Source organism: Atopomonas sediminilitoris, assembly GCF_022601735.1.
Lineage (GTDB): Bacteria > Pseudomonadota > Gammaproteobacteria > Pseudomonadales > Pseudomonadaceae > Atopomonas > Atopomonas sediminilitoris.
Genome location: NZ_JAKUMM010000011.1, coordinates 111456 through 155293, shown reverse-complemented (window position 1 = coordinate 155293; position 43838 = coordinate 111456). Strand labels below are relative to the sequence as shown.

The following is a 43838-nucleotide window of genomic DNA, read 5'->3' as shown; positions in this document are numbered from 1 at the left end:
TATCTGCTTCATCGGAAAACTCGGCGGGTGGCGTTCGGGTATTTTGCCAAAATCAGGAAGTCTTTTTCAGAGTTTCCCTAAGTGTGCTGTGGAGGCGCTGATGGCCTAGCAAGGCAGCTCGCGCACTAAGCCAACACCGCCTGCAAGCTAATGAAAACCAAGCTTTTTCTTGGCCCTAGGGAACCTTTGCCGTAAACTCGCTGTCGTACTAGTGACCAAAGTGTTTTGGGGCCGATTAGGATTCGACGCCGGTAACAAAACTTGAGGTGCATGCCGAGTGGGTAACAGAACTCGTAAATCCACTGTTGCAAAACTTATAATTGCCAATGATGACAATTACGGTGCTCAACTAGCTGCGTAAGCAGCCTAGTCGCACTTCTGGTAGCTTCGGCTCCAGCAATCATTAGGGGATGTCTGTAAACCCGAAATGATTGTCAGATAGAACAGAATCGTCGCAGCGTATGTTGTGGGCAAAGCGACTAAAACTTACACAACTCGCCCAAAGCACCCTGCCCGTCGGGCGGCCAAGGGTTAACTCAATAGACACGGCTAAGCATGTAGAGCTGATAGCGGCGAACTGGCGGACGGGGGTTCAAATCCCCCCGGCTCCACCAAATACACATCTAAGGGCGTCCACGGACGTCCTTTTTTGTGCCTGAAATCCAGCAAATAAAGGCTTTCAGCACCACCAGCGTTCACGAGTATTCGGTAGCAGCCACACCTTTTGGCATTCCAAATGGCATTCTAAGCCGGCAGCTGTAGATTTTTGGAATAGCAAAGCCCTCCTTGAAATACTCGTCGATCAAATGAAAAAAGGTGAACTGATTCCAGTTCACCTTTTTTATGCCTGCATCCAGTGCTAAAGCCCTTGTCGGGCAGCGTGGTGCAGTCGGGTTACGGCAGCGTGAATAAGACTTTAACGCTGTCGTTGATAGCGGCGGCGTCGACATAGCCGATGGCATCGGCGTTGCCGCCGACTTCACTGACCACGGCGGCGTCAGAGTCTACCGATTTGGGGGGGGTGCCTTTACCGGTGAAGACAAGGCCTGACCAGTACGACTTCAGTTGGGCTTCGTTTTTACCGGTTACACCACTGTAAAAGGACTCCTTGGCGGGGCCCCAGTTTTTTTGGTCGACAGGTTTTAGGCTTTTATCTTTGCCGAGAAAGATATTACTGACCGCGCCTTTGTCGGGTGCGGCGCTGCTGCCTGCATTAACGATAACGGCGACTTCCGCGTGAGCGAAGACGCCGGTGAGGCTTAAGCCCGCGAGCAGGGCTAGCTTATGCAGAGTGCTCATCGCTTCCCCCTTCATTAGTAGACGAACTCAAGGCCGATACTGACGATGTCGCCGTCATAGTTCTGGGTAGGTACGCCGAAGAAGTTTTGTACGGCACGGGTGGTTGCTTCTGAGCGGTTTTCGACAAACTGCCCTGCATAGCCGCCGCTGGTGTCTACGCGCTTGTATTCGGATTTAACAATGATGGTCGGGGTCACTTGGTAGTTTAACCCGGCGATCCATGAGGATTGGCGACCAGAGCCTTCTTCATCAAGCTGTGAGTAGGTGAGGTGCGGTAAGAAATCGCCAATGTGATAACCGGCCATCACGTAGAAAGCATCTAGGGTAGGGAAGTTGGAGCCCTCAATGACCCTTTTGGTGGCTTCGGCGTTGGCTACCAAGGTGCCTTGGTCGTATTGGTAGCCGATTGATGAGAACTTACCTTTGGTGTGATCAAACGGGCGTAGATCAAAGCCCCCCTTAAGGTCGGCTTCGGCGTAGCCAATGCGAACACGGCCGTATTCAGTGCTCAGCGCGATGTTGGCGGCGAAAAAATCGTTGTAGTCGATGTCATATTGGTCATCGAACTGAAAGACTTCGCGCTCTTTGGCTTGGCCTACGGCGGTTTGGAAGCTCAGGCTACCTAGCGCGGTTTCGCGGTTGTAGACCAGATCAAAACCTTCGTAGTTGGTGAGCTGTACTTGGCCGTAGACTTCGTCCGGCAGGCGTAGCCATGGGTAGGTGTAGCCCACGTCTAGGGTTTCTGAGTACATGTAAACGGGGGTACGCAGGCGGCCGGCGCGCAGCATCAGCTCGTCGGTGGCTTGATAGCTGAGGTACAGCCACTCTAGGTTGCCTTTCCACGTGTCTTGGTCGGCCTTGGCGGTGACTTGCACGGTGACGCCGAGCGTATCGGTGAGGCCGTATTGCAGTTGTGCGCCGAATTTAGACAACTGATCGCCGCGCCAGCTGTCTGTGGTTTGGCCTTCGATGCCGAAACTGCGGCCATCGTCTTCGCCGCCCAAATAGCTGATGCCGACGGTGCCGAAAGCGTTAAAACGGTGTTCGCCTTGCTCAACGGCGATTGCCGAGGCGCTGGCCAAGGCGACGGCCAATGCCAATGCTGTCTTCTTCATGTGCTGGGTGCTCCTGTTGCTCTGCTCATCAGACTCGGAACTTGCCGGTAGCCTGTTTTAAGTTATCGCCCATGCTGACGAGGGTTTCGCCCAGCCGAGCGGTGTCTCCTGCGCCTTGACGTGACACGTTGGCGTCTTCGCTCAGCCCGTTGGCGTTTTCTTGCATGGTATGGCTGAGGTGGAGTTGATTTTGTGTGAGATCAGCAATGCCGCTGTTGCTCTGGCTGATCTGCTGAATGCCGCCGACGATCGCGGCCAGTGCCGAGGTGGCTTCACTGGTTTTATCAAGACTGCTTTGCGCTTTGGTGCTGTTGCTGTTCATGGTTTGCACCACACCATGGGTGCTGCGCTGCAGGCGTTGAATGATTTCTTGGATTTCTTCGGTCGATTTCTGGGTTTTGAAGGCCAGATTACGCACCTCATCGGCAACCACGGCAAAGCCTCGGCCTTGCTCGCCGGCACGGGCTGCTTCGATCGCAGCATTGAGGGCCAAGAGGTTGGTTTGCTCGGCGATCACTTTGATCACATCCAGCACTTTGCCGACTTCTTGGGTTTCGCCTTGCAGCTGATGGATAGACCCCACCGTTTGTTGCACTTCGCTGGCTAGGTCTTGAATGCTGCTGGTCAGTGCGCCGAGGCTGGTCTGGGCATGATTGGCTTTTTTCGAGACGTCGTTGGCGGCGTCTGCGGCATGGCTGGTGCGGCTGTTGATGTCTTGTACGCTGCTGACCATGTCTTGAATGTTATGCACGATCGATTGGGTATGGGCGTGTTGTGAGCTGGCATTGCGCTCGGCGGATTGAGTGAGCTGATACAGCTGACTAGACACTTGGTTAAGCGGCTCGGCGCTTTTGATCACCGAGCCAATGGTGTGCTGCAGCGTATCGAGCAGGCCGTTAAAGTGGCCGATCATGCTGCCAATTTCGTCGCGGCTGTCGCTGGGGATGCGGCGAGTGAGGTCGCCATCGCCCTTGGCAATGTCTTGCAGCGAGGCAATCACATCGTGAACGTTTTGCATGATCTGGCGAATCACCAAGATCGAGCACAGCAACACCACACAGGATAGGACGACGACTAAGATCATCCCGACGCTGATGGTGGTGGTGTTGTTGCTGAGCGCTTGATCTAAGCTGCCGCGAAACTTGTCGTACACCTGATCGCGGAACTTGTCGCCTAAGTCTTTGGCGCTTTGTAAGTCTTGACTCATGCGTTCAAGATTAGGGCGCAGGTCATCGAACGAGGCGCTGCCGTTGATGATTTGCTCCGAAGCGCTGCGGGCGTTGGCGTAGTACGCATCAATGGCGTTGGCCCATGCTTTAGCCGCATCGGCCTGACTGCCTTGGTCTTGGCTCAGTTGCTTGACGGCGGAGAGCTTCTCATTGATCGCGCTGACGGTGCTATCGGCTTCTTTGATGATCTCCAGCTCGCCAGCGGCAACGGCGTTGTTGAGCAGGTTAGGCAGGCGCGAGAAGTTAAAAATGATGCTGTCGGTGTGCTCAAGCGTGGGGTAGTAGCGGGTGTCTATGTTGCTGAGCCGTTCGTTATTGCTTGATAACAGGCTGTAGTTATACGCCAAGTAAACAAGAAGACCGAAAAGGGCGATGCCGGGAAGCAGGGAAATCTTCAGGGCAAGGGGTAAGTTTTTGAGCATGGCGCAATCTCCGCAATGTGCTGGCAGGCCGTTTTGTCGGCCGCAGCGCTCGGTTCTTGAGTCCATTCAGGAACAATCAACACGTGATTGAGTTAAGCACAGCTATGAGAAGGCTGCGTCAAGGCGCAGCTTTTTAATACAAAAACCGCCTGAAGGCGGCGTGCATGTGGAAAGGTCTTTATTAAGTAGCGATGATCGATTGCTCAGCGCCTGAGATGGCGCTGAGCAATCGAGTGGCGGATCAGCCGGCGACCAAAATACGTACTGACTCCAAGCGCAAAGCGGCTTGGGCGAGGTGGGCGAGGCCTTGATCGCGTTGCAGACGCAGGTGCTCAATTTCGCTTTCGCGCACGCTGGGGTTCACCGCGCGCAGGGCGGTGAGGCGGGATATTTCTTCATCCAGTTCAGCTTTTAAGCGCTTAACCGCCTCAGCAACGCGGGCTTGGTGTGCAGGCTGTACTTTGTCTTGAGCGGCATTAAGCCGCTTGTTCAGCGGTTCGCGCTGGGCTTGTACGAACTTGTTGGCGCTGCCGCGCGGTACGCTTTCCAGCTGGTCGTTAAGGGTTTCGAAGCTAACCCGGGCGGCCAGATCGTTACCTTTTTCATCCAACAAGCAGCGCAAGATTTGCGGTGGTAGGAAGCGGCCTAGCTGCAAGTGGCGCGGGGCGATGGCCTCGCTGACATACAGCAGTTCGATCAGTACCGTGCCTTGCTTAAGCGCTTTGTTTTTGATCAGCGCGACGGCGGTGTTGCCCATCGAGCTGGACGACACCAAGTCCATTGCACCCAGCGTCATGGGGTGTTCCCAAGTGATGAGCTGCATGTCTTCACGAGCTAGCGCGAGGTCGCGATCATAGGTGATGGTCACCCCTTCATCGCTGCCAAGCGGGAAGCCTGAGTCGAGCATTTTTTCGCCCGGGCGCAGGATAAACGCGTTGTCGGAGTGGTCTTCGCTGTCGATGCCAAACACGTTAAAGATTTCTTCCATGTACATGGGCAAGGCGAAATCTTGATCTTGCGTTTTGATCGCTTGCGCGAGGCGTTCACCTTCGCCAGCACCGCGCGAGTTAAGCTCCAGCAGGCGATCGCGGCCGCTGTGCAGCTCTTCTTCGAGTGCTTGGCGGCTCTGGATGGCTTCATTCAGCAGGGCTTGCCATTGCTGCTCATGGCCACCCTCAAGCAGCTCGAGCAAACGGCTACCAAATGCATGCTGCAAGGCGTTGCCGGTCGGGCAGGTGGCGAGGAAGGCGTTCAGGCCTTGGTGGTACCACTGGAATAAGCGCTCTTGCTCGGTGCCTTGTAGGTGTGGGATGTGCAGCTGAATCGTGTGTTTTTGTCCGATGCGATCCAGACGGCCAATGCGCTGCTCAAGCAGATCAGGGTGGCTGGGCAGATCAAACATGATGAGGTGATGGGCAAACTGGAAGTTGCGGCCTTCGCTGCCGATCTCCGAGCAAATCAGGACTTGGGCGCCAAACTCTTCATCGGCAAAGTAGGCCGCCGCGCGGTCGCGCTCAAGAATGCTCATGCCTTCGTGGAAGGTGGTGGCGGCAATGCCGGTTTTACTGCGGAGCGCGTCGTCAAGATCGAGGGCCGTTTCGGCGTGCGCGCAAATAACCAGTACCTTGCTGCGCTTGAGCATTTTTAAGGTGTCGATCAACCACTCAACGCGGGGATCAAACTGCCACCAACGGCTGTCATCACCGGCGCTTTGCTGGGCTTGGAAGGCGACTTCTGGGTAAAGCTCTGGATGCTCGCCGGCTTCTAGCTCAGTGTATTGCGGCGGTGACGGCAGTGGGTAGCTGTGCAGTTCACGGCTGGGGAAACCAGCAATTGCGGCGCGTGTGTTACGAAACAACAGGCGGCCGGTGCCGTGGCGGTCAACCAGCTCGCGGACTAAACGTGCGCGGGCGGCTTCATCACCGTTGTCGACTTGGCTCAGCAGGCCGCTGCCGTCGCTGCCTAAGAAGCCGGCAATCGCTTGGCGTGCGCCGTCGGACAACTGACCATGATCGAGCAGTTCTTGCACGGCTTCGGCGACAGGGCGGTATTGCGCGCTTTCGTCGCGGAAGGCTTGTAAGTCGTGAAAACGGTCGGCATCGAGTAAGCGCAGGCGGGCAAAGTGGCTTTCTTGGCCGAGTTGCTCGGGCGTGGCGGTGAGCAGCAAGACACCGGCGCTGCGCTGCGCGAGCTGTTCGACTAGGCGATATTCTTCGCTGGCGTGCTCGGGGTGCCACGTTAGGTGGTGGGCTTCGTCAACCACCAGCAAGTCCCAGTCTGCCTCTAACGCGGCTGCTTGCCAGCGTGGGCTATGGCTCAGGAAGTCGATGGCGGTGAGCACCAGTTGTTCTTCTTCAAACGGGTTGTCGCTGTCTTCATGGGCGGCGCAGCGCTCGGCGTCGAACAGCGCGACCTTGAGATTGAAGCGGCGGCGCATTTCCACCAACCATTGATGCTGAAGGTTCTCCGGCACCAAGATCAGTACGCGGCGGGCGCGGCCAGACAACAGCTGGCGCTGGATGACCAAGCCGGCTTCGATGGTTTTACCCAAGCCCACTTCATCGGCCAGCAGGACGCGGGGCGCCATGCGGTCGGCCACTTCGCGGGCAATGTGTAATTGATGCGCGATAGGTTCGGCGCGTGCGCCACTTAAGCCAAATAACTCGGACTGCTGCAGCATGCCTTGGCGTTCTAAGGTGCGGTAGCGCAGGCTAAACCAGTGCAGGGGGTCAATTTGGCCAGCAAACAGGCGGTCACTGGCCAGACGGAACTGAATAAAGTTAGACAGATCTGGCTCGGCAATGACGCGCTCTTGGTTCTGCTCATCGAGGCCGATGTAGACCAGCAGGCCTTCGACTTCGGTGACATCACGCACGGTCATGCGCCAGTTTTCGTAGTGGGTGATTTCATCCCCAGCGGCAAAGCGTACGCGAGTCAGCGGGGCGTTGCGGGCGGCATAACGGCGCGTCTCGCCGCTGGCGGGAAAGAGCACGGTTAGCATGCGATCTTCTTGAGCGAGAATGGTGCCCAAGCCCAGCTCGGATTCGCTGTCACTGATCCAGCGTTGACCCGGTGTGTACTGCATGCGACTTCGCCTCCTGAAAAAAGGCGGGTATGGTAATGGATGAAGCCCTTCGGGGCTATGTTTGCCGGTTCGGCACGAGCAAGTTTAGATCTTGACTTCAGTGAGCGTACCCGCAGCCGACAAACTGTTTAAGCACAGCGCGAGGGCTGCACCATGCTGCCACCGATTCCGCAAAGCATTTTGCCGCACGGCGTCCATCTGGATCCGGCTAAACCCAAGCCGGATATTCCGCCAGTGGCGCCGGCGCAAGAAAGCAGCAAAAGTGAAGGCGTTAAACTCAAAGATCGGCCTGATCCGGACGATGCTCAGGGCTATCGCCGCCAAGGCAAAGCCGCGGATGAGGCAGATGACGAGACGGATGCCGAGGCCGATCAAGAAGCGCAATTGCTTGCAGACCCGCTGGAGAGGCATGACATGTCGCGCAAGGGGTTATGGGTTGATGTTGAGGTCTGATGCGCAGTGAATCGTTAAACCCGGGGCGGCTGACTTGGTATGACCACTGGTGTACGCCAGCGCAAGCCGATGTTTGGTTTGAACAGCTCAAGCAACAGTGTGCATGGCAGCAGCCGACGCTGCGTTTGTTTGGCCGCGAGCACCTCACGCCGCGACAGGTGGCGTGGTACGGCGATCGGGGTGTGCGTTATCGCTACAGTGGCTACACCCATCACGCCCAACCGTGGATGCCTGTTTTAGCCGCGCTGCGAGCGCAGGTGGAGCAGACCACAGGCCGCGCTTTTAACGCCGTGCTGCTGAACTACTATCGCGATGGCATGGACTGCATGGGCTGGCACAGTGACGATGAACCAGAGCTCGGCCCCGACCCGTGGGTGGCGTCGCTGAGTTTAGGTGCGGCGCGGCGCTTTGATCTGCGTCGCAAAGGCAGCACACGGATAGGCTTGTCTTACACGCTAAGCCATGGCCAACTGTTGCTGATGGATGGCCATTGCCAGCATCACTGGCAACATCAATTGCCGCGCACGCGTAAAGTGCAGGCCGGGCGGATCAATCTGACCTTCCGCCACGTGATCAATAGCGAGTTATAGCGGTATGTCGGAAGCAAAGCCCACAACAGACAGCGTCATCGACTTTGCCGATGCCAAAGCACAGCGTGTGCATGATTTAAATGAAAAGCGCTTGCAGCATGTGCGCGCCGCTTTCAGCGCGGCCTTGCCATTGCCTAAGACCAGCGCCGCTAAGAAACGCAAAAAGAATAAGAAAACCAAGCGCTAAAACGCTGCAGATAAGCCGCAGTTTGATGCGTGGGTATAGGGGAATGAGAGTGCAGTATTTGTTTGTTCGTTGGCGGGCTCGTCTATTGCTATCGCTGACTTTATTCACGATTAGCCTGAGTGCCTCCGCGCGGGTTGAGGTGCAAGCCGCTACCGATCGCAGCATGGGCAGCGTGCTGATTGCTAAGGTTTCCGAAGATATAGTCCCGGGCGACTACGAAGCGTTGCTCAAAGGCTTGCGGGCTAATCCGGGGCGTTACCAGCGCAAAATTCTCTTGCTGGATAGCCTAGGCGGCAGCGTGGCAGAAGCGCTGCGCATGGGGCGTTTATTACGCGAGACAGGCTTTGATGTGCTCGTGCCGAGTCGCGGCATTTGCCAAGGCAGTTGCGTGTATTTATTGGCCTCAGGGCGTAATAAAACCGTGCGCGGCCACGTCGGCTTGCATCGGCCGTACTTTCCCAAAGGCGACTCGGCCATCGCACAAAGCGGCTGGGGCGTGGCGGGCTCTGCGCCATCGCGCTACTTACAAGAAATGGGCGTGTCACCGCGTCTGTGGGATGACATGCAGCGCATCGCACCAACCCAACCTAAGCTGCTGTCGCAGCATGAACTCAAGGGTTATCGGCTTAACTAACCCGGTCCAAGACGTCTAAACACATCCCCACAAACAGCAGCGGCCTACCCGAAGGTAAGCCGCTGTCTGCATGCCCTGCCAGTGACCCCACCGCCTAGCGTTAACCCAAGATATCTAGCGGCTTCTGCTTTGGGCTTTCGAGTTTTTGGCGAGGGCTTGAGCACTAAGCGAAGTAAGAGCGGTTGTATTGGTTAAACAAACTCGGCCCACACGGGGGCGTGGTCTGAGGGCTTTTCCATGCCGCGCAAATCGTAATCAATGTCGGCGGCTTGGCAACGTGCCAGCAGTGGGGCGGTGGCAAGGATGTAGTCGATGCGCAGTCCGCGTTTGGGTTGGTCTTCAAAGCCACGGCTGCGGTAATCGAACCAGCTGAAGAGGTCGTTACGTTGTGGGTGCAGATGACGGAAGCTGTCAGTCAGGCCCCAGCCTTTGAGTGTGCCAAGCCACTCGCGCTCTTCGGGTAAGAAGCTGCATTTGCCGGTTTTCAACCAACGCTTGGCGTTAACCTCGCCGATGCCGATGTCGATATCTTCCGGCGAGATATTAAAGTCGCCCATGATGGCAATCGCTTGATCGTTGCTGTACTGGCTGTGCAGCAGCGTTTGCAGGTCAGCGTAAAACTTTTCTTTGGCGGGGAACTTGGTCGCGTGATCGCGGCTTTCGCCTTGTGGGAAATAACCGTTCATCACCACCACTTCGCCGCCTTGGCCGTCGGCAAACACGCCGCGGATAAAACGCCGTTGCGCTTCATCGTCATCGCCCGGAAAGCCTTTGTCGATGCTTAGCGGGGCTTGTTTGGATAGCAGTGCTACGCCGTAGTGGGCTTTCTGGCCGTGGATGTGCACGTGATAGCCCATGGCTTGAACGGCTTCGAGCGGGAAGGCTTCGTCGTGGACTTTGGTTTCTTGCAGGCCAATGACATCCGGCTGGTGGCGGTCGATCAGCTCTTGCAGTTGGTGAAGTCGTGCGCGCAGGCCGTTGATATTAAAAGAAACCAGTTTCATGGGTGCCTCGCTGCTCAGTCAAACGGGCATCGTAGAGCAATGTGGCGGTGCTGGCGACCCTCAGGCGTGCGTGCTAGGTTCACAAGGCGGCTGTTTTTTACAGCCCGCTGTGCCCTGCATACAACACAACAATAAGCGGCAAGAGGATGCACGATGCCCGAGGGTAAATTGGAAATTCGCCAGCTCAATGGTAGTTATCGTCGCGAGGCCCGCTCGCTGCTGTATCAGGCTTATCGCCATGAGCCGACCTTTGCACATATCTTCGAGCAAGACCGCCCAGGCTTCGATCAACGCGTACGGGCTAGCGTGCGGGAGCTGGTCGAGCAGCATTTCAATGAGCGTTTGCCGTCGATTGGCTTAGTGTTAGATGACCGTTTGATTGGTATCGCGCTGGTCTCACCGCCAAGTAAGCGCTTCGATATTACCGAGAGTTGGATGTGGCGCATGCGTATGGTGCTCACGGCGGGTTTTCGCTGCACGCGGCGTTATTTGGACTATCACCAAGCGGTGCTGGATAGCTTGCCGGCTGGGCAATTTACCGTGCTGCCGCTGATTGGTATTCATCCCTCGTTTCAGGGGCATGGCTACGGTTTGCAGTTGTTGGAAGCGCTGCATGATTGGTGTGCCGATGATCAAAACTCTAAGGGTGTGGTGCTGGATACCGGCAATGCACGCTATTTAGAGTTCTACCAGCGTTTGGGCTATCAGGAGGTTGGCCAGGTAGCACTGGGCCCTGTGCTTGAACACGTGCTGTATCACCCCAATCCGCAACGGGTGAGTGCGGCCAGTTAATCGGCTGTAAGTGTTGGCCTGCTGTCAGGTTGAGGCAGCAGGCTTCTTGTTGTGGGTGCCACAATATTTCTTAAATCACCGCTTGGTGTGCTTGGGCGTTAGCTTGAGCGCGACCAAGGTCTAAGTTTCGCGTGGCGCGGTCGCTGTTAGTTTGAAGTTGCTATAACAACAACTAGCGGAGATCGCTCATGTCTATCCACAAGCAGGATGTGCCAGCGGCTTATTGGAAAGAAAACCTCAGCCTGATGCTCAAGCTTCTGGCAATTTGGTTTGTCGTTTCTTTTGGCTGCGGCATTTTGTTCGTTGACGCCCTGAATAACATTCAATTTTTTGGCTATCCCTTGGGCTTCTGGTTTTCCCAGCAAGGCTCAATCTATGCGTTCGTCGGTTTGATTTTCTTCTACGTGTGGAAGATGAATCAGCTCGATCGCAAATACGACGTTCACGAAGAATAAGGCGGATCAGACATGGACACTCAAACTCTGATTTATCTCTTCGTCGGCGTGACGTTTGCGCTGTATATCGGCATCGCCCTGTGGACGCGCGCAGGCTCAACCGGCGAATACTATGTCGCCGGTAAAGGCGTGCATCCGGTACTCAACGGCATGGCGACGGGCGCTGACTGGATGTCGGCGGCCTCGTTTATTTCGATGGCGGGGATTATCTCCTTCGTTGGCTTGGACGGCGGCGTGTACCTGATGGGCTGGACCGGCGGTTACGTGCTGTTGGCGATGTGCCTTGCACCGTACCTGCGTAAGTTCGGCAAGTTCACCGTGCCTGAGTTCGTTGGTGAGCGGTATTACTCACAAACGGCGCGCGTAGTGGCGGTGATCTGCGTGATCTTTATCTCCTTCACCTATGTGGCGGGGCAGATGCGCGGTGTGGGTATCGTGTTCTCACGTTACCTTGAAGTGGACATCAATACCGGTGTGGTTATCGGTATGGCGATTGTCTTCTTCTACTCAGTGCTTGGCGGCATGAAAGGCATCACCTACACCCAGGTGGCGCAGTACTGCGTGATGATTTTCGCCTACATGATTCCGGCGATCTTTATTTCGATGATGCTGACCGGCAACCCGATCCCGCAGTTGGGCTTTGGTGGCACCTTAGATGGCACCGATACGTACCTGCTGGATAAGCTCAATGGGTTGAGCACGGAGTTAGGTTTTAACACCTACACCGACGGCACTAAGTCGACCATCGACGTGTTCTTCATCACCATGGCTTTGATGGTGGGTACCGCAGGTTTGCCGCACGTGATTGTGCGCTTCTTCACCACCCCAACCGTACGTGATGCGCGTAAATCAGCCGGTTATGCCTTGCTGTTCATCGCCATTTTGTACACCACAGCACCTGCGGTGGCGGCGTTTGCTCGTACCAACTTGCTGACCAGCATTCCTAATGTGAGCTATGCCGAAGTACCCAGCTGGTTTAAAACTTGGGAAAAGGCAGGTTTGATTGCCTGGCAGGACAAGAACCAAGACGGCGTGATTCAGTACACTGCGGGTGCGCCGTTTGAAGGTGCGCCGACGTTTGCTAAGGATGCAGGTGTCAACGGTGAACGCGCCGTGACCAACGCACCCACCGCCAATGGTAACGAGCTGTACATCGATCGCGACATCATGGTGTTGGCGAACCCAGAAATTGCCAACTTGCCGGGTTGGGTGATTGCGTTGATTGCTGCCGGTGGTTTGGCAGCGGCGTTGTCGACCGCGGCGGGCTTACTGTTGGTGATCTCGACCTCGATCAGTCATGACCTGCTCAAGTCCAACCTGATGCCTAACATCAGCGAGAAGAACGAGCTGCTGGCTGCGCGGATTGCCGCTGGTGTGGCGGTGGTGATTGCCGGCTTGTTTGGGATCTATCCCCCGGCGTTTGTGGCGCAGGTGGTGGCCTTTGCCTTTGGTCTGGCGGCGGCCTCGTTCTTCCCGGCGATCGTGATGGGGATCTTCTCCAAAACGATGAACCGTGAAGGCGCCGTAGCCGGCATGATTGTGGGGTTGGTGTTTACCTTCACCTACATCGTGTACTTCAAGTTCATTAACCCAGCCGCCGGTGCGGACCAATGGTGGTTCGGTATTTCACCAGAGGGCATTGGTACCTTGGGCATGATCTTCAACTTTGTAGTGTCGGTGGTGGTGGCTAAGCTCACCTCAGCGCCGCCAGCACATATTCAAGATCTGGTCGAAAGTATCCGTATTCCGCGTGGCGCGGGCGGTGCTGTAGCCCACTAAGCGTTAATGCATAACAACAAACCCCGCCGTGTGCGGGGTTTGTTGTTGCTAAGGTATGCGTTTTTAATCTGCGTTGTTGTCGTGATAAGCCTTGAGGTAGGCGGGGTCTAGCTCATGCTTGGCCAGCAGTTGGCACTGCTGGCTTTCTTCGTCGAATACGATAAAGGCTTGCTCGCGTTGTAAGGCACTTAAAGCCTTGGCCATGCGTTGTTCTTCGCTGGCATCAAAACCATTGTCGGTGCCGTCGCGGCTGACAAAGTCTTGTAGCAAGCGGTTAAGTGTGTCCGGTTCAAGGTGTTGGTAGGGAATAATCATGATCGCTTCAGGGTAAAGGCGGTACCGCATCGCTGCGCAGCGATGAAGGGGGTTGCCTGCGCGCGCAGCGGGTTGGGCGGTATTTTAATGGGCAATGGGCGAGCGGGGGGTAGGTGCCTCGGCAAACTGTTTTAGGGTTTCTTCAAGCTCGGTGAAGTTCACAGGCTTGGCCAAATAGGCATTCATGCCAGCTTGTTCACCCATATTGCGGTGTTCGGCCAGAATATGGGCGGTTAGGGCAATGATTGGTATAGCTTCAAGGTTGTGCGCTTGCTCAAACTGGCGGACTTGTCGAGTGGCTTCAAAGCCATCCATGATCGGCATTTCGCAATCCATCAACAGCATGCTGTAGTGCAGCGGTGAGCGCTGATACAGCTTTAACGCGTCGGCACCGTTGCCAGCTATTTCGATGCTATAGCCCAAGCGTTGTAATAAGCCACGAATCACCATCTGGTTAACGGGGTTGTCTTCAGCGACCAAGACATGCGTGTGCTGGTTGTTGCTTGGGCCCGTTTGGTAGCTGTGCTCATCAGTTAGCGTATCGGTCGCTGCCGCAAGGCTGGCTGGGCTGGTGGGGGTGCTGGCGCTGACGGAGCCTGAGAGTAATTCGATTAACTGCTGCGCGAGTTGGCGTGGGTTGACCGGCAGCTCCAGTGCGCTGAAGGCTCCCACCGGCCATTCACATTGTTCGGCGTGCAGCAGTTCGTTACTCAAAACCAAGACTTTGGTGTTGTGGCCCAGCGCCTCGATAGGCTTAAACCATTGCTCGATATTGCCAGGCCAAGGCGCGTGAATCACCACCAATGGCGCTTTAATAAACTGTTGGTAGAGGTCGGCCCAGGCGAGGGGGTCGCTGCAAGTTTGCACGCGCATGCCCCAGCGGTTGAAGTTGTAGCGCAGGCTTTCAAGGGCGAGCGGGTCTTGGCTGAGCAATAGCGCATTGATGCCTTGAAGGGCCAAGGTTGGGTCGTCTTGCTTTGGTATGGCCTCTTGCATGACCACGCACACTTCAAAGTTCGAGCCTTTGCCGGGTGTGCTATCTAGGCGAATGAAGCCGCCCATGTGTTCGGCCAGCTCGCGGCTAATGGCTAGGCCTAGGCCGCTCCCGCCGTAACGCCGCGTGGTGCTAGAGTCGGCTTGGCTAAAGGAGGTGAACAGCTGGGCTTGCGCCTCGGGAGCAATGCCGATGCCGCTGTCTTGAATACAGCACAGCAGGCGCACCTCGCCAGGCAGGCTGGGGCTGCGGCGAATCGTTAAGCTGACATGGCCGTGCTCTGTGAACTTAACGGCGTTGCCCAGTAAGTTGAGGATTATTTGCTTGAAGCGCGTTGGGTCACCGTTTACCCAATTAGGCACGCCGCTGTGCAGTACGCAGTGCAGGGCAATGCCTTTGTCCAAGACCTGTGCACTCACGAGGGCGCAGCAGTCCGAGGCAAGATCAGTCAGGTTGAAATCAATGTTTTCCAGTTCTAAGCGGCCGGATTCGATTTTGGAGTAATCCAAAATATCGTTAATCACCGCCATCAAGGCGTTGCCACTGCTGCTGATGGTGTGCACAAAGTGTTGCTGGCGGTTGTTGAGTGGGGTGTCTTCGAGTAATTGCACCATGCCCAATACGCCATTGAGTGGGGTACGGATTTCATGGCTCATTTTGGCCAAGAAGCGGCTCTTGGCTTGGTTTTCAATGGCGGCATTTTTGGCGGCTTGTTCAGCCTGCAGTTGTTCGGTTTTCAGCGTGTTGATGCGATCAGCAAGACCGACAGACAGCATGATCATTTCAAAGGCGGTGCCGACCTTGGTGATCTCTGAGCCGTACCAGTTGAAAAGCTCGTAACCGAGCGAGCCCGCCGTGGCAATCAAAAAGCTACTCAGTAACACGCCCCACGCGATCACGTAGTAAGAGCCATAACGTAAGCCACTACGCCATACCCAGATGCCAATGCCGAGCAGGATAAAGCAGCTCAATAGGGTGATTAGGCTGGCCATCACACTCCAGATCGCCACGCCAATCAGCGGCATTGAAAATAAACACACGATTAATAGGCAGAGCTTGATCTGGATAACGCGATCCAAGCGTGGAAACTGTTCGGCGGTATGTAAGAAGTGGCGGCTGAATTGACTGGCAAAGATCAAAATCAAAAACATGCTGGCGTAAATGCCCATGCTTTGAATTTCAACGGCTTGCGGAAATAGACGGAACAGGCTGCCATCAAAGCTGGCGCTAAATAGCAAAGAACACAACATATAACCCAGATACCAGAAATAACTGGATTCGCGCAGCCACACGTACAAAAACAAGTTGTAGAAAAATAAGCCGACTAACAGGCCATAAAAGGCGCCGTGCCAACTGTTGGTGGTTTCACTGTGCGAGGCCATGGCGATTGGGGTGGTTAAGTACAGCGGAACAAATAAGGTGCTGGTGGATTGGGCGCGCAAGACAAACTCATTGACGCCTGGGCGTAATTCGATAGCAAACCACAGATCGCGCACGCCCACTGGCCGTTGATGGAAGGGCAGCGTGTCGCCGATTTCACTGTGGCCGATGGCTTTGTTGCCAAATAGCTGGAACAGCCGTAAGTCATCGAGTAGTGGGTAATTCGCTTCGATAAAGGCTGCTTGATTGCGCCCTGTTTGGTTGGTCACCGTGAAACGAAACCACCATGCGGAGCCATTTTTGCCAAGGTTGGCATGCAGGCCGCTGACTTGGCTGAATAATGAATCTGGCATGGCCGCGACGCGGGAGAACGCCAGCGTGCCTTGCGGGTCTTCCAGATAGTGCAAATAAGGGCCGAGCGAAACCCTTGCGTTATCGCTGTTCAATACAACAGGCTCTGCGGCCCCGCTGTGCAGCGAGAGGCTTAGTAAAAACAGCAGCAGCCATGCAGACAGCTTTTGTGGCACAGGCGTCTCCACCGAGGTTTTACCAAAGTGTAGCGTTAAATAGCTGGGCTGTAGTGGGTAATACCAAGCAAAACGAGCGCTTGCTTGGCGGTTATTGTTGGCCGCAGGCTCGATTAGCTGGCACGGCTATGTCCATGAGTTTGGGGTTGCTGAGTTTTAGTTGGCTCATTAACGCGGCATACGCCGTGGCGTCGGCGACTTGCAGGCGCGGGTTGTGTGCTTGCTCCTCGGCTAGGGTGGAGCGCGTCCAGCCACGGTAGTCATGGCCTGGCAGCACTTGGGTGGCGCCTGGTAATTGCAATAAGCGTTGCAAACTGAGCCATTGCTGTTTGGCATCGCCAGCTTGAAAGTCGGTGCGTCCGGTACCACGGATCAACAAGGTGTCGCCGGTAAACAGGCGGCCTGTGTGCTGCGCATCGCCGGCCCAGTAGAAGCAGTAGGAGTCGTCGGTGTGGCCAGGCGTGTGCAGTGCGATCAGCTGTTGTGTGCCGAAGGTCAGCGCTTGTTGATCCGTAAAGGTAAAGCTGGCGCATGCCGAACCGCTTTGTTGGCCAAAGCCCGTGCGGCAGCCTGTTTGGTCACGGAGCGCACCTAGCGCGGTGATGTGGTCGGCATGGGTGTGGGTGTCTAGCGCCATCACTAACTCCAGCGCAAGCTCGTGCAGCAATTGCAGGTAGTCAGCCAATTTGTCGCGCACGGGGTCAATCAATACGGCTTGTTGCTGATCTGCCAGCAGGTAGGTGTAGGTATGACTTTGCTGATCGAACAGTTGGCGCATGAGCATGGTTAGCCTCCCGTAAGTTTGTAAGCCGCGGTGGATAGGCTGACGCCGACCAACAGCACCGCAAATACGCGTTGTACCTGTGTGCCGCCGATAACCTTGGCCAAGGCCGAGCCTGCCATCGCACCAACGATGCCGCCGCCAATTAAGCTGGCCAGCAGTGGCCACGGCGCGCTGTGTTGGCTGGCGTACAGGGCAAAGCCGCTACCGGCGACCAACACGATAATGGCCAGTGATGTGGCAGCTGCTGCCATGACGTTAAGCGGTGTGAGCCAGCGCAGCAGCGGCACCACGAGAAAACCGCCGCCCACGCCGAGTAGGCCGGACAAGCTGCCAACGCCAATCCCGCTGATCAGTAAGCCTGGGTAGTGGGTGCTTGTGCGAGTGGTGTGCATGGCGCCTGCGGCGCTGCGCCAGAGTTTTTGCGCCAACCACAGCACCAGCACGCAGAAGGCGATAATCAAGGGCTGCTCGGGGAGCAAACGCCCCAGCCACTGGCCAAGGGCGGTGCCGGGTATGCCGCTGGCGGCAATGGTCAGCACAGGCCACCAGGCAATGTCGTGGCGGCGGGTGGCAACGCCGCTGAGGGCGGCGAGGCTGACAGCGCCAAGGCTAACGCCTACGGCATCGACCAAGGGTAAGTGCAGGCTGAGCAGCAAAGGCAGCGCGATCAGGCTGCCGCCGGCCCCGGTCAGCCCGAGTAGCAGGCCCAGTAAAGTGCCGATGCCTGCACCCAGCGCGAGGGTTAACGGTTCCACGGCATCCGCGCTAGTAGAAGGGCCATGGCGCAGGTGCCTGATAGGCCGGCAAAGGTGAGGCCAGCACCGACAAAGCCGGCTAATCCGTACCAATAGGGGTGCACCGTGCTGCCGAGGATAACGCCGGTCAAAATCATGCTGCCAGCAGTGATCTGGACTTGCCGTTGAAGGCTGATCACCTGACTGGCTTGTTGGTTGGCGGGTAAGCCGCAGGCAATGCAAGCCTCAGTACCGCCCTCAACGACTTGCACGCCAGGCAACAGGCTTTGCAGTTGTTCGGCGGCTTTGCGTGCGCGCATGCCGGTTTGGCAGATCAAATACAGCTCATCGCCGCTGGATAAGCCTTCCGCTTTAAGGCTGTTGGCTAAGGTTTGCGGGTTGATTTGATCAAGCGGCACGTTGCGCGCCCCTTGCACGTGCTGTTGGCGGTATTCGGCAGGGCTGCGCACATCCACCAGGAAGCGCACATTGCCGCTGCGACGAGCGGCGGCAAATTGTTGGGCGGCAATAACTTGAGTGCTCATGGGCGGCTCCTTACGTGTATTTGGTGAAGATTTTGCGTACGCGCGCCAAGGTGTCGCGGCTGTCGCTGTGTTCATCCAGCACGGCTTCTTCTAATAGACAGGCGAGCATTTCTTGATAAGCCTTATCGAGGGCTTTGCGCGCGGCGCTAAATTGCTGGGCGATGTCTTCGCAGTCTTCGCCGCGGCTGATCATGCCTTGCAGGCCGCGAATTTGGCCCTCAATGCGCGCTAGGCGCTTAAGCATGGCTTGTTGTTGGTCATTATTGGGCGTAGTCATGGGGCTGGCTCGGTAGTGGTTAAAAATACTATACCCCCTAGGGTATTTTATGCCAAGCCTTGGCCTATAACGCATCAAGCCCGCGCGGGGCGGGCTTGATGGAATAACGTGCTAATGCTTTAAGTCATGTCGCCAAGGATGCGCGCCTCGGCGGCCTCGATAGCTTCTACGCCGCCAGAGAACACCAGCGCATCGCCAGAACGCAGAATCTCATCCGGTTCTGGGGTGAGCTCTTCGTCGCCGCGGCGAATATGTTGCAGTTCGATATCGAAGTCTTGCAGCTCAAGCTCGGCCAGCGTTTTGCCGCGTGCGTAGGCACTTTTGGTCAGTACGGTGGCGTGCAGTAAGACGCGATCATGCCCGTGCGCTTCCAACAGGTTGGGCTGGTTGCCGTGGTAGAAGCCGTGCAGCAGTTTGTAGCGCTCGCCACGCACTTCATCCATCAGGTGATGAACTTGTTTTTCGCGCATGCCCAGCAGCACGAGTACGTGGGAGGCGAGCATCAGGCTGGATTCCAGCTGCTCGGGGATGACTTCGGTGGCGCCGGCTTCTTGCATCGCTTCGAGCATACTGTCGTCGCGGGTACGAATCAGCACGGGAATTTTGCTATCCAGCTCGCGCACGGCGCGCAAAATCTGCAACGAGTGCTCGCCGTTGTCTACGGCAACCACCACCATGCGGGCACGCTCAATGCCCACGGCTTTAAGCATGTCGTGACGGCGGCAGTCGCCAAAGTGCACGTGGTTGCCGCCAGCGCCGGCCTCGCGCACGCGCACGGGGTCGTCATCTAGGGCCACATAGGCAAACTCTTCGCGGCGTAAAAAACGTCCCACCGCCTGACCGACACGACCGTAGCCGCAGACGATAACGTGGTTCTCATCTTCTGCGTGCGCGGCGGCAATTTCTTCCAGTTGCGACTCTTCGCGGGCTTCGCGCTGCAAGCGGGCCATGAGTGTGGGCACGCCGCGCATCAATAGTGGGGTGAGTACCATTGAGCAGACCGTGACGCTGATGACCAAGCTGACTAGCTCTTGGTCGATCAGTTGGTGGGCAAAGGCCAAGGTGAGCAAGGCAAAACAGAATTCGCCGCCCTGAGCCAGTGCCAACGCGGTGCGCCAAGCAATGGTGAGGTTGCCGCTGCGGTATTTCACCAGCGCGAAAACGATCAGTCCCTTGATGATGACGAGGGCGAAGGTGAGCGCCAGCACGAGCGGTAGTTGTTCCCACAGCACATGAATATCGACCAGTAAGCCGACACTGACAAAAAACAAGCCGAGCAAAACGTCGCGGAAAGGGCGGATATCGGCTTCGATCTGGTGGCGATAGTGGCTTTCGCCGAGCATCATGCCGGCGATAAAGGCACCAAGGGCCATCGACAGGTGCAGCAAGTGCGTCAGCCAGGCGGCTAACAGCACGATCACCAGCGCCATCAGGACAAATAATTCGGGTTGTTTGGCTGCGGCAATTTCATGGAATAAGCGTGGCAGCACCCAACGGCTCACGGCCATCAAGCCAAAGAACAGCAGCGCTGTTTTGCCCAAGGCCAGCAGCATGTCGACATACCATGCTTGCTCGCCGTTACCACCGAGCACCGGAATCATCACCAGCAATAACACCGCGACCATGTCTTGAAACAGCAACACGCCAATCGCGCGTTGGCCGTGCGGGGTTAAGGTTTGCCCGAGGCTGGTGAGCTCTTTTAACACGATGGCTGTGGATGAGAGCGCCAAACCGGTGGCCAAGATAAACGCCGCCTCCAGCGAGATAGAGGTCAGCAACAACACACCGAACAGCACTAAAGCCGTGAACGCAAACTGCATGCTGCCAAGACCGAACACCATGCTGCGCAGTGCGAGCATGCGCGGTAGCGAGAACTCTAAACCTAGGGTGAAGAGCAGAAAGACCACGCCAAATTCGGCGAGAAAGGTTAAATCGTGACTGCCGCCGACTACGCCGATCGCGCTGGGGCCCAGCAGTACCCCGACAAATAAGTAACCAAGAATAGGGGGAAGATGAAGCCGCCGAAAAACCGCAATGAACGCCAAAGACGCCAGAAAAATGATCAGCAGGTCAGCGAACATCAAGGTCTCCTATACCGAGGGCACCGACATTGGTCGGTGTGCAAGCCTTTAAGCCTATCACGCTGGCTAGGCTAAACGGCTACTGGCCTGCAGGCTAAAGCGCTTGCAGGCCAGCACTCGCTATCGGTTAGGCCATGCTGCAGCCGCTACAGTCTTGGCCGCTGTGCGCCAAGTTACGTGGGACTTCGCGCGTCAGTAGCCCGAGCGCCAGTTGCGGCAATAAATGCTCGGGTAGGGTGATGGGTAGCCATACGCGATGGCCGTCACCGGGGGCGACGTCAATGGCTTGCCCACTCTTATTTAGCAAAGCGCTTAGCTGCCAGCGCAGTCGGCCCGTGGGGGTCATCAGTTCAAGCGTGTCGCCAAGGGCAAAGCGATTTTTCACATTCACCTGCAGGCCGCGACTGGGGTCGTAGTCAAACACTTCACCGACAAATTGGGCCAAGTCAGTCTGCGAGGCGCCGTGCTGATAGTTTTGATATTCATCGTGCACATGGCGACGTAAAAAGCCTTCGGTGTAGCCGCGATTGGCGAGCTTTTCCAGATCGTCCATCAGGCTGCGATCAAACGCTTTGCCGGCCGCCGCATCGTCGATGGCTTGGCGATACACCTGTGCCGTGCGTGCAACGTAGTAGTGGCTTTTGGTGCGGCCTTCAATTTTCAGTGAATGCACACCGGCGCGGGCGAGCCGCTCGACATGGTGGACGGCGCGTAAGTCTTTGGAGTTGAGGATGTAGGTGCCGTGTTCGTCTTCCTCGATCGGCATTAACTCGCCGGGGCGGTTTTTCTCTTCGATCACGTACAGGCTGGCGCTGCTGCGGATCTCGCCTTCGGGGCTTTCTTCACCGGGCTTGATGTCATAACCCCAGCGGCAGGCGTTGGTGCAGGTGCCTTGGTTGGGGTCGCGACGATTCATGTAGCCCGACAGCAGGCAACGACCTGAATAGGCGATGCACAGCGCACCGTGGACAAACACTTCGATTTCCATCTCAGGGCATTCAGCGCGAATGTCTTCGATTTCTTCCAGCGAGAGCTCGCGCGACAAAATCACGCGGCTAATGCCTTGCTTGCCCCAAAACTTAACTGCGGCGTAATTAACCGCGTTGGCTTGCACGGATAGATGCAGCGGCAAGTCTGGCCACGCTTCGCGCACCAGCATGGCTACGCCGGGATCTGAGACGATCAAAGCATCCGGCTTAAGCTCAGCGACGGGCGCTAAATCGCGCTGCAACGTGCGGATTTTGCTGTTGTGCGGGGCAATATTGCACGCCACATAAACCTGCTTGTTGAGGCTGCGTGCGCGCTCAAGCCCCTGAGCTAAATGCTCGATGTCGAAGTCGTTGTTGCGCACGCGCAAACTCCAGCGCGGCAAACCGCAATAGATCGCGTCCGCGCCATAGGCGAAGGCGTATTCCATGGCTTTAAGGGTGCCGGCAGGGCAAAGCAGTTCGGGGCGCACAGGTAACTCCAGTCATCACATCACGCAAAAGAGCATTATGCCGATTTTTTTTGGCCTTAAGTTTGAGTTAAGGCAATACAGGCACGCTTGGCCTCAATGAAAAGGAGGCTAGCTATGACCTTACCCGCAGCAGAGCCAAGCATTTTTACCTTGCAGCCCGTTAGTGCCGAAACACGGACCGCGACGGAGCATTTCATTCGCGACTGTTTTGCTAAGCACTATGGCGCCGATGTGCAGCAATTCATGCCGGCGCTGCTGGCTTTGAGCAGCATCAATGGCGAGGTGCAAGGGGCTTTAGGGCTGCGTCTTGCGGCGTGTGAAAGTCTGTTTTGTGAGCAGTATGTCAGCGCGCCTATAGCGCAGTTGATGGGCTTCGTGTTGGGCGAGCCACCTAAACGTGAGCTGGTCGTCGAGGTGGGCCAACTAGCCGCTTTGGATGCCGGCAGTGCAAGGGCGCTGATCATTCACGCCACCGCTTATTTGGCCGCGCAGGGTTTGCGCTATGTGGTGTTTACCGGCACGCGGCGGTTACGTAACAGCTTTGCCCGCTTAGGGCTGCGTCCGCAGTTTATTGCCCAAGCCGATGCCGAGTGTCTTGGTGCGGCTAAAGAGCAGTGGGGCGACTACTACAGCACCACGCCGCAGGTGATGTTCGGCGATATTCAACAGGGCGACCGCCAGCTGCGTGAGCGCGGCGCCTACGCCGCGTTAGGTATTCACTTGGCGTCGCCGGAGGTGCACTGTGCCTGAGCGTCTTTGGCAAACCCTCGCAGATCCAGCACGGCAGGCACTACCCGCGCTGACCTGTGATGCAACCACTTTGAGCTATGCCGAACTGAATCAGGCGGTGGCCGCGCGCGTCGAGCAGTTAAATGCCTTGGCGGTCCGCCGTTTGGGGTTGTATCGCGATAACGGCATCGACTGGGTGATAGACGACTTGGCTGCGCTTAAAGCCGGCATTGTCTGTGTGCCGATTCCGCTGTTTTTTACCCCCGCACAAGTGGCGCATCTGGCGCAAAGTGCTGGGTTAGATAGTTTTTCTGGCGCCGCTTGGCCGGGCTTTAACGAGATAGCTTCAGGCTTATGGCAAGGTGCCGCGCAAGCCGTTTCGTTGCCGCAAGGCTGCGCAAAGATCACCTTTACCTCCGGCAGTACCGGCACACCCAAAGGCGTGTGCTTAAGTGCCGCGCAATTGCTCAATGTGGCGCAGGCCTTGTACGAGGTCAGTCTGCCGGCGCAGGTCGAGCAACATCTGTGTTTGCTGCCTTTGGCCACCCTGCTGGAAAACGTCGCCGGCGTGTATGCGCCGTTGTTGGCGGGCGCGCATATCCAAGTGCCGAGATTGTCGGCACTCGGTTGGCAAGGCGGTGGCAGTCTAGAGGCGGCAGCGTTTTTATCGGCGTTGGCGCACGCCCAGCCACATAGTCTGATTCTGCTGCCGCAGCTGTTAAAACTGCTGGTGCAGGCGGCTGAACAACAGGGCTTTGCCTTGCCGCGTTTGCGCTTTGCTGCGGTCGGCGGTGCGCATGTGGCGCCGGTGCTGTTGCGACGAGCCCAAGTGCTCGGCTGGCCGGTGGTGGAAGGTTATGGATTGTCAGAAGCCGCTTCGGTGGTGTGTTTAAACCGCTTGGCCAATCCACAGCTAGGCACAGTAGGCGAGCCGTTACCGCACGTTGAAGTGCGTTTAGCCGAAGACGGCGAAGTGCTGGTGCGCGGCAACACCTTCTTGGGCTATCTAGGCGACAGCCACGCGCAAGAGCCGTGGTTAGCCACCGGCGATATCGGCCAATGGCAAGGCACTGCGCTGCAATTGATTGGCCGCAAAAAGAACCAGTTCATTACCGCCTTTGGCCGCAACGTAAACCCTGAGTGGGTCGAGGCTGCACTGCTGCAATATCCCGGCATTGTGCAGGCTTGGGTGTGTGGCGAGGCCGTGGCACAAAACCGCGCTCTGCTGGTGCTGGCCGAAGGCGTTAGCGATGCGCACGTCGTCGCTTGGCTGGCCGAAGTGAATAGCCAGCTACCGGATTACGCCCAAGTGCATGTTTGGCAACGTGCCGCGCCATTTACCGCCACCAACGGCTTGTTGACCGCCAATGGCCGTCTGCGTCGCGCCGCCCTGTTAACCCGCTTCCCCTTAGTAGACCTTGATAGCACCGCAGTAGCGGCGCAGGAGCACGCATGAGTTTTTATCAACAGCTGCAAAAAGCAACCGAAACTGAGCGCGCTTATTTGCTCGCCAGCCCAATTATTCAGCAGGCGTTGCAAGGGCAGGTGAGTGTGCCCAGTTATGTGGCGTTTTTGACCCAGGCTTATCACCACGTCAAACACACCGTGCCCTTGTTGATGGCCTGCGGTGCGCGCCTGCCTGAGCGTTTAGAGTGGCTGCGTGAAGCCGTGGCGGAGTACATCGAAGAAGAGTGCGGCCATCAAGAGTGGGTGCTCAACGACATTGCCGCTTGCGGTGCTGATGCCGAAGCAGTGCGTCATGGACAGCCAGCGTTAGCCACCGAATTGATGGTTAGCTACGTGTACGACGCCATCGCACGGCATAACCCGGTGAGCTTCTTCGGCATGGTGTTAGTGCTGGAAGGCACCAGCATTGCCTTGGCCACGCAGGTGGCGGGCATTGTGCAGGGTGAACTGGGCTTGCCGAAAAAGGCCTTCAGCTATCTGACCTCGCACGGCAGTTTGGACATCGGCCACATTGCCTTTTACGAAAAGCTGATGAACCGCTTAGACGACCCCGCCGATCAAGTGGCGGTTATCCATACCGCTAAGGTGGTGTATCGCTTATATGGCGACATGTTCCGTGGCCTGCCACTGACGGAGGCCGCATGAGCAAGCCTCTGCATACTAAGCATCCACCCACTTGGCTGGTGACCGGAGCCAGTGGTGGCATCGGCCAAGCCATTGCTGAGGCAGTGTGCGCGCAAGGCGAGCGGGTGATTGCCGTAGGGCGGCGGGCTAATGCGCTGAACGCCTTGCAGACCAAGTACCCGCAGCAAGTGACGTTATGCGTGGCGGATATTGCCAGTGCGTCGGGGCGTGCAGCCGTGATTACCGCCGCCGAAGGCGCCGAGCATTTGGCCGGCGTGGTGCATGCTGCAGGGGTAAACCAATTTGTGCGTTTGGCCGAGCAGAGCGATGCCGACATCGCTGCTCTAATCGAGGTCAATGTCATCGCTACTTTGCAGCTGGTGCGCGGTTTGCTGCCGGCGCTGCAAAAACCAGCGCACAGCCAGTTACTGCTGATCGGTTCGACGTTCGGCAGCTTGGGTTATGCCGGCTATGCCAGTTACAGCGCGAGCAAATTCGCCTTGCGCGGCTTTGCCCAAGCGCTGCGCCGCGAAATGGCTGGCTGCGGGGTGAATGTGCAGTATCTCGCACCACGGGCCACCCGCACGGCAATGAACCCGCCTGCGGTTAACGCCTTCAATCAAGCGCTGAACGTGACCATGGATAGCCCAGAGCGGGTGGCCCAAGCGGCGCTCAAGCAATTACGCAGCGGTCAGGCGCGGCAGCAGCTGGGCTGGCCGGAAAAACTTTTTGTGCTGCTCAATGCCGTGGTGCCGGGGCTTATCGATCGTGCACTGCGTAGTCAGCTAAGCACCATCGAATCCTTCGCCAGTGGGCTAGCGAGAACCGCGCAATCCAGCACTTCTCAGCCGACTACCTCTCAACCCAACCACTCGTGAGTGTCCCGATGAAAACTGTCATTGCCTTCGCTATTGCCTTGTTGAGTAGCCCCGTGTGGGCCTTGTCTGAGCAGGGCCAAACTAGCCTCGAAAACCTGCAGCAGCAGTGGGCGCATATCCGCTACGAGCTGCCGGAAAAACAACGCGAAGTGGCCTTTGCCAAGCTTGCCACTGAAGCGGTAGCCGCCGTTAAGCAAGAGCCCGCCGCCGAGCTAATGATTTGGCAAGGCATCATCTACAGCACATGGGCTGGCGCCAAAGGTGGCTTGGGCGCACTCGGCTTGGTGAAGCAGGCCAAAGCCAGCCTTGAGCAAGCTTTGCAACTCGATGACCAAGCCCTGCAAGGTTCGGCCTACACCAGCTTGGGTGCCTTGTATTACCAAGTGCCGGGGTGGCCAATTGCGTTTGGCGATGATGACAAAGCCGAAGAGTTGCTCAAGCACGCGCTAGAGATTAATCCGCAAGGCATCGACCCTAATTATTTTTATGCCGATTACCTGATTCGCCAGAAGCGCTATGCTGAGGCCCGCCAAGCACTGCAACGTGCCGAGCAAGCCGCACCCCGCGCGGGGCGTGAAGTGGCTGATCAAGGCCGACACGCCGAATTGCAGGCCCTGGCAGAGCAAATGACGGAATAAACGAGCACCAGATGCGTATCTTGTTGGTTGAAGACGATAGCGATTTGGGTGAGGGCCTCACCACTGCACTGCATAGCGCAGGTTATGTGGTGGAGTGGCTGCGTGATGGTCGCCAAGCCCAGCACAGCTTGGCGCTAGAACACTATGACTTGCTGCTGCTCGACTTAGGCCTTCCGGGCAGCGACGGTTTAAGTGTGTTGAGCGCTTTGCGCAGCACCGGCAGTAGCATGCCGGTGCTGATTATTACTGCGCGCGATGCCACCACTGACCGCATTGCCGGGCTGGATGCTGGCGCCGATGATTACCTCACCAAGCCTTTCGCCGTGGAAGAACTTAAAGCGCGTGTGCGTGCGCTACTGCGGCGCAGCTTTGGTCGCGCGCAGACCCTGATTGAGTACCGCGACCTCGCACTGGATCCGCAAGCCTTCAGCGTACATTGGCAGGGGCAAGACATCAGCCTGCCGCGTAAAGAGTTTCAGTTGCTGCAAGAGCTATTGGTGCAGCCCGGCCGCGTAATGCCCGTGACCGTCTCACCGAAGCCCTGTATGGCCGCGATGAAGACGTCGAAAGCAACGCCCTTGAGGTGCACGTGCATCACTTGCGCAAAAAGTTTTACCCCGAGCTGATCCGCACTGTGCGTGGGGTTGGCTACTTGGTGGATAAATAATGCCGCGCTCTATTCGTTGGCGCATTTTGCTCGGCGTGGTGCTGTGTGTGGGTCTGCTGAATGCTTTGCTGAGCATCAAAGGGTATGTTGATGCGCGGCACGAAACAGAAGAGTTGTTCGATGCTCGTTTGGCGCAGAGTGCCCGTTTGCTCAGTGGCTTATTGCACGAACAGCTCGATGCCAAGGCATTACGGCGCTTGCAGCAGGCCTTGCAAACGGCACCGCATGCTGCCAGCACGGATGAGGAACAAGAACCAGAAGCCTTGGTGACAGGTCATCATTACGAAACTAAGTTGGCCTTCTGGTGGTTGGATAGCCAAGGCCAGGTCCGTCTACAAAGCCATAACGCCCCCGCCGCTTTACCGTTGACGCCGGGTTATGCGGTTACGGAGAGCGCTGGCCGGCGTTGGCGCAGTTTTAGCCTAGCGACCGCTTCTGGTGGCTGGGTAGTGGTGGCCGAACGTGATGATGTCCGTGGTGAGCTGGCGCAGAAAATCGCAGCACGTAACCTACTGCCAGATGCCTTGGGTCTACCGTTGATTGCCTTGCTGGTTGGTTGGCTGGTGACGTGGGGGTTGCGGCCTTTGGCGCAACTGATTGCCGCTATAGGTCGGCGTCATCCGCAAGATTTAACCGCCTTGCCGTTGCCGCACGATGCCCCACAAGAAATTGCACCGCTAACGCAGGCTATCAACAGCTTATTGGCGCAGCTGCAAGCGCAGCGTTGCCGTGAAAGTCGCTTTATTGCGGATGCTGCGCATGAGCTGCGCACGCCATTGGCCGTCTTGGCTGTGCACGCCGAAAATGCCCAACAAGCCACCACGGTTGAGGAGCGTATGCAGTCGCTCACGGCCTTACAACGTGGCGTGGCACGCGCGACGCGCTTGGCTAGTCAGCTGCTAGCGCTGGCGCGTTTAGAAGGCGAAGCCAGCGTGGCACCGTGTGACCTGGCCAGTTTGGCGCGGCATGTAAGTGCCGAGTTGATCCCGCTGGCACTGCAGCGCGGGCAGAGCGTGAGCTTGGATTGCCCCGAGCATGTACCGCTGCAAGGTGCGCAGGAAGACTTAGAACTGCTGCTGCAAAACTTGCTCGCTAACGCTTTGAGCTACAGCCCTGAACAGGGGCAGATTGAACTGCGGCTTGCGTTACAGCCAACAGAGGTGGTGCTAACGGTGGATGACAGCGGCCCCGGTATTGCGCCTGCTCAGCGGCAGAGCATGTTTAAGCGTTTTATGCGCGGCGAGCAGGGCCAAGGTGCAGGTTTAGGCTTGGCCATAGCCCTGCGCGCGGTAGAGCGCCACGGAGGGCAGATACGCCTTACTGACAGCCCTCTGGGCGGTTTGCGCGTATGGGTGAGCTTGCCGCGCCTGTGACCGTTCGTCTTATGGCGCTAAGCCTGCGGGCAAGATGGCCGATCACCTAGTACAGACAGCTCCACTAGGTCACGCCGTCATGTTTACTTCAGCGTTTAACCCTAGCCAAACCGGTTTCAGCCCTTTTAATCCCTTTGCATTGGGGCGTTTTAATGCGCCCAGTGCCCAAGCAGCGCCCGATGTGCAGCAACTGCTGCAAGACAAGTTGGCGGATAAGCTGGCGGACAAACTCGGTTTAGATCCCAGCAAGCTCAGTGCTCCCGCCAGTGATTTCAGCCCCGACAAGGTTGCCGAGCGCATCTTGGGCTTTATTGATCAGCGCTTGCAGCAGTTTGCGGCGGCCGGTGCCGATAGCGATACCTTGCGCCAGCGTTTGGCCGAGGCTCGCCAAGGGGTTGAGGACGGCCTGAAGGCTGCCAAAGATATCCTCAAAGACACGGGCGTTTTTGCCGGCGGCGTTAAAGATAACTTCCAAGACACGGCCAAAGCCTTGCGCCAAGGATTGGATCAGTTGGATGAGCGCTATGCCGCGCCGGTTGCCAGTCCGGTTGCCAGCCCGGTTGCAGAGGGTGTGGCGGTGGCGGCGCAACAAAGCCGTGTTTCGGCCTGGTTGGAAACGTTCAGTTTGAATGTCACCACGGCACAAGGTGATAAGGTGCAAGTGCGCTTCGCCCAAGGCGGCGCGGATGCGCAAGTGAATAAGGTGGCGGCGGTTGCAGGCGAGCAGGGCAGTGCCGTCAGTGCTTACAGCGCTAGCAGCACGTTGCGCTTTGGCAGTTTTGAGGCGGTGATTGAGGGCGATATCAATGATGACGAGCTCGCCGCTTTGCAAGATCTGTTCGGCCAAGTAGAAGGCATCGCGCAGAAGTTTTATAGCGGCGACCTAGACGGTGCGTTTGATCGCGCGCTGGCGCTGAATATCGACGGCAGCCAGTTGTCGAGCATGGCGCTGCGCTTGACGCAAAGCCGTGTCACTCAGGCCACCGACAGTTACGCGGCGGTTGGTGGTGCCGGTAGTTCGGCGGTGAATGCACCGTTGGCTGATTACACGCAGTCTTTGCTCGGTGCTTTGGAGCAAGCGCAGGCCTTCAGCGATCAGCTGTTTGCGCAGCTACAAGGCTTGCTGGAAGGCGGCTTGTTGCAAGATGAGCGCTTAAGCGATGAGCAGGTCAGCAAGGCCGGACGTTTGAATGAAACACTGCTCAGTGGTTTGCTGCCGACGCTTTCAGATAGTGCTACAGAGCAAGCGGCGTAGCTCAGGCTCGATGGGTTTTAAAGGGCTAAAAAGGGCGTGCTAGACTGCACGCCCTTTTTATTGCCGAGTACATAGCATGTCGCCGTGCGTGCTCTACAGCACCGAAGATTGCCACCTGTGTGAGCTGGCCGAGGCTGAGCTGCAACCTTTGTTAGCGCAAGGCTTACAGGTTGAAGTGGTGGATATCAGTGAATCGGCCGAGTTGGTTGAGCGCTACGGTTTAAGGATTCCGGTGTTGCGCTGGCCGGCGACCGAGGCCGAGTTGGGCTGGCCGTTTACCAGCGCGCAGATTGCCCACTGGCTCAACCAGCAGTTGGGCTTTTAATTAGTCGCCGCGATATTCGCAGCCACTGGTGCAGGTTTCGTGAATACGCACGCGTGACAGCTCGGGCAGCAAGGGTTTGACTTCGTTCCAGATCCACTTGGCCAGCACTTCGCTGGTGGGGTTTTCAAGGCCGGGAATGTCATTCAGGTAGTTGTGGTCAAGGCGTTCGTAAATCGGTTTGAAGATCGCTTTGATCTCGGCAAAGTCACGAATCCAGCCAGTGTGCGGATCGACCTCACCTTCGATATAGATCGCTACTTTGAACGAGTGTCCGTGCAGGCGCCCGCATTTGTGCCCAGCGGGGACGTGGGGCAAGCGGTGGGCAGACTCAAAGGTAAATTCTTTAAACAGTTCCATGGCACGGCACAACAAACGAAATGGCCGCGCAGTATAGCGCGTGGCTGGCGCGGGCTACAGCACCGGCGATCACGCGTTGAGCAGGCGTAATAAGTAGGTGCTGATGCGCTGCTGCACTTGGCGGTCGCGCCAATAACCGATATGGCTGGCTGGCGTGTGACGCAGCAAGAGTGGCCCAACCGGTTGGGCAATGTCTTCGGCTACCACCTTGTCGTAGGCCGCGCACAGCGGTTTAAGCGGGTAGCCTAGCGGGTCAGCCGGGGCGTACCAATTCAGCCATTGCGCTTGTTGGCGCAGGGCAGGGCTGAGCTGTTGGCCGGGAAAGCGGATCGGTTGGATGGTGTCGTAAGCAAAGGTAAATAGCGGAATGTTGCAGCCCAAGGTGATCAAGCCGGCAAGGGTTTCAAGGCTTAAAAACGGGTCATTGCTGGGGCAGGCTTGATTGAGTTTGTGTTGATCCCAGATGTAGTTGGACATCACGTGTCCACCCAACGAGTGAGTGATCAGCACCAGTGGCGTGTTCGGGGCCACGCGGCTACGTAACGCGGTTAAGCCTTCGCGCACCCGTGCATGCACTTGCTGATAGCTGTTGCTGGCGCCACTGGCGACCAGTCGATAGCCCGAGGCATCGCCTAAAAAGGTGGTGATGATGTTGCGCAGCCAGCGCCAGCGTTGTGGCGCGCCGGCGCGTTCTACACGCTGCATGTAGGCCCGCTCGCGCTGATCCAACAGATCTGCCCAGTACAGGCTTTGAAAGGTTACGCGACTGGCTTGCGCGCCCAGCTGCCGGCAGATGCCATCCACCAAGGGTTTGGCGAAAGGGTGCAAGTCGGCTTTAGGGTTGTCGGCGGCTTGCATGCCAATGCCGTGAATGATGGCGACGGCGATTTCCATGGGGCGTCCTTGCGTCAAGTGGGCGGCCGCAGCCTACCTTTCGCGCGGGGTTAACGCAAAGGCTGTAAGCGCTCGGCTAAGCGACCGGTGGCGATCAACTCGAGCAGCTCATCGCCCATGCGCTGACTTGCGCGCATGGCTTGTTGCCAATAACGCTGGCGGCCGGCGTCGTCCCCGAGATAGCGGCGGAAGTCGCCACGGTCAGGCAGCTTGCCGTGTGGGAGTTGCTGCAAGTAGTGCGCCGATGGCGACAGCAGCAGTACATCTTGCAGTCTTTGCGGGCAGCCATTGCGCCACGGCAGGCTCTTATCAAACCAGCCAGGAATGATGCGGTCGGTAAAGTGCGGATACAGCACGATGCCATCGCCGGCGTAGGGCAGATCCAAGTGGTAGTCCAGCAAGCCACCATCGCGGTACATGCCTGGGCCTGCGCCGGGAATATCGCGCACGCCGTGCATGACTAAAGGAATGGAGCCCGAGGCCAGCAGTGCTGGGCGCAGGTTGGCGGCATCGAGCGCTAAGTATTCGCTGGTGAAATCACCGGGTGCGCGGGTGCTGGTCAGCGGCGGCGCTTGTCGTGGGTCATGGGCGATGACGCGGTCAAAGTGTCGCGCTAAGCGCGGGCGTGCCAAGAGGTTGTTGCCCACCACGGCGGCTAAGCCTAAGGCCACGCGGCCGCGTTGATCGTGCTGCAGGTGACCATGGGTGCGGTTGACCATGATGTTTAAGCGGTAGTGGGGGTTTTGCAGGATGAAATCCTCTTCGCCCTCGAGCAGTTCATCGAGCATCTGACTGCAGCGTTGAGTCACATCGAGCAGGCTCAGCCCTTTGGGGAAACTCATCGCGGTGTAGCGTTCGCCCAAGCGCTGAAAGGCCGCGACGGGATCACGCATGCAGGCGCTGGCCATGCGCCAAGAGCCGATCGACGCACCGACCAAAGCGCGGACTTGCGGCGCGCGCGGCAGAAACTCGCCAAACACGGCGAAATCGAGGCCTTGAATACCGAGCCCCTTTGGGCCGCCCGCGGCAGCGGGGATGATGTGTACATCACTGGCCTGCAAGCCTTGTTCGCGAATGCGCGCCAATGCCCGAGGGCCTGCACGCAGGGTCAGGCTTGGGGAATGAAGGTGCAGGGCGGCAGGCATGGTAAGTCCTTGTACTGGGCGGAGAAACGAGCGGCGATTATAAAAAACTACAGCCTCAGGCCAAGAAAAAACGAGGTATTAACGATGCGCTGAATCTTGTCCTACAGCTCACCCGTCCGGGGGATTTGGCAAGTCACGGCACAGGCGTAGCTTGGCGGCACAACAACAAAAGCGGGAGTGCCTCCATGCGTTACCTACAAAAGATGCTGGTGAGTGTTGCGTTACTCGTTATAACCCTGTCAGCGCAGGCTGCCACGGGCGTTTTCCCGAAAAGCACCTTCGACAACCTGGACTACGGCCTGTACTGGTTCGGTTTTGGTGACAGCTACCAAAGAGCCACCCCTGGGCAAAGCAATGCCTATTACAGCGCCACCAAGCCGACGATTATCTACATCCACGGTTGGCAAAATGGTGCCACCGCACGTCAGTCGCGGGAGACGTTTAATCGTCTAGATGCCGGCGGCCCAGACCTCGACTTGGCCAACAGCTGGCTGAATGCCGGTTATAACGTCGGCATTTTGTATTGGAATCAGTTTGCCGATGAAGGCGAAGTAAAAGACGCCGAAGCTAAGATTTGGACGGCAACCGGGACGCGCGCTATGCGCTGGCGCAACAGTGCTGGCGCTTACACCAATGGCCCAAGCCAGTCCGCTGGTGATCTTTTGTTTGCGAGCTACCGCGACAATTTGGCAGGTTACAGCGGCAGCAATATCCGCATCGCCGGCCATTCGCTGGGCAATCAGATGGCCATCGTGCTGACCAAGAAGATCAGCGATGCAGTGACTGCCGGCACCATGAACAGCAAGTTGCTGCCCAAGCGCGTGGCACTGCTGGACCCGTTCTACTCCAACTACGGCAAAAGCTACTTGGGCAATAAGTGGGTCGGTGAGGTGTGCCGCACTTACGTGACCGAGCTGAAAACCAAAGGCGTGATTTTTGAGGCTTATCGCAGCTCGGCGGTGACCAGCACAGTGTTTGTCGGGGATGCCAATACCAACCTGATGAAAATGACCGCTTACACCGAGTTGAAGCCGCAGTACTTCGGTACCACGCAACAAACTGAAAAGCACAATGCCGCCATGTGGCATTACTTGTGGTCTTACAGCTTTAATGCGCCTGCGATCACAGGCAGCACCTTGCTTGGCATGTCGGCGAAAACCACCGATACGCGCACCAAGGACGTGATGAACGGCACAAAGAAACTGGTGCATAACTTAGGCGTGAACAGCAAAGAGCCGTCAGACGACACCTTCACCCTACAAAACCGTTAATCACGGGCTGTTATTCGACTAAAACCGGCGCTTTGGCGTCGGTTTTTTATTGTCCGTTCAATGGGTTAGCTGTTTCTGGGTTTTGTCGAACAATTCACCCATCCGGGGGATTTGGGCGCTGCGGGTCGCAGGTTAGTGTGGTCACACAATAACAACAGGAGTGCCCCCATGCGTTATCTACAACAACTGCTGGTGAGCGTGACCTTATTCGCCTTGGCGTTAGCTGCACAAGCTGCCACGGGTGTGTTTCCGAAAAGTACTTTCGATAATCTGGACTACGGCCTGTACTGGTTTGGCTATGGCGACAGCTACCAGAAAGCGGTGCCGGGACAAAGTAACGCGTATTACAACAGCACTAAGCCCACGATCATTTATGTGCATGGCTGGCAAAACGGCACCACGGCTAAGCAATCGCGTGAAACCTTCAATCGCAAAGATGCCGGCGGCCCAGACCTGGATTTGGCCAATAGCTGGCTGATGAGCGGCTACAACGTCGGCATTCTGTATTGGAATCAGTTTGCCGATGAAGGCGAAGTGAAAGACGCCGAAGCCAAGATTTGGACCGCCACCGGCCCGCGCGCCATGCGCTGGCGTAACAGTGCGGGTAGCTACAGCAATGGCCCGAGCAAGTCGGTGGGTGATCTGCTGTTTGATAGCTACAAAGCCAACTTGGCCGGTTACAACGGCAGCAACATTCGTATCGCTGGCCATTCGTTGGGCAACCAGATGGCCATTGTGCTGAGCAAAAAGATCAGCGATGCCGTTAACGCAGGTACCGTGAGCAGCAAGCTGCTGCCTAAGCGGGTGGCGCTGCTCGACCCGTTCTACTCTAACTACGGCAAAAGTTACTTGGGCAATAAGTGGGTCGGTGAGGTGTGCCGCACTTACGTGACGGAGCTCAAAAGCAAGGGTGTGATTTTTGAGGCGTACCGCACCTCATCGGTGACCAGCACCGTGTTCGTTGGTGATGCCAATACCAACTTGATGAAAATGACCGCCTTCACTGAGCTTAAGCCGTGGTATTTCCAAGCATGGCAGCAGACGGAAAAACACAATTCGGCGGTGTGGCACTACTTGTGGTCGCACAGCTATAACGAGCCAGCTATCACGGGCAGCACGCTTAAAGGTGCTTCTGCGGCAACCAGCGATAGCCGCATAAAAGACTTAATGAATGGCACCAAGAAGTTAGTGCACGACTTGGGGGCTTATTCGAAGGAGCCGTCTGACGACACTTTCAAGCTGCAAAATCGTTAATTGATCACCCGATTGTCACCTAAGCGTCACGCAGAGGGCGCACGTTAGAACAGCAATACCCCCCCGGTTTGCCGGCGCTCTGCGCCGGCTTTTTCTTTTCTGGGTTAGTTTTATTCTCAGGCGTGGGCTTTGCTGCGTTGCAGGCGACGCCATGCGTGCAGACGCTGGTTAAGCTCAGCCAAGGTGGTAATGCCTTGCTGTTGGGCTTTTTTCAGCACGATCAGCGCCAGCTCAGCGCTGACTTGCGCATCGGCTGCGGCGCTGTGGCGGGCGAGTACCTGCAAGCCAAAATGTTCGACCCAATCATCAAGCCCGCCGCGACCGATGTCGGCGTCGGGGAATAACATGGGTGCCAGCTCCGCCAAGTCGAGAAAGACATGGCGTAGGGTGATTTGCAGTTGATTTCGCAGGGCGCGCGCCAGCATGCGTTGGTCAAACGGCGCATGAAAGGCCAAAAACACGCATTCGCCAGACCACTCCATAAAGCTCAGCAACGCTTGCGGCGGCGGGGTGCCACGAGCCGCGGCGCTGGGGGCAATGCCGTGAATCAGCACGCTGGGGTTGAGTACGTTGTGCTCGCGTTTAAGGTTGACCTCAAATTGCTGGCTCATGTCGATGTGGCCGTGTTCGACCACCACCGCGCCGATCGATAGCACTTTGTCGCGCTGGGTGTTGAGGCCCGTGGTTTCTTGGTCCATCACCACAAAACGTTGCAGCGTGAGACGCTGGTCGCCGAGGCCAACGGCGGCGGGCAGTAGACGCAAGCGCTCTAGCTCGTGGGGGGTGAGTGTGCTTTGTGCTTGGTTAAACCAGCGCTGCCAGATGCTCATGATGTGCCCCTCATGGCGTGCTCCTCATAGCTTGTAGCGCAAGGCAACGGAGGCTTGCAGGCGCTGCGCTTGGCGAAACGATTCGCGCAGAATGCGCCGGTCCAGCGGATTGAGTGCATCAGGGTCGATACGGTTGCTCAGTGGCCGGCCGTCGCGGCTTTGTTGTTGATGCAGTTGCAAGCGCGTGAGCTGAATAAAGTTGTAGGACTCCTCGTAAGCGCCGGCGTCTTTGCTATCGACCACGCCGCGCTCAACCAAGGCTTGAAAGCGCGCCAAGGTTGAGCTGTTGGCGACGTCATGGCTTAAGGCCAACAAGCGCGCAGCGTCGACGAAAGGGGTCAGGCCTTGCACTTTTAAGTCGAGGGTATGCCGCTCGGCGCCGCGCTTGGCCACGACAAAGTCGCGGAATAGCCCCAGCGGTGGGCGTTGACGCAAGGCGTTTTCTGCCAGCATGCGTTGAAACAAGGTATTGGCTTTAACGTGTGCGAGCAAAAACTGTTGCAACCGCATCACCCCATCGGTGGGGCCGTAGACGCTGCGCAGGTCGAAATAAATGCTCGCGCCCAGAAGGTTTTCAGGGGTGGCGCTGCTGATTTGTCGGGCAAAGCGCTGTTGCCATTGCTGCTCGCTCAGGCACAGCTCAGGGTTGCTGGCCATGATGTTGCCCTTGCACAGGGTAAAGCCGAGTGTGTCGAGGTCTTGGTTGATGCGCTGCGCCAGTGGTAAGAGACGTTCGCGTAGCGCTGGGGCCTCAGCTGGCGTGGCGCATTGAAACAAAATGCCATTGTCTTGGTCGGTGTGCAGGGTTTGCTCGCAGCGCCCTTCGCTACCGAACACCAGCCAAGTAAAACGCACGTCAGGGGCGCCCAAGTCGGCCATGGCCAGTTCGATGGTGCGCGCCACGCTGTGATCATTCAGTTGGGTAATGATGTGGGTGACCTGCACCGAAGAGGCCCCGTGCGCCAGCATGCTGCTGACCAAGCGCTGGATATCATCTCGCAACAGTTGTAGCGCCTGTAGCGATTTGGCGTGGCGAATCGCACGGGCTAAATGCACCAGATCAACCCGTTGTAGCGAGAACAAATCGCGCTCAGACAACACGCCCACCAAACGCTGCCCTTCGACCACCGCAATGTGGGCGATGTGGCGCTCGGTCATGGCCATTGCTGCGTCAAAGGCACTGGCGTTACTGGGCAGGGCAAAGGGCGCTGGGGTCATCAAGGCGTTGATCGGTTGCTCAAAATCGGTCACGCCATCGGCCACCACCCGGCGTAAATCGCGCAAGGTAAAAATGCCCAGCGGACGTTGTTCGTTGTCGGTGATCAGCATGCTGCCCACGTGCTGCTCGTGCATGGATTTCACCGCGGCTTGAAGCGATGTGTGGGGAGAGCAGGTCACCGGGCTGCGCGCCATCAAGTCGGCCAAGGAGGTGTCCAGCGAATAACTGCCGCCTAAGTGCTCGACGGCGGTGAGCTGGGCCTGTTGATTGACTTGGTCGAGCAGGCTGCTGACCCCGCGCAGGGCGAAGTCGCGAAAGACATTGCATTCAGCAAATAATTTAACAAACGCGGCTTTGGGCAGTTGCAGGCAAAAGGTGTCTTGCGCGGCAAGGTGTTGGGTGCGCGTCGCGCGCTCGCCGAGCAGCGCGGCTAAGGGGAAGCATTCGCCGCTACTGATCTCAAAGGTGCTGTCGGCGTTTTCGCTGGCCACCTGCCGCTCGCCGCGCACAAGGCCCTGCTTGACGATATAGAAGTGCGCCACAGCGCCATCTTCTGGCTTAAGAATGCATTCGCCTTGGCTATAAAAGCGCAGCACGCAACGTTCGACCAAATAGCTCAGGCTGTGGTCTTGCATGTGCGCAAAGGGCGGGTATTTGCGCAGAAAGTCCATGGTGCCTTGGATGTTCTGCAGCACCGCCGTGCGGCCGGCTTCGGCAAAAGCGTGTTCGCGAGTCATAAGCAACCTTGATCGGGTTTTCTTGGGTATCGCCCCTGTGGCCGCTGATGGCTATTCGACCTTGGTCTTACGGAGCCTGAAACGGCTGTAGCCCCGTTAGGCTGAAAGCCGCTGACAAGATGCTGCGTGTCGACAATTGGTCGTAGATCGGCGTTTTTATGCCGCTGGATGTCAGTATTAATGGAGTGATTGTCAACAAAAGTGCCGCATCGCAACCGCGATGAGGCCACGCCAAGTGAGGGAAATGCCATGCAAGCCTACCAAGCCGCTATTCATGCTGCGACCGAATCACCACAACGGTTTTGGGAGGTGCAAGCGCGCGCGTTGGACTGGTTTCGCGCCCCGCAAAAAATCCTCAGTCGCGATGAGCAAGGCGCACAGCGTTGGTATGCCGACGGCATGCTCAACACCAGTCACCTGTGTTTGGATGCGCAGGTGGCGGCAGGACGCGGTGAGCAGCTCGCGCTGATTTATGACTCGCCGGTTACAGGGCAAAAAGCCCAATACACCTACCACGAGCTGACCGACTGGGTGGCGCGCGCCGCCGGGATGTTGCAGCAGTTGGGCGTCGTAGCCGGCGATCGGGTGGTGATTTACATGCCGATGATCCCCGAAGCTGCGGTGGCCATGCTGGCCTGTGCGCGACTGGGTGCGATTCATTCGGTGGTGTTCGGCGGGTTTGCAGCTCATGAGCTGGCGATTCGTATCGATGACGCCACGCCCAAGCTGATCATTACGGCCTCATGCGGTATCGAGATTGATCGTGTGCTGCCGTACAAGCCTTTGGTGGATAAGGCCATCGCCATGGCGGAACACGCGGTGGAACATTGTTTGGTGTTGCAGCGTCCCGAGTGTGAAGCCAGCCTGCTAGAGGCGCGCGATAGTGATTGGGCGCAGTTGTTAAGCCGCGCGACGCCTGTTGCGCCGGTGCCGGTTAACAGCACCGACCCGCTGTATATCCTCTATACCTCGGGCACTACCGGCAAACCCAAAGGGGTGGTGCGTGATAATGGCGGCCACGCGGTGGCCATGCACTACAGCATGGCGACGGTGTATGGCGTCAAACCGGGGGATGTGTTCTGGGCGGCTTCGGATGTTGGCTGGGTCGTCGGCCATTCTTACATCGTCTACGGGCCGTTATTGGCAGGCTGCACCACCGTGCTGTACGAGGGCAAGCCAGTGCGCACGCCCGATGCAGGCGCGTTCTGGCGAGTTTGTGCCGAACACAAAGTGAATGTGTTGTTTGCCGCACCGACGGCGTTTCGCGCTATTCGCAAAGAAGATCCACAGGCCCAGCATCTGGCTGGCCACGACTTAAGCGCACTGCAGCGCCTGTATTTGGCCGGCGAGCGGCTCGATCCACCTACCTATGATTGGTTGTCCGCGACGCTCAAACGTCCCGTGCTGGATCATTGGTGGCAAACCGAAACCGGCTGGGCGATTGCCGGCAACCCGGTGGGCCTGCAGTTGATGCCGGTTAAAGCCGGCTCGGCCACGGTGCCCATGCCCGGTTATCAGATAGAAATCCTCGATGATGAAGGCCGTCCGTTGGGCGCAGGCAAGCAGGGCAATATCTGCGTCAAACTGCCGTTGCCACCAGGCTGCTTGCCCACTATTTGGGGTAATCAAGCCCGCTTTGAAGCGGGATATTTGAATAACTTCCCCGGCTATTACCAAACCGGCGATGGCGGTTATTTGGATCACGACGGCTACTTGTTTGTCATGGGACGCACCGACGACATCATCAATGTGGCGGGCCACAGGTTATCGACCGGTGAGATGGAGGAGGTTCTCGGCGCACATCCGGCGGTGGCTGAGTGTGCGGTGATTGGTGTGGCTAACGAACTCAAAGGCCAGTTGCCGGTGGGCTTAGTGGTGCTTAAAGACGGTGCCATGGTGGAAGAAGAGCTGCTCAACCGCGAGTTGATTGCCAGCGTGCGCGAGTCCATCGGCGCGGTGGCCAGTTTTCAGCGGGCCTTGGTGGTCAAGCGGCTGCCGAAGACGCGCTCGGGCAAAATCCTGCGGCGTACCCTGCGGCAAATGGCGATGGGCGAGGCGTACAGCATCCCGTCAACGATTGATGATCCGGCTGTGCTGCAAGAGTTAGAGGCTCAGCTGGCGACGCTAGAGGACTGTGCTATTCGGGCCTAACTCAAACCGCAAGCCGGCGTAGCAAAGTGTCTGCAAAGCAGGCATTTCGTGCGCTGGTTTGCTATCTTGCCGACATCCCCCGTTTGAAGTTTTGCGGTGCATGGCACGGCATGGGTTGTAGAGGTGTCGCTTGATCAAAGTATTGGTGGTCGATGACCACGATTTGGTGCGTACGGGCATCCGGCGGATGTTGGCCGATGTTGAAGGCATCGGTGTGGTCGGCGAAGCGGAATCAGGTGAGCAAGCCATCGCTCTGGTGCGTGAGCTGGAGCCCGACGTCGTGCTGATGGACGTGCGTATGCCCGGCATTGGCGGGCTAGAGGCCACCCGTAAACTGCTGCGCAATCATGCCGATTTACGCATCATCGCCGTCACGGCCTGCGAAGAAGACCCGTTCCCCAGTCGTTTTATGCAAATCGGTGCCGCCGGCTACATGACCAAAGGCGCGGCGCTGGATGAAATGATTCAAGCCATTCGCCAAGTGTTTAAGGGGCAGCGCTATATCAGCCCGCAAATCGCCCAGCAGCTGGCGCTTAAGCCTTTTCAGCCCGAGGCACAATCACCGTTTGATTGTTTGTCGGAGCGGGAAATGCAAATCGCCTTGATGATCGCAAGCTGCGTCAAGGTGCAAGATATCTCAGATCAGCTGTGCCTAAGCCCCAAGACCGTCAACACGTACCGCTATCGCATTTACGACAAGCTGGCCATTAGCAGTGATGTTGAGCTGGCTTTATTGGCGGTGCGCCATGGCATGGTCGATGCCGGTTAAGCCGGCATACACCGTTCATGAGTTTAGCGTTTGATAGCAAAGCGTTTTTAGCGACCTGCAGTAGCCATCCGGGGGTGTACCGGATGTTCGCCAGCGACGAGCAACTGCTGTACGTCGGCAAGGCTAAAAACCTCAAGAAACGGCTCGCCAGTTATTTTCGTGGCAGCGGCCTGGCGCCCAAAACGGCTGCCTTGGTGGCGCGCATCGCCAGCATCGAACTGACCATCACCGCCAGCGAAACCGAAGCGCTGTTGCTGGAACAAAACCTGATCAAAGCGTCGCGCCCGCCGTACAACATCTTGCTGCGCGACGATAAGTCTTATCCGTACGTGTACTTGTCCGCCGGTGAGTTTCCGCGCTTGACCTTGCACCGTGGCAGCAAGAAAGCCAAGGGCCGCTACTTTGGCCCTTACCCCAGTGCCTTGGCCATTCGTGAAAGCCTCAATCTGTTGGAAAAAGCTTTTCAGGTGCGCCAGTGCGAAGACAGTTTTTTCGCCAATCGCAGCCGGCCTTGCCTGCAATATCAAATCAAACGCTGCAAAGCGCCCTGCGTGGGCTTGGTTGAGGCTGAGGAATACGCCCAAGACGTGCGCCACTCGGTGATGTTTCTTGAAGGCCGTAGCCAAGCCCTGAGCCAAGAGCTGAACGTCGGCATGGAGCAAGCCGCCAGCGTACTGGACTTTGAGCAAGCCGCGGCCCTGCGTGACCAAATCGCCTTGCTGCGCCGCGTGCAAGATCAGCAGCACATGGAAGGTGAGCAGGGTGATGTTGATGTGCTGGCTGTGTTTATCAGCCCTGGCGGTGCCTGCGTGCACATCATGACCGTGCGTCAGGGACGAGTGCTGGGCGGGAAAAACCACTTCCCCCAGATTGGCATTGAAGAGACGCCGCAAGACATCCTCAGCGCCTTTATTGCCCAGTATTACCTAGGGCAGGCCGAACGTGAGCTACCGGCAGAAATTATCGTCAATCACGACAGTGATGAGCTGAGCATGCTCGAAGAAGCCTTGCAGGCGGTGCGAGGTAAAGCTTTAAGTATTCGCGCCAAAGTACGTGGCCAGCGCGCGCGCTGGTTGAGCTTGGCGCAGACCAATGCGGAGCAAGCCTTACTGGCGCGCTTGGCCAGCCGCGCACAATTGTCGAGTCGCTTTATTGCGTTGGCTGAAGCCTTGGAAATGGACAGCTTGCCGCAGCGGCTAGAGTGCTTTGATATCAGCCACTCCAGTGGCGAAGCCACGGTGGCCTCGTGCGTGGTGATGGGCACTGAAGGCCCGATAAAAAGCGACTACCGCCGCTTTAATATCGAAGGAGTTGCCCCCGGCGATGACTACGCGGCCATGCGCCAAGCGCTGGAGCGCCGCTTAAAACGGCTGCAAAAAGGCGAGGGCAAGTGGCCGGACATCCTCTTGGTGGATGGTGGCAAAGGCCAGCTCAACATGGCGCGTAGCGTGCTCGCCGAACTGGGGATCAGCAACCTGCCGCTACTGGGCGTCGCCAAAGGTGAAACCCGTAAGCCTGGCTTTGAAACACTGTTTTTAGATACCCCCGACAATGCCTTTACCTTGGCGGCGGATTCGCCAGCGCTGCATTTGATCCAACAAGTGCGTGACGAAGCGCATCGCTTTGCGATCACCGGGCACCGAGCCGCGCGGGGTAAAGCACGGCGCACCTCGACCCTTGAGGGCATTGCCGGGGTTGGTCCAAAGCGCCGCCGTGAGTTGCTCAAGCACTTTGGCGGTCTGCAAGAATTGACTCGCGCCAGCAGCGAGGAAATCGCCAAAGCGCCGGGAATTAGTAAAAAGCTGGCTGAGCAGATTTATGCTGCGCTGCACAGTGAGTAGAATGGCCCACTTTGTTTCGTGGCCCAGACAATCATGGCTGTGCCGTTTCTGCTGCAGAAGCGTCGTAAACCGTACCTTAGCTTGTGGGCATGCTTGGCCTAGGCCGGCACTCTTTCTCTTTTTGGCGTGTGTATGAATATTCCTAATATTTTGACCTTACTGCGGGTAGCTCTGATTCCCGTGTTCGTTGTGCTGTTCTACATGCCCTTTAGCTGGAGCTACTGGGCTGCCAGCGCGGTGTTTGCCTTGGCGGCGGCTACCGATTGGTTAGATGGCTACTTGGCACGCCGCTGGGGGCAAACCACGCCGTTTGGAGCATTTCTAGACCCGGTCGCTGACAAACTGATTGTGGCGGTGGCCTTAGTGATGTTGGTTGAGTCGCATGCCAGCTTGTGGCTGACCATTCCTGCCGCGGTGATTATTTGCCGTGAAATCGTGGTGTCGGCACTGCGTGAATGGATGGCCGAACTCGGTGCCCGCGCGCATGTGGCGGTATCGTCGATTGGTAAGTGGAAAACCGCGGCACAAATGCTGGCGCTGGTGATTCTGCTGGCTAATCCTGCCAGCGCGAATGCCTGGGTGATCTTTGGCTTAGCGCTGCTGGCGGTAGCCGCTCTGCTGACGATTTGGTCCATGCTCAGCTATCTGCGAGCCGCTTGGCCACACCTGAGCTGGGATGTGAAAAAAGCCTAAAAGCCAGCATAAGTATTTTCAGATCAATAACTTGACAGGGTTTGCTAAGCCGTTAGAATGCGCCCCACGCCAAGCGGGAATAGCTCAGTTGGTAGAGCACGACCTTGCCAAGGTCGGGGTCGCGAGTTCGAGTCTCGTTTCCCGCTCCAAAGTTTTCAAAACAGGCGATGCTTGTTTTAACCGTTAAGGCTGAGTAGCAGAGTGGTTATGCACCGGATTGCAAATCCGTGAACGCCGGTTCGATTCCGACCTCAGCCTCCAAATAAAAGCCCCAAACAGTTTGATCTGTTTGGGGCTTTTTCTTTGCTGAATAAAAACGCACAAAACAACGTTAGAGCACCGCCGTATGTCATTACGGCGGTTTGAGGACTAGTGCGAAGTCCCTTCGGCGTAGTTGATTTTGTTGAATACGTTGTACTTGCCCGAGGGTTTGTTCATCGGCAGGCGTTTGATTTCTTCGAGGGTGTCGGCGTTGTAGATGATCAGGGCGCCGTCTTGGTCCCAGACGCTGAGCAAAACGTGTTTGCCGTAGCGGTCAAACTCGACATGCGCGGCGTTTTTGCCGGGCATGGGCCGTAAGG

General features: G+C 57.2%; 40 protein-coding genes, 2 tRNA genes, 1 other RNA gene and 1 pseudogene (1 of these 44 only partly in view). 25 read left to right on the top strand and 19 right to left on the bottom strand.

Annotated elements, in window-relative coordinates:
- The first annotated feature begins 227 nt into the window (after positions 1 to 227).
- Positions 228 to 614: a transfer-messenger RNA gene (gene ssrA / locus MKI83_RS16590) on the top strand.
- A 280-nt stretch (positions 615 to 894) separates the two neighbouring features.
- Here ssrA and MKI83_RS16585 read toward each other — a convergent pair.
- The 4 genes from MKI83_RS16585 to rapA form a co-directional block, all read right to left on the bottom strand.
- On the bottom strand, positions 895 to 1299 hold the full coding sequence (locus tag MKI83_RS16585; protein WP_241588418.1) for a phosphate ABC transporter substrate-binding protein: 405 nt from the start codon (positions 1297 to 1299) through the stop codon (positions 895 to 897).
- Positions 1300 to 1313: 14 nt separating this feature from the next.
- Positions 1314 to 2414 (bottom strand): hypothetical protein, encoded by a 1101-nt coding sequence (locus MKI83_RS16580; RefSeq protein WP_241588416.1) that lies wholly within the window; start codon positions 2412 to 2414, stop codon positions 1314 to 1316.
- A 28-nt stretch (positions 2415 to 2442) separates the two neighbouring features.
- Complete coding sequence (locus MKI83_RS16575) at positions 2443 to 4065, bottom strand: methyl-accepting chemotaxis protein (protein WP_241588414.1); 1623 nt, start codon at positions 4063 to 4065, stop codon at positions 2443 to 2445.
- Between the two features lie 241 nt (positions 4066 to 4306).
- Positions 4307 to 7150 (bottom strand): RNA polymerase-associated protein RapA, encoded by a 2844-nt coding sequence (rapA, locus tag MKI83_RS16570; protein WP_241588413.1) that lies wholly within the window; start codon positions 7148 to 7150, stop codon positions 4307 to 4309.
- Positions 7151 to 7303: 153 nt separating this feature from the next.
- Here rapA and MKI83_RS16565 point away from each other — a divergent pair, with 153 nt between their 5' ends.
- The 4 genes from MKI83_RS16565 to MKI83_RS16550 are packed head-to-tail and all read left to right on the top strand — an operon-like array spanning position 7304 to position 9014.
- Positions 7304 to 7603, top strand: coding sequence for an aspartate-semialdehyde dehydrogenase (locus tag MKI83_RS16565; protein ID WP_241588412.1), 300 nt, complete (start codon positions 7304 to 7306; stop codon positions 7601 to 7603).
- Positions 7603 to 8193 carry an alpha-ketoglutarate-dependent dioxygenase AlkB family protein gene (locus tag MKI83_RS16560; RefSeq protein ID WP_241588411.1) on the top strand — a complete coding sequence of 197 codons (591 nt, stop codon included), beginning with the start codon at positions 7603 to 7605 and terminating at the stop codon, positions 8191 to 8193. The genes MKI83_RS16565 and MKI83_RS16560 overlap by 1 nt, the downstream gene beginning before the upstream one ends.
- Before the next feature lie 4 nt (positions 8194 to 8197).
- Positions 8198 to 8380 carry a hypothetical protein gene (locus tag MKI83_RS16555; protein WP_241588410.1) on the top strand — a complete coding sequence of 61 codons (183 nt, stop codon included), beginning with the start codon at positions 8198 to 8200 and terminating at the stop codon, positions 8378 to 8380.
- Positions 8381 to 8423: 43 nt separating this feature from the next.
- Entirely contained in the window at positions 8424 to 9014 is a 591-nt protein-coding gene (locus MKI83_RS16550; RefSeq protein ID WP_241588409.1) for a COG3904 family protein, read from the top strand.
- A 191-nt stretch (positions 9015 to 9205) separates the two neighbouring features.
- On the opposite strand, the gene xthA is transcribed toward MKI83_RS16550, so the two are convergent.
- A complete protein-coding gene (gene xthA, locus MKI83_RS16545) occupies positions 9206 to 10018 on the bottom strand; it encodes an exodeoxyribonuclease III (protein WP_241588408.1) in 813 nt (270 codons plus the stop codon).
- 153 nt (positions 10019 to 10171) lie between these two features.
- Between xthA and MKI83_RS16540 the strand changes: the two genes are divergently transcribed.
- The 3 genes from MKI83_RS16540 to MKI83_RS16530 all read left to right on the top strand — a co-directional run bounded on the left by MKI83_RS16540 (position 10172) and on the right by MKI83_RS16530 (position 13044).
- Positions 10172 to 10810, top strand: a complete 639-nt coding sequence (locus MKI83_RS16540; RefSeq protein ID WP_241588407.1) for a GNAT family N-acetyltransferase — start codon at positions 10172 to 10174, stop codon at positions 10808 to 10810.
- Positions 10811 to 10998: 188 nt separating this feature from the next.
- Positions 10999 to 11265 (top strand): DUF4212 domain-containing protein, encoded by a 267-nt coding sequence (locus tag MKI83_RS16535; RefSeq protein ID WP_241588406.1) that lies wholly within the window; start codon positions 10999 to 11001, stop codon positions 11263 to 11265.
- 12 nt (positions 11266 to 11277) lie between these two features.
- Positions 11278 to 13044 carry a sodium:solute symporter family protein gene (locus MKI83_RS16530; RefSeq protein ID WP_241588405.1) on the top strand — a complete coding sequence of 589 codons (1767 nt, stop codon included), beginning with the start codon at positions 11278 to 11280 and terminating at the stop codon, positions 13042 to 13044.
- 63 nt (positions 13045 to 13107) lie between these two features.
- On the opposite strand, the gene MKI83_RS16525 is transcribed toward MKI83_RS16530, so the two are convergent.
- The 8 genes from MKI83_RS16525 to trhP form a co-directional block, all read right to left on the bottom strand.
- Positions 13108 to 13359: a YheU family protein gene (locus MKI83_RS16525; protein WP_241588403.1), complete on the bottom strand. Its 252-nt coding sequence runs from the start codon at positions 13357 to 13359 to the stop codon at positions 13108 to 13110.
- 84 nt (positions 13360 to 13443) lie between these two features.
- Positions 13444 to 16260, bottom strand: a complete 2817-nt coding sequence (locus MKI83_RS16520; protein WP_241588401.1) for a hybrid sensor histidine kinase/response regulator — start codon at positions 16258 to 16260, stop codon at positions 13444 to 13446.
- Positions 16261 to 16351: 91 nt separating this feature from the next.
- On the bottom strand, positions 16352 to 17044 hold the full coding sequence (locus MKI83_RS16515) for an MBL fold metallo-hydrolase (RefSeq protein WP_241588399.1): 693 nt from the start codon (positions 17042 to 17044) through the stop codon (positions 16352 to 16354).
- 2 nt (positions 17045 to 17046) lie between these two features.
- Complete coding sequence (locus MKI83_RS16510; RefSeq protein ID WP_241588397.1) at positions 17047 to 17799, bottom strand: sulfite exporter TauE/SafE family protein; 753 nt, start codon at positions 17797 to 17799, stop codon at positions 17047 to 17049.
- Complete coding sequence (locus MKI83_RS16505) at positions 17787 to 18323, bottom strand: rhodanese-like domain-containing protein (protein WP_241588395.1); 537 nt, start codon at positions 18321 to 18323, stop codon at positions 17787 to 17789. The genes MKI83_RS16510 and MKI83_RS16505 overlap by 13 nt, the downstream gene beginning before the upstream one ends.
- Positions 18324 to 18333: 10 nt before the next feature.
- Complete coding sequence (locus tag MKI83_RS16500; protein WP_241588393.1) at positions 18334 to 18600, bottom strand: metal-sensing transcriptional repressor; 267 nt, start codon at positions 18598 to 18600, stop codon at positions 18334 to 18336.
- Positions 18601 to 18719: 119 nt separating this feature from the next.
- On the bottom strand, positions 18720 to 20681 hold the full coding sequence (locus MKI83_RS16495; protein ID WP_241588392.1) for a monovalent cation:proton antiporter family protein: 1962 nt from the start codon (positions 20679 to 20681) through the stop codon (positions 18720 to 18722).
- A 127-nt stretch (positions 20682 to 20808) separates the two neighbouring features.
- Positions 20809 to 22098 carry a prephenate-dependent tRNA uridine(34) hydroxylase TrhP gene (gene trhP, locus MKI83_RS16490; RefSeq protein ID WP_241588427.1) on the bottom strand — a complete coding sequence of 430 codons (1290 nt, stop codon included), beginning with the start codon at positions 22096 to 22098 and terminating at the stop codon, positions 20809 to 20811.
- 156 nt (positions 22099 to 22254) lie between these two features.
- Between trhP and MKI83_RS16485 the strand changes: the two genes are divergently transcribed.
- The 9 genes and pseudogenes from MKI83_RS16485 to MKI83_RS16445 all read left to right on the top strand — a co-directional run bounded on the left by MKI83_RS16485 (position 22255) and on the right by MKI83_RS16445 (position 30096).
- Positions 22255 to 22890 carry a thermostable hemolysin gene (locus MKI83_RS16485; protein WP_241588390.1) on the top strand — a complete coding sequence of 212 codons (636 nt, stop codon included), beginning with the start codon at positions 22255 to 22257 and terminating at the stop codon, positions 22888 to 22890.
- Complete coding sequence (locus MKI83_RS16480; RefSeq protein ID WP_241588388.1) at positions 22883 to 24325, top strand: AMP-binding protein; 1443 nt, start codon at positions 22883 to 22885, stop codon at positions 24323 to 24325. Before MKI83_RS16485 ends, MKI83_RS16480 begins: the two co-directional genes overlap by 8 nt.
- Complete coding sequence (locus tag MKI83_RS16475; RefSeq protein WP_241588386.1) at positions 24322 to 24981, top strand: iron-containing redox enzyme family protein; 660 nt, start codon at positions 24322 to 24324, stop codon at positions 24979 to 24981. The genes MKI83_RS16480 and MKI83_RS16475 overlap by 4 nt, the downstream gene beginning before the upstream one ends.
- A complete protein-coding gene (locus MKI83_RS16470) occupies positions 24978 to 25838 on the top strand; it encodes an SDR family oxidoreductase (RefSeq protein ID WP_241588384.1) in 861 nt (286 codons plus the stop codon). The genes MKI83_RS16475 and MKI83_RS16470 overlap by 4 nt, the downstream gene beginning before the upstream one ends.
- An 8-nt stretch (positions 25839 to 25846) precedes the next feature.
- A complete protein-coding gene (locus tag MKI83_RS16465; protein ID WP_241588382.1) occupies positions 25847 to 26476 on the top strand; it encodes a tetratricopeptide repeat protein in 630 nt (209 codons plus the stop codon).
- A gap of 11 nt (positions 26477 to 26487) precedes the next feature.
- Positions 26488 to 27143, top strand: a pseudogene (locus tag MKI83_RS16460) (response regulator).
- Positions 27143 to 28516: an ATP-binding protein gene (locus MKI83_RS16455; protein ID WP_245399812.1), complete on the top strand. Its 1374-nt coding sequence runs from the start codon at positions 27143 to 27145 to the stop codon at positions 28514 to 28516. Before MKI83_RS16460 ends, MKI83_RS16455 begins: the two are co-directional and overlap by 1 nt.
- A 79-nt stretch (positions 28517 to 28595) precedes the next feature.
- The gene (locus MKI83_RS16450; protein WP_241588381.1) at positions 28596 to 29771 is read left to right on the top strand and encodes a DUF5610 domain-containing protein; all 1176 of its coding nucleotides are present in this window, start codon (positions 28596 to 28598) and stop codon (positions 29769 to 29771) included.
- 76 nt (positions 29772 to 29847) lie between these two features.
- Complete coding sequence (locus MKI83_RS16445) at positions 29848 to 30096, top strand: glutaredoxin family protein (protein WP_241588379.1); 249 nt, start codon at positions 29848 to 29850, stop codon at positions 30094 to 30096.
- On the opposite strand, the gene queD is transcribed toward MKI83_RS16445, so the two are convergent.
- From queD to MKI83_RS16430, 3 genes are all read right to left on the bottom strand, one after another.
- The gene (queD, locus tag MKI83_RS16440) at positions 30097 to 30453 is read right to left on the bottom strand and encodes a 6-carboxytetrahydropterin synthase QueD (RefSeq protein WP_241588377.1); all 357 of its coding nucleotides are present in this window, start codon (positions 30451 to 30453) and stop codon (positions 30097 to 30099) included.
- Between the two features lie 69 nt (positions 30454 to 30522).
- On the bottom strand, positions 30523 to 31347 hold the full coding sequence (locus MKI83_RS16435) for a hypothetical protein (RefSeq protein WP_241588375.1): 825 nt from the start codon (positions 31345 to 31347) through the stop codon (positions 30523 to 30525).
- A gap of 50 nt (positions 31348 to 31397) precedes the next feature.
- On the bottom strand, positions 31398 to 32492 hold the full coding sequence (locus MKI83_RS16430; protein ID WP_241588373.1) for a patatin-like phospholipase domain-containing protein: 1095 nt from the start codon (positions 32490 to 32492) through the stop codon (positions 31398 to 31400).
- A gap of 185 nt (positions 32493 to 32677) precedes the next feature.
- Here MKI83_RS16430 and MKI83_RS16425 point away from each other — a divergent pair, with 185 nt between their 5' ends.
- Entirely contained in the window at positions 32678 to 33763 is a 1086-nt protein-coding gene (locus MKI83_RS16425; RefSeq protein ID WP_241588371.1) for a hypothetical protein, read from the top strand.
- 168 nt (positions 33764 to 33931) lie between these two features.
- Positions 33932 to 35017 (top strand): hypothetical protein, encoded by a 1086-nt coding sequence (locus MKI83_RS16420; RefSeq protein ID WP_241588369.1) that lies wholly within the window; start codon positions 33932 to 33934, stop codon positions 35015 to 35017.
- Between the two features lie 116 nt (positions 35018 to 35133).
- Here MKI83_RS16420 and MKI83_RS16415 read toward each other — a convergent pair whose 3' ends face one another.
- Both MKI83_RS16415 and MKI83_RS16410 read right to left on the bottom strand, forming a co-directional pair.
- Complete coding sequence (locus MKI83_RS16415; RefSeq protein WP_241588367.1) at positions 35134 to 35847, bottom strand: 3'-5' exonuclease; 714 nt, start codon at positions 35845 to 35847, stop codon at positions 35134 to 35136.
- A gap of 24 nt (positions 35848 to 35871) precedes the next feature.
- The gene (locus tag MKI83_RS16410) at positions 35872 to 37803 is read right to left on the bottom strand and encodes a DUF294 nucleotidyltransferase-like domain-containing protein (RefSeq protein ID WP_241588366.1); all 1932 of its coding nucleotides are present in this window, start codon (positions 37801 to 37803) and stop codon (positions 35872 to 35874) included.
- Between the two features lie 249 nt (positions 37804 to 38052).
- On the opposite strand from MKI83_RS16410, the gene MKI83_RS16405 reads away from it, so the two are divergent.
- From MKI83_RS16405 to MKI83_RS16380, 6 genes are all read left to right on the top strand, one after another.
- On the top strand, positions 38053 to 39954 hold the full coding sequence (locus MKI83_RS16405) for a propionyl-CoA synthetase (protein WP_241588365.1): 1902 nt from the start codon (positions 38053 to 38055) through the stop codon (positions 39952 to 39954).
- A gap of 130 nt (positions 39955 to 40084) precedes the next feature.
- Positions 40085 to 40723 carry a response regulator transcription factor GacA gene (gene gacA, locus MKI83_RS16400; RefSeq protein ID WP_241588364.1) on the top strand — a complete coding sequence of 213 codons (639 nt, stop codon included), beginning with the start codon at positions 40085 to 40087 and terminating at the stop codon, positions 40721 to 40723.
- Positions 40724 to 40740: 17 nt separating this feature from the next.
- Positions 40741 to 42564, top strand: coding sequence for an excinuclease ABC subunit UvrC (uvrC, locus tag MKI83_RS16395; RefSeq protein ID WP_241588363.1), 1824 nt, complete (start codon positions 40741 to 40743; stop codon positions 42562 to 42564).
- 132 nt (positions 42565 to 42696) lie between these two features.
- Positions 42697 to 43257, top strand: coding sequence for a CDP-diacylglycerol--glycerol-3-phosphate 3-phosphatidyltransferase (gene pgsA / locus MKI83_RS16390; RefSeq protein WP_241588362.1), 561 nt, complete (start codon positions 42697 to 42699; stop codon positions 43255 to 43257).
- A 73-nt stretch (positions 43258 to 43330) separates the two neighbouring features.
- Positions 43331 to 43406, top strand: a tRNA-Gly gene (locus MKI83_RS16385).
- A gap of 38 nt (positions 43407 to 43444) precedes the next feature.
- Positions 43445 to 43518 (top strand) — tRNA-Cys (locus MKI83_RS16380).
- A 108-nt stretch (positions 43519 to 43626) separates the two neighbouring features.
- On the opposite strand, the gene MKI83_RS16375 is transcribed toward MKI83_RS16380, so the two are convergent.
- Positions 43627 to 43838: the 3' end of a cytochrome D1 domain-containing protein gene (locus MKI83_RS16375; RefSeq protein ID WP_241588361.1), read on the bottom strand. The gene runs 1282 nt beyond the window's last position; only the last 212 of its 1494 coding nucleotides appear in the window; its start codon lies beyond the right edge, outside the window; its stop codon occupies positions 43627 to 43629.

Bases quoted from the DNA above. Each gene is read 5' to 3' on its own strand.
- MKI83_RS16585 (WP_241588418.1), bottom strand. From the start codon at position 1,299: ATGAGCACTCTGCATAAGCTAGCCCTGCTCGCGGGCTTAAGCCTCACC.
- MKI83_RS16580 (WP_241588416.1), bottom strand. From the start codon at position 2,414: ATGAAGAAGACAGCATTGGCATTGGCCGTCGCCTTGGCCAGCGCCTCG.
- MKI83_RS16575 (WP_241588414.1), bottom strand. From the start codon at position 4,065: ATGCTCAAAAACTTACCCCTTGCCCTGAAGATTTCCCTGCTTCCCGGC.
- rapA (WP_241588413.1), bottom strand. From the start codon at position 7,150: ATGCAGTACACACCGGGTCAACGCTGGATCAGTGACAGCGAATCCGAG.
- MKI83_RS16565 (WP_241588412.1), top strand. From the start codon at position 7,304: ATGCTGCCACCGATTCCGCAAAGCATTTTGCCGCACGGCGTCCATCTG.
- MKI83_RS16560 (WP_241588411.1), top strand. From the start codon at position 7,603: ATGCGCAGTGAATCGTTAAACCCGGGGCGGCTGACTTGGTATGACCAC.
- MKI83_RS16555 (WP_241588410.1), top strand. From the start codon at position 8,198: ATGTCGGAAGCAAAGCCCACAACAGACAGCGTCATCGACTTTGCCGAT.
- MKI83_RS16550 (WP_241588409.1), top strand. From the start codon at position 8,424: ATGAGAGTGCAGTATTTGTTTGTTCGTTGGCGGGCTCGTCTATTGCTA.
- xthA (WP_241588408.1), bottom strand. From the start codon at position 10,018: ATGAAACTGGTTTCTTTTAATATCAACGGCCTGCGCGCACGACTTCAC.
- MKI83_RS16540 (WP_241588407.1), top strand. From the start codon at position 10,172: ATGCCCGAGGGTAAATTGGAAATTCGCCAGCTCAATGGTAGTTATCGT.
- MKI83_RS16535 (WP_241588406.1), top strand. From the start codon at position 10,999: ATGTCTATCCACAAGCAGGATGTGCCAGCGGCTTATTGGAAAGAAAAC.
- MKI83_RS16530 (WP_241588405.1), top strand. From the start codon at position 11,278: ATGGACACTCAAACTCTGATTTATCTCTTCGTCGGCGTGACGTTTGCG.
- MKI83_RS16525 (WP_241588403.1), bottom strand. From the start codon at position 13,359: ATGATTATTCCCTACCAACACCTTGAACCGGACACACTTAACCGCTTG.
- MKI83_RS16515 (WP_241588399.1), bottom strand. From the start codon at position 17,044: ATGCTCATGCGCCAACTGTTCGATCAGCAAAGTCATACCTACACCTAC.
- MKI83_RS16505 (WP_241588395.1), bottom strand. From the start codon at position 18,323: ATGAGCACTCAAGTTATTGCCGCCCAACAATTTGCCGCCGCTCGTCGC.
- MKI83_RS16500 (WP_241588393.1), bottom strand. From the start codon at position 18,600: ATGACTACGCCCAATAATGACCAACAACAAGCCATGCTTAAGCGCCTA.
- MKI83_RS16495 (WP_241588392.1), bottom strand. From the start codon at position 20,681: ATGTTCGCTGACCTGCTGATCATTTTTCTGGCGTCTTTGGCGTTCATT.
- trhP (WP_241588427.1), bottom strand. From the start codon at position 22,098: ATGGAATACGCCTTCGCCTATGGCGCGGACGCGATCTATTGCGGTTTG.
- MKI83_RS16485 (WP_241588390.1), top strand. From the start codon at position 22,255: ATGACCTTACCCGCAGCAGAGCCAAGCATTTTTACCTTGCAGCCCGTT.
- MKI83_RS16475 (WP_241588386.1), top strand. From the start codon at position 24,322: ATGAGTTTTTATCAACAGCTGCAAAAAGCAACCGAAACTGAGCGCGCT.
- MKI83_RS16470 (WP_241588384.1), top strand. From the start codon at position 24,978: ATGAGCAAGCCTCTGCATACTAAGCATCCACCCACTTGGCTGGTGACC.
- MKI83_RS16465 (WP_241588382.1), top strand. From the start codon at position 25,847: ATGAAAACTGTCATTGCCTTCGCTATTGCCTTGTTGAGTAGCCCCGTG.
- MKI83_RS16455 (WP_245399812.1), top strand. From the start codon at position 27,143: ATGCCGCGCTCTATTCGTTGGCGCATTTTGCTCGGCGTGGTGCTGTGT.
- MKI83_RS16450 (WP_241588381.1), top strand. From the start codon at position 28,596: ATGTTTACTTCAGCGTTTAACCCTAGCCAAACCGGTTTCAGCCCTTTT.
- MKI83_RS16445 (WP_241588379.1), top strand. From the start codon at position 29,848: ATGTCGCCGTGCGTGCTCTACAGCACCGAAGATTGCCACCTGTGTGAG.
- queD (WP_241588377.1), bottom strand. From the start codon at position 30,453: ATGGAACTGTTTAAAGAATTTACCTTTGAGTCTGCCCACCGCTTGCCC.
- MKI83_RS16435 (WP_241588375.1), bottom strand. From the start codon at position 31,347: ATGGAAATCGCCGTCGCCATCATTCACGGCATTGGCATGCAAGCCGCC.
- MKI83_RS16430 (WP_241588373.1), bottom strand. From the start codon at position 32,492: ATGCCTGCCGCCCTGCACCTTCATTCCCCAAGCCTGACCCTGCGTGCA.
- MKI83_RS16425 (WP_241588371.1), top strand. From the start codon at position 32,678: ATGCGTTACCTACAAAAGATGCTGGTGAGTGTTGCGTTACTCGTTATA.
- MKI83_RS16420 (WP_241588369.1), top strand. From the start codon at position 33,932: ATGCGTTATCTACAACAACTGCTGGTGAGCGTGACCTTATTCGCCTTG.
- MKI83_RS16415 (WP_241588367.1), bottom strand. From the start codon at position 35,847: ATGAGCATCTGGCAGCGCTGGTTTAACCAAGCACAAAGCACACTCACC.
- MKI83_RS16410 (WP_241588366.1), bottom strand. From the start codon at position 37,803: ATGACTCGCGAACACGCTTTTGCCGAAGCCGGCCGCACGGCGGTGCTG.
- MKI83_RS16405 (WP_241588365.1), top strand. From the start codon at position 38,053: ATGCAAGCCTACCAAGCCGCTATTCATGCTGCGACCGAATCACCACAA.
- uvrC (WP_241588363.1), top strand. From the start codon at position 40,741: ATGAGTTTAGCGTTTGATAGCAAAGCGTTTTTAGCGACCTGCAGTAGC.
- pgsA (WP_241588362.1), top strand. From the start codon at position 42,697: ATGAATATTCCTAATATTTTGACCTTACTGCGGGTAGCTCTGATTCCC.